We start from the raw sequence: 53,098 nt of genomic DNA, 5'->3' as shown, positions 1-53,098 counted from the left end.
CGTGCCCCGCAGAGCAGCAGCGAACCCGCCTCGGGGGAGTCCGGCGGTTCGGGCGGTTCGGGCGGGGGCTGCTCCGGCCGGCTGTCGGGCATCGCGCTCCTGTGGCTCGGGGGCGGGACGGGCAAGATCACGCAGCGTGGGTCGAGCCTAGGACGGCGGCAGGCCCGCTTCGCGGAGGAACGCAATAGTCGTACCGGTGTGGTGCGAGTGCCGGATGATCGCTGGTGAGGCGGGTGAGACGGCCCGATCCGGGCCCGCACGTTCCCCGCGGAGGCCCCGGTCGAAACGGATTTGGGCGAACGGCGGGCAACCGTGTAATGTCTTCATCGCTCGCCCCAATAGCTCAGTCGGTAGAGCGTCTCCATGGTAAGGAGAAGGTCTGCGGTTCGATTCCGCATTGGGGCTCTGATGTGCCAGGTTCCTCGCCTCCGGGCGAGGAGCGGAAGTGCATCGCAGCGGTGTAGCTCAGTCGGTAGAGCAAGCGGCTCATAATCGCTGTGTCACCGGTTCAAGTCCGGTCACCGCTACCCTCAGTAGCCGATTGTGGGGTCGGTCCTCCGATCGGCTACTCTTTTATGCGTTCATCCGTCCATCCGTCCGTCAAGGAGCACTCACGTGGCTGCCACCGACGTCCGCCCGAAGATCACGCTGGCCTGCGTGGAGTGCAAGGAGCGGAACTACATCACCAAGAAGAACCGGCGTAACAACCCGGACCGTCTTGAGATGAAGAAGCACTGCCCGCGCTGCAACTCGCACACCGCGCACCGCGAAACGCGATAAAAGGCTCGTACACGAGGCCGTCCCCGTTCACTCGGGGGCGGCCTCGCGTCGTTTTCCCACCCTGTCGACCTCGTCGACCCTGTTGTTCCTGTCGACCCTGTCGACCCGGTTGTTCCTGCTGTTCCTGTCGATTCTGTCCACCCAGCTGCCAGGAGGTGCTGAGCCATGGCGCTCGACCAGTCCTTCGTGGGGCGGTCCTACCCGCCCACCGACCCCTACGAGGTCGGCCGCGAGAAGATCCGCGAGTTCGCGGTCGCGGTGGGCGACGCCAATCCCGCGTACACCGACCCGGAGGCCGCCAAGGCTCTCGGTCACCCCGATGTGCTCGCCCCGCCGACCTTTGTGTTCGCGATCACCTATCGGGCCGCGGGTGAGGTCATCTCCGACCCCCAGCTGGGTCTCGACTACAGCCGCGTCGTGCACGGCGACCAGAAGTTCGCCTACACGCGCCCCGTCCACGCGGGCGACCGGCTCACGGTGACGTCCACCATCGAGAACATCAAGTCCATGGCGGGCAACGACATCCTGGACATCCGCGGCGACGTCCACGACGCCGCCGGCGAGCACGTCGTGACCGCCTGGACCAAGCTCGTCGCACGCGCCGCGGGCACCACGGCCAAGCCGGCCGACGAGTCCGCGGCCAAGCCGGCCGACGAGCCCGCGGCCAAGACGTCCGACACCGCGGCAGAGGGGGCCTGAGACGATGACGGCGAAGATCGCATACGACGACATCGAGGTCGGCACCGAACTGCCGGCCCAGTCCTTCCCCGTGACGCGCGCGACCCTGGTGCAGTACGCGGGCGCCTCCGGCGACTTCAACCCGATCCACTGGAACGAGAAGTTCGCCCTCGAGGTCGGCCTGCCCGACGTCATCGCGCACGGCATGTTCACCATGGCCGAGGCCATCCGCGTGGTCACGGACTGGGCGGGTGACCCCGGCGCCGTCGTCGAGTACGGCGTGCGCTTCACCAAGCCGGTCGTCGTCCCCAACGACGACAAGGGCGCGACGATCGAGGTCAGCGCCAAGGTCGCGGCGAAGCTCGACGACAACCAGGTCCGCGTGGACCTCCTCGCGAAGAGCGACGACCAGAAGGTGCTCGGCATGTCCCGGGCCGTCGTTCGTCTCGCCTGAGGGTTCCGCACACCGGCAGCAAGTCATCCGGTAGGTAAGGGGCGTCCGCCATGGCGGACGCCCCTTACTGTTCGGTCCCAGTCAGCAGCACTGTTCGGTCCCAGTCCGCAGCCTTGACTTAGTTAGTGATTGGGCACTAACTTAGCCGCATGGTCAGGATGAGCGCAGAGGAGAGGCGTGAGAGCGTCATCCGCGCGGCGATGAGCGAGTTCGCCCGCGGGGGGTACCACGGGACGTCGACCGAGGCGATCGCCAAGCGCGTCGGAGTCTCACAGCCCTATCTCTTCCGGCTCTTCCCCAGCAAGAAGGCGATCTTCCTGGCGGCGTCGGCGCGCTGCCTGGAGGACACCCGCAAGGTCTTCGAGAAGGCGAGCGAAGGACTTACGGGCGAGGAGGCCCTGCACGCCATGGCTTCCGCGTACTCGCAGCTCATCGCGGACGACCCGGACAAGCTGCAGATGCAGCTCCAGACGTACGTGGCCGTGGCGGCCGCCGAGGCCGCCGGGGACAGTGAGTTCGGCGACATGGTGCGCGCCGGATGGATGGAGATCTGGGAAGCGGCGCACCTGCCGCTCGGGGCCGACCTGAAGGAGACGACGACCTTCATGGCGTTCGGCATGCTCGTCAATGTGCTGTCGGCCATGGGGTTCCCCGCCGAACACCGCGTCTGGCAGGGGATGTACTTGTCGGCACAGCCCCCGGAGGGCTGCGCGCCGTCGTGAGTGCGGACGGGCGTCCGGGGGTGCCGGGCACGCCCGGCGCGACTGCGGCCGGGGCTGTTGCCGTGGTTGGGCTCGATGGAGTCGTGGGCAGTGAGTTCGGCATGCCCACAAAAGTTAGTCATCAATTACTAACCTGACAGCTGGTGCGCAGTGCGTGTCAGCCGGTTTATGGGGGATCGATGTCACAACGAACAGCACAGCGCGGGGGAGTCGTCTGGGCCCTCGTGATCACGAGTGTCGCCGGTTTCATGGCGGCCCTCGACAACCTGGTCGTCACCACCGCACTGCCCTCCATCAGCGAGGATCTGGGCGGTGGCCTGGAAGAGCTGGAATGGACGGTGAACGCCTACACCCTCACCTTCGCCGTCCTGCTGATGTTCGGCGCGGCCCTGGGGGACAGGTTCGGGCGGCGCAAGCTCTTCGGCGTCGGCCTCGCGATCTTCACCGCCTCGTCCGCCGCCGCGGCCCTCGCGCCCGGTGTGGCGGAGCTGATCGCCGCCCGCGCGGTCCAGGGCGTCGGCGCCGCGATCATGATGCCGCTCACCCTGACCCTGCTCACCGCCGCCGTACCGGCCGACAAGCGCGGGATGGCGTACGGGATCTGGGGCGCCGTCAACGGCCTCGCCGTCGCCAGCGGGCCGCTCATCGGGGGAGCGCTCACCGAACACATCTCCTGGCAGTGGATCTTCTGGCTGAACGTCCCGCTGGGCCTCGCCCTGCTGCCGCTCGCCCGGATGCGCCTCGCCGAGTCGTACGGCACAGGTGCGCGGCTCGACATCACCGGCACGCTCCTCGCCAGCGGCGGCCTGTTCGGCATCGTCTACGGACTGATCCGCGGAAACTTCGACGGTTGGACCAGCGCTCCCGTCCTCACCGGTCTGATCGGGGGCGGCGCCCTGCTCGTCGGCTTCGTGCGCCACGGCATGCGCAGCCAGAACGCGATGCTCCCGATGCGGCTCTTCCGGAACCGGGCCTTCTCCTCGATCAACGCGGCCAGTCTGCTGATGTTCGTCGGAATGTTCGGCGCGATCTTCCTGCTCAGCCAGTTCCTCCAGCGGGTGCTCGGCTACTCGCCGACCGAGGCGGGGCTGCGCATGCTCCCGTGGACCGGGATGCCGATGCTCGTGGCACCGATCGCCGGCTACCTCTCCGACCGCGTCGGCGGCCGTCCGGTCGTCACCGTGGGGCTCGCGCTCCAGGCCGTCGGGCTCGGCTGGTTCGCGGTCGTCCTCACGCCCGACGTGTCGTACGCCGCCCAACTCCCCGCCCTGATCCTCAGCGGGATCGGCATGGCCCTGTACTTCGCGCCCGCCGCCAGCCTCGTCATGGCCAGCGTCCGGCCCGCCGAGCAGGGCATCGCCTCCGGCGCGAACAACGCCTTGCGCGAGGTGGGCGGGGCGCTCGGTATCGCCGTCCTGACGGCGGTCTTCACCGCGCGGGGCGGCTACGAGGGCGCCACCGCGTATGTGGACGGACTGGAGCCCGCGCTGTGGGTGGGGGCGGGGGTCGTCGGCCTTGCGGCCGTTTCCGCCGCGCTGTTGCCCCGGGGTGGGGCAGGGGGCTCCGGGGGTGCCGGTGCCCCCGAGAAGGAGCGGGTGACTGTTGCCGCCTGATGGCTGAGGCCTGGCGCTGGACGGCTGCGGCCTGGCGTCGGTGCGGGTCGATCGCGCTGCGCGCTCGTCCTCGATCGCCGGACGGGCTTGATCAACCCGGCGGTTCTCCCCGCCCATCTGTCCCTACTGGGGGCGGGTGGGCGGGGATGTTCCGCCGGTGGGGTGTCCGTACACCCCACCAGAGGCCCCGCATACCCTGGGAGGCGTGCACGTACTACACGACGCCCCCCTCGCCCCGCTCACCACCTTCCGGCTCGGTGGGCCCGCGGCCCGGCTGATCACCGCGACCAGCGACGCCGAGGTGATCGCCGCTGTCCGCGAGGCCGACGACTCCGGGACCCCGCTGCTGATCATCGGCGGTGGATCGAACCTGGTCATCGGCGACAAGGGCTTCGACGGCACCGCGCTGCGCATCGCCACCACCGGCTTCGTGCTCGACGGCGCGGAGCTCGAACTGGCGGCCGGTGAGGTGTGGACGGAGGCCGTGGCGAGGACCGTCGAAGCGGGGCTCGCGGGCATCGAGTGCCTGGCCGGTATCCCCGGCTCCGCGGGCGCCACGCCCATCCAGAACGTGGGCGCGTACGGCCAGGAGGTCTCCTCGACGATCACCGAGGTGATCGCGTACGACCGGAAGGCCGGAGAGACGGTCACGATTCCGAACGCCGAGTGCGACTTCTCGTACCGGCACAGTCGTTTCAAGGCCGATCCCGAGCGGTTCGTGGTGCTGCGGGTGCGGTTCCGCCTTGAGGACGCGAGCGGTATGAGCGCCCCGATCGCGTACCCGGAGACAGCGCGGACGCTCGGCGTCGAGGCCGGTGAGCGGGTGCCCGCCGCCGCGGCCAGGGAGACCGTCCTGAAGCTGCGTGCGGGCAAGGGCATGGTGCTCGACCCCGAGGACCACGACAGCTGGTCGGCGGGTTCGTTCTTCACCAACCCGATCCTCACCGCCGAGGAGTTCACCGCCTTCCACGCGCGCGTGGCGGAGCGGCTCGGCCCGGACGCCGCCCCGCCCGCGTTCCCCGCGGGCGACGGCCGTGTGAAGACCTCCGCGGCCTGGCTCATCGACAAGGCGGGCTTCACCAAGGGCTACGGCCAGGGCCCGGCCCGCATCTCCAGCAAGCACACGCTGGCCCTGACCAACCGCGGCGGCGCGACCACCGAGGACCTGCTCGCCCTGGCCCGCGAGGTCGTCGCAGGCGTGCGGGAGGCCTTCGGGGTCACGCTGGTCAACGAGCCGGTGACGGTGGGCGTCAGCCTGTAGGCGGCCCGGCCAGCCACCGGTCCACGTCCGCGAGCAGCTTCTCCCGCACGTTCGCGGGCGCCGCCGAAGCCCGTACCGACTGCCGTGCCAGCTCCGCGAGCTCCGTGTCGTCGAAGCCGTGGTCGTGCCGCGCGATCTCGTACTGCGCGGCCAGGCGCGAACCGAAGAGCAGCGGGTCGTCGGCGCCGAGCGCCATCGGCACCCCGGCGTCGTACAGCGTCCGCAGGGGCACGTCCTCGGGCTTCTCGTAGACCCCGAGCGCCACGTTGGACGCCGGGCACACCTCGCACGTCACGCCGCGCTCCGCGAGCTGCCTGAGCAGCCGCGGGTCCTCGGCCGCCCGCACGCCGTGGCCGATGCGCCGCGCGTGCAAGTCGTCCAGGCAGTCCCGCACCGAGGCGGGCCCGGTCAGCTCCCCGCCGTGCGGGGCCGCGAGCAGGCCGCCCTCCCTGGCGATGGCGAAGGCACGGTCGAAGTCCCGCGCCATGCCCCGCCGTTCGTCGTTGGAGAGCCCGAAGCCGACGACGCCGCGGTCGGCGTAGCGCACCGCGAGCCTGGCCAGCGTGCGCGCGTCCAGGGGGTGCTTCATGCGGTTCGCGGCGACCAGGACGCGCATCCCGAGGCCGGTCTCCCGCGAGGCGGTCTCCACGGCGTCCAGGATGATCTCCAGGGCCGGGATGAGGCCCCCGAGCCGGGGCGCGTACGACGTCGGGTCGACCTGGATCTCCAGCCACCCCGAGCCGTCCCTGATGTCCTCCTCGGCCGCTTCCCGCACCAGGCGCTGGATGTCCTCGGGATCCCGCAGACAGGACCGTGCCATGTCGTAGAGCCGCTGGAAGCGGAACCAGCCCCGCTCGTCGGTGGCGCGCAGCTTCGGCGGCGTGCCGCCCGTCAGCGCCTCCGGCAGGTGGACGCCGTGCTTGTCGGCGAGCTCAAGCAGCGTCGAGGGCCGCATCGACCCGGTGAAGTGCAGGTGCAGATGGGCCTTCGGCAGCTCTCTTACGTCTCGTACACGCTCCATTCCAGGATCTTGCCGCATGGGTGGGGTGTCCCGGTAGCCGCTTCTCCCCAAGGGATGCTTCTCCGAACAGGCGGACGGGGCAGTGACTCACCTGAGTCACTGCCCCGTCCGCGTGATCGGGTCCCGCAGGGGCGACGTCAGTCGCGGGCCTCGGCGAGCAGCTTCTGGATGCGCGAGACGCCCTCGACCAGGTCCTCGTCGCCGAGCGCGTACGAGAGCCGCAGGTAGCCGGGGGTGCCGAAGGCCTCGCCCGGTACCACCGCGACCTCGGCCTCCTCCAGGATGAGCGCGGCGAGCTCGACGGTGTTCTGGGGGCGCTTGCCGCGGATCTCCTTGCCGACGAGGGCCTTCACCGAGGGGTAGGCGTAGAACGCGCCCTCGGGCTCCGGGCACAGGACGCCGTCGATCTCGTTCAGCATCCGCACGATCGTGCGACGGCGCCGGTCGAAGGCCTCACGCATCGCGTCGACGGCCGTCAGGTCGCCGGAGACGGCGGCGAGGGCGGCGGCCTGGGCGACGTTGGAGACGTTCGACGTGGCGTGCGACTGGAGGTTGGTCGCCGCCTTCACCACGTCCTTCGGGCCGATGATCCACCCGACCCGCCAGCCGGTCATGGCGTACGTCTTGGCGACGCCGTTGACCACGACGCACTTGTCCCGCAGCTCGGGCAGCAGGGCGGGCAGGGACGTGCTGTGTCGATCTGCGCCGCCGCGCGTGGCTGCGTCTCCGTAGACGAGGTGTTCGTAGATCTCGTCCGTCATGACCCACAGGCCGTGCTCCAGGGCCCAGCGGCCGATGGCCTCCGCGTCCTCGCGGCTGTAGACGGCGCCGGTCGGGTTCGACGGCGACACGAAGAGGACGACCTTGGTCTTCTCCGTGCGCGCGGCCTCCAGCTGCTCCACGGAGACGCGGTAGCCGGTGGTCTCGTCGGCGACGACCTCGACCGGGACACCGCCGGCGAGGCGGATCGACTCGGGGTACGTCGTCCAGTACGGCGCCGGGACGACGACCTCGTCGCCCGGGTCGAGGATCGCGGCGAAGGCCTCGTAGATCGCCTGCTTGCCGCCGTTGGTCACCAGGATCTCGGAGACCTCGGGCTCGTACCCGGAGTCGCGCAGCGTCTTCGCGGCGATCGCGGCCTTCAGCTCGGGCAGGCCGCCCGCGGGCGTGTAGCGGTGGAACCTCGGGTTCTTGCAGGCCTCGACGGCGGCCTCGACGATGTAGTCCGGGGTCGGGAAGTCCGGCTCGCCCGCGCCGAAACCGATCACCGGGCGCCCGGCGGCCTTGAGGGCCTTGGCCTTGGCGTCGACGGCGAGGGTCGCGGACTCGGAGATCGCGCCGACTCGGGCGGAGACCCGGCGCTCGGTAGGAGGAGTGACAGCGCTCATGCGCCCATCGTTCCAGACCCCGAACGCCCCCGGCACACGGGTTTGCAGGACCGCGGGACCGAGCATTGATCATCTCGGGCCCCATCCTGTTCGACGGGGCGGCCAGGACCACGTACACTCACTCGTCGTTGGCCCTCAACGGCCGCTCCTTCCAAACGCACTCGGTGCACATGGTCGGATGCTGTAGGTTGGGGGAAATCAAAGGGTCGTAGCTCAATTGGTAGAGCACTGGTCTCCAAAACCAGCGGTTGGGGGTTCAAGTCCCTCCGGCCCTGCTACACACACCTTCGCCAGGATGTGTGCGCATGTACGTACTGCAATGCACCGCCGTGCGGCTCAACCGGGCGCGGCACGGCCACGACCCGGAATCAGGTGAGACGAGTGACGGACGCCGTGGGCTCCATCGACATGCCTGATGCCCAGGACGAGGCGCCGGACAAGAAGAAGGCGCGCAAGGGCGGCAAGCGCGGCAAGAAGGGCCCGTTCGGCCGGCTGGCGCTCTTCTACCGGCAGATCGTCGCCGAACTCCGCAAGGTCGTCTGGCCGACGCGCAGCCAGCTCACGACGTACACCACGGTCGTGATCATCTTCGTCGTCATCATGATCGGTCTCGTGACCGTGATTGACTACGGCTTCAGCAACCTCATCAAGTACGTCTTCGGCTAGGCCGAAAGCGAAGGGCGCCGTGCCAGGCGCCCCTTTCGCGCGTTCCACCCCTATGTATCCAGGAAGAAGCAGCCACCGTGTCTGACCCGAACCTGAACGACGCCAGCGAGTCGGCGGAGTCCGTGGAGGACCAGCTCGACATCGTCGAGGCGGCGGACGCCGAGGAGCCGGACCAGGCCGAGGCTGCGGACGTCGCCGCGGGCGAGCCCGCCGAGGAGGCGGCGCTGCACGTGGAGTCCGACGAGGAGGCCGCCGCCGGTGGCGCCCTCGTCGCCGAGACCGACGAGGACGCCGAAGCGGCCGAGGCCGTCGAGGACGAGGCCCCGGCCGAGGAGGCCGAGCCCGTCGACCCGATCGCGGCCCTGCGCGACGAACTGCGCGGCCTGCCCGGCGAGTGGTACGTCATCCACACCTACGCCGGTTACGAGAACCGCGTGAAGACCAACCTCGAGCAGCGCGCCGTGTCGCTGAACGTCGAGGACTTCATCTTCCAGGCCGAGGTGCCGCAGGAAGAGGTCGCGCAGATCAAGAACGGCGAGCGCAAGACCATCCGTCAGAACAAGCTCCCCGGGTACGTCCTGGTGCGCATGGACCTGACGAACGAGTCCTGGGGCGTCGTCCGCAACACCCCCGGCGTCACCGGCTTCGTGGGCAACGCCTACGACCCGTACCCGCTGACCCTGGACGAGATCGTCAAGATGCTCGCCCCCGAGGCCGAGGAGAAGGCCGCCCGCGAGGCCGCCGAGGCCGAGGGCAAGCCGGCGCCGGCCCGCAAGGTCGAGGTCCAGGTCCTGGACTTCGAGGTGGGCGACTCGGTCACCGTCACCGACGGCCCGTTCGCCACGCTGCAGGCCACGATCAACGAGATCAACGCCGACTCGAAGAAGGTCAAGGGCCTCGTCGAGATCTTCGGCCGCGAGACCCCGGTCGAGCTGAGCTTCGACCAGATCCAGAAGAACTGACGCAGCAGGATCTCCGAGCAGAGCCCCTGGACCGCGGGAAACCGCAGCTCAGGGGCTTTGTCGTAGCCGAGTGCAGCGAATGTGTGCTGCGCCACAACCATCCGGGGCCCCGGGCTGTCTCACTGGTAGACGGAAACACCCGGTCCCTTCCTCCATGACACTTCAGCACGCTTATGGAGATCCTTGTCACTAAGCGTGGCGATTTGTGGTGCTCTGTTGCGATACGGGAGCGGGCTCACTCACCGACGAGCAAGGGGGACCACCTGATGCGTGCCCGCAAGACCGCGATAGCTGCCTCTGCCTGCGCCTTCGTCCTGTTCGGTGCCGGCTCCGCCCTCGCGGGAACCGGCCCCGCGCCCGCGCCCGACGCCAGAAAGGCGGCCCCGCAGTCGACCGCCCCCTCGGCCGAGGGCAACCCCAGAAGCCTCGGGGCGCGGGCCGCGGGGGTCTGTTCCGACGCCTACCAGATCGGGGCCACGGCCTACATCGACCGGGGCGGCGCCCATGCCGCGTCGGTGAAGCAGTTCTACTCGCCGCGGTGCAAGGCGAACTACGGCTACGTCTGGGTGTGGCAGAGCTTCCGCGACAAGATCAAGGACTACGACGTCAGCACCGGCGTGTACAGCTACGCGCGGGACGAGGTCGTCGGCGAGGACTGGTGGAACAGGACCAACGACCAGGAGTTCTGGTCGGGGCCCGCCAAGACGGCGGACGAGTGCACCGCGGCCGTCGGTCGGCTGCGTGCGCCCGGTGACGCGCTCACGGGCCAGGCGATGACGTCCAAGCGCTGCTGACGGCCGCCCGGCGCCGCCGGCATCCGTCCAGGCGGTGCCGGCGTCCGCCCCCGGACCGCCGCGGGCCCCGGCTCTTGGGAGGCCGGGGCCCGCGGCCTGTGCTGATATCGGTTTGGGCCCCGCCGAGATACCCGTTATCGTAGTGCGGTATGCCTCCATCCGAATGATCGCGACTATCGACGACGATCATCGCCATGGATGGGGCTCAACACTCTCACTAGGACCCGGAGAGAGCTATGCCTCCCAAGAAGAAGAAGGTCACGGGGCTTATCAAGCTCCAGATCCAGGCCGGCGCAGCCAACCCGGCCCCGCCGGTCGGCCCCGCGCTGGGCCAGCACGGCGTGAACATCATGGAGTTCTGCAAGGCGTACAACGCCGCGACCGAGTCGCAGCGTGGCTGGGTGATCCCGGTGGAGATCACGGTCTACGAGGACCGTTCCTTCACCTTCATCACCAAGACGCCGCCGGCCGCCAAGATGATCCTCAAGGCCGCGGGCGTGGAGAAGGGCTCCGGCGAGCCGCACAAGACCAAGGTCGCCAAGATCACCGAGGCGCAGGTCCGCGAGATCGCCACCACCAAGATGCCCGACCTCAACGCGAACGACCTGGACGCCGCGTCGAAGATCATCGCCGGCACCGCCCGTTCCATGGGCATCACGGTCGAGGGCTGATCCCAGCCCCCGACGGAGCCGCGCAGTCGGCACCGTGACCTGAAGTGGCAGGGCCAGGCGCTGGTCCGGACCACGAACTCCCAACCTGAACCTCAGGAGTAGAAGTGAAGCGCAGCAAGACTCTCCGCGCTGCGGACGCCAAGATCGACCGGGAGAAGCTGTACGCCCCGCTCGAGGCCGTCCGTCTCGCCAAGGAGACCTCCGCGACCAAGTTCGACGGCACCGTCGAGGTCGCCTTCCGCCTGGGTGTCGACCCGCGCAAGGCCGACCAGATGGTCCGTGGCACCGTGAACCTCCCGCACGGCACCGGCAAGACCGCCCGGGTCCTGGTCTTCGCGACCGGTGACCGTGCTGCGGCCGCGGAAGCCGCTGGAGCCGACATCGTCGGCGCCGACGAGCTGATCGACGAGGTCGCGAAGGGCCGCCTGGACTTCGACGCCGTCGTCGCCACCCCGGACCTCATGGGCAAGGTCGGCCGCCTCGGCCGCGTGCTCGGTCCGCGTGGTCTGATGCCGAACCCGAAGACCGGCACCGTCACCCCCGACGTCGTGAAGGCTGTCAACGACATCAAGGGCGGCAAGATCGAGTTCCGCGTCGACAAGCACTCGAACCTGCACTTCATCATCGGCAAGGTGTCCTTCGACGACACCAAGCTGGTGGAGAACTACGCCGCGGCCCTGGAGGAAGTCCTCCGTCTGAAGCCGTCGGCCGCGAAGGGCCGGTACATCAAGAAGGCCGCCATCACCACCACGATGGGCCCCGGCATTCCGCTGGACTCCAACCGCACCCGCAACCTCCTCGTCGAGGAGGACCCGGCCGCCGTCTGACCGACGCCGGCCGCGCCTGGCGCGATGTGACGGGTCCCGCAACCATTCAGGGTGCGGGGCCCGTCCCGTTTTTCGGGTAGATGCTCGAAGATACGGAAGAGCTGTGCGCGTACGGGGTTGTCGATACGCGGGACACGCGGGATACGCGCGATACGCGGACGAGCCGACACCTCGGGGTGCCGGCTCGCACGGACGCAAGGGGTGGGACGACATGAACGGCACGACTGTGCGACGCATGGCGCTGGCTGTCGCAGCCGCGACGGCCCTGGCCGGGGGAGTGACGGCCTGCGGCTCGTCGGACGACTCCGGCGGCTCCAAGGGCTCCGGAGACGGCAAGGGAAGCCTGAACGCCGATCCGATAGCCGCGCTGCGCACCATCCAGAACACCACCGACAAGGCGGACTCCGCCAAGGTGCAGTCCGAGACCACCATGGGCTCCGTGATGTCCATGAAGGCCGACGGTGCCCTCGGCTGGGCCGACGGCCTCTCCGGCACCATGACCATCACGTACACCGGCGGCCAGATGGCCGAGACGATGCGCCAGGCCGGCAGCACCACCATGCAGGCCCGCTATCTGCCCGATGCCTACTACGCGAAGATGGGCGACCAGTTCGCCGCCCAGGCGGGCGGCAAGCACTGGGTGAAGTACGCGTACGACGACCTGGAGCGGATCGGCGGCGGCTCGGGCGCGTACATGAAGGACGCGATGCAGAACAGCACGCCGCAGCAGTCGGTGAAGATGCTGCTCGCCTCCGGGGACGTGAAGAAGGTCGGCGAGGAGAAGGTGCGGGGCGTGAACACCACGCACTACTCCGGTACCGTCGACGTCGCCAAGCTCGCGGAGCGCAGCTCGGGCCTCAGCACCTCCCAACTCGCCGACATGAAGAAGCAGTTGGAGCAGGCCGGGGTCACCACCGAGACCATCGACATCTGGGTCGACGACGAGAACCTGCTCGTGAAGAAGACCGAGCGCGGCGAGATGAAGACCGGCACGCTCTCCGCCACCGCGTACTACAGCGACTACGGCACCGAGATCTCCGCCGAGGAGCCGCCCGCCGACGACACCGCGGACTTCCGGGACCTCATGAACCGCCAGCCTGGCGGCTCTGGCACCGGCAGCTGAGGCTCGCGCCCCGCAAGGGGCGCGGGGAACTGCGCGGCCAGCCACGAAGAAGCCGCAGACGCGTCTGCACAGTTGCTCGGCAGACGCGTCTGCGGCTTTTCGCGCGCTGAGCGCGCAGTTCCCCGCGCCCCTGACGGGGGCTTCGTGTCGAGAGGGGACGCCCGCCTTCGGGTAATGTCAGCGCACCGCAAGAAGTCGATCAAATGTTCCTAGGGGTGGGGTCATGAGCATTTCCGTACGTACGGGACACAAGAGAACCGCAGGCGCCGCGCTGGCCGCCCTGCTGCTCGCCGGGGGAGCCGTCGCCTGTGGGTCGGAGAAGTCCGACAAGGCAGGCGGCGACATGGAGCCCGCGGCGGCCGTGAAGAAGGCCGCGGCCAACAGCGAGGACCTGACCTCGTTCACCTTCCGTATGAAGGGCAGCGTCCCGGGGGACGGCAAGGTCCAGGCCGAGGCGGCGATGAGCACCGAGCCGCTCGCCATGAGCATGAAGATGAGCGCGCCCTCGCAGGGCCCGGCGCAGACGGAGATCCGCCTCGTCGACGGCGCCATCTACCTGGGCGGCGGCAAGGAGGCCGCCAAGGAGATGGACGGCAAGCGCTGGGTCAAGTTCGCCAACACCAACGCCAAGGGCGCCGACAAGCGGGACGGCAACTCGCTCTCCGCGCAGGCCGACAACAACCCGGCGGACCAGTCCACGCTCCTGACCGGCTCCGACGACCTGGAGAAGGTCGGCACCGAGAAGATCGAGGGCGTCGAGACCACCCACTACAAGGGCACGGTCTCGCTGGACCGGATGCGCGAGCTGCTCAAGGACGAGGACGCGGCCACCAAGAAGCGCCGCGAGAAGAGCCTCAAGGAGTACGAGGACATGGGCCTCGACAAGCTCACGATGGACATGTGGATCGACGGCGAGGACCACACCAGGCAGTTCCGCGCCCAGGGCAAGGGCGACAAGGGCCCCCTCGACATGACCATCACGTTCCTCGACTACAACAAGCCGGTGAAGGTCGCCGCGCCGCCGAAGAACGAGGTCATGGACCTCGCGGCGGAGATGGAGAAGGCCGGCGGCTGACCCGATTTGCCTGTCGCGACCGCGTTCGCGTACTCTTCCACAGAAGCCAAAGACCGCTGGTCGTTGCCGTGCACTCGTCAGAGGGTGCGGTGGCCGAAGGATCCGCTGAAGCTGCGGACGACCCGCGTAGGTGACTGTGGAAGTGCTCCCGGACGACTGTGTCGTCAGGTCGAGCTCACGCCCCGTGCGCCTGCGCCGGGGCGTTTCGTTTTGTGCAGAACCCCTTCCCTGTGTGCCTGATTCAGGCGGTCCGGCAGTACGCGGCTGATCGCAGGGTCAGTCGAGGATCATCACCCCGGAAGGAGGCCGAGGCTCATGGCGACGTCCGACAAGGTCGCAGCCGTCGAGGAGATCGCGCAGAAGCTGCGCGACTCCAACGCTGCTGTTGTCACTTCTTACACCGGACTGTCCGTGGCGCAGCTCAAGGAGCTTCGCCGTTCTCTCGGCGAGAACGCTCAGTACCGTGTGGTGAAGAACACGCTGACCAAGATCGCGGCCAACGAGGCCGGGATCCAGCTGGACGAGCACCTCAAGGGCTCGACCGCTGTTGCCTTCGTGACCGGTGACCCGGTCACGGCGGCGAAGGGTCTTCGTGACTTCGCCAAGGACAACCCCGCTCTCGTCATCAAGGGCGGTGTCCTTGACGGCAAGGCGCTGTCCGCCGACGAGATCAAGAAGCTTGCGGACCTCGAGTCCCGCGAGGTTCTGCTCGCCAAGCTGGCGGGTGCCATGAAGGGCAAGCAGACTCAGGCTGCTCAGGTCTTCCAGGCGCTCCCCTCGAAGCTCGTCCGCACCGTGGACGCGCTCCGTGCCAAGCAGGACGAGCAGGGCGGTGCCGAGTAATTCGGCTCGCACAATGACCGCCGCCTGAGGCGACGGTCGTAGCGGGCCCTTTGTACGCCCGCCTCTCATGTACATCCGGCACCAGCCGAATTAGTGGAAGGACCGCCATCATGGCGAAGCTCAGCCAGGAAGACCTGCTCGCCCAGTTCGAGGAGATGACCCTCCTCGAGCTCTCCGGCTTCGTGAAGGCCTTCGAGGAGAAGTTCGACGTCACCGCCGCCGCGGCCGTCGCCGTTGCCGCCCCCGGCGCCCCCGGCGCCCCGGCCGAGGCCGCCGAGGAGCAGGACGAGTTCGACGTCATCCTCACCGGCGCCGGCGACAAGAAGATCCAGGTCATCAAGGTCGTGCGCGAGCTGACCTCCCTGGGTCTGAAGGAGGCCAAGGACCTCGTCGACGGCACCCCGAAGCCGGTCCTCGAGAAGGTCGCCAAGGACGCCGCGGAGAAGGCCGCCGAGGCCCTCAAGGGCGCCGGCGCCTCCGTCGAGGTCAAGTAAGACCTTGCCGGGAGTCCTGTGACTCCTCGGGCTCCGGGGCCCCCTCGCGGGTCCCGGCGGCCCTGCGCCGCACGGCGTGAGAAATTGCGCTGTAACGCATACGCACTGAAGGGCGATCACCCAGTTGGGTGGTCGCCCTTCGGCGTTGCCGTGACGGCTGCCTTGCACTGTCGGCACCGGCGAGTATGGTGATCTTCGTTGTGCCTCCGGACGGCCCCCGGCGGCTCCCGATCCGGAGCCTGTCGGGGCATGGGGGGCCTTGACGAACCGCACGCAGCGCGCAATTCTCAGGACGCGTCGTCACAACGATCCGGATCCGAGGCATGGATCGGCGGCGAAGAGGGCAGTATCGATGTGCATCGAGGGCGCGGCTTGCAGCAGGGGTTGAGAACAACGAGGGTCTTCAAAAACCCGCACTGGACATCAGTGGGCCGAGTGGCTACACTGACCCTTTGCGCTGCCTGTTAGCTGCCTCCTGCCCGTCACCAGGGGCATGCCCTCGCTTGAGCACTGTGGACAGAACCGGCCCTGACCTGGCCCTCTTCGGCTGAATCAGGGAACGCCTCCCGCTGTGTCCAGCTTGGGACCGGTACGCGCGTAGTGAGTCCGAGCCCTCGGAAGGACCCCCTCTTGGCCGCCTCGCGCACTGCCTCGACCGCGAATACGAACAACGGCGCAAGCACCGCCCCGCTGCGCATCTCCTTTGCAAAGATCAAGGAGCCCCTCGAGGTTCCGAACCTTCTTGCGCTGCAGACCGAGAGCTTTGACTGGCTGCTCGGCAACGACGCGTGGAAGGCTCGTGTCGAGTCGGCTCTGGAAAGTGGACAGGACGTCCCCACCAAGTCCGGTCTGGAGGAGATCTTCGAGGAGATCTCCCCGATCGAGGACTTCTCCGGGTCGATGTCGCTGACCTTCCGCGACCACCGCTTCGAGCCTCCGAAGAACTCGATCGACGAGTGCAAGGAGCGCGACTTCACCTTCGCCGCCCCGCTCTTCGTCACCGCCGAGTTCACCAACAACGAGACCGGTGAGATCAAGTCTCAGACGGTCTTCATGGGCGACTTCCCGCTCATGACGAACAAGGGCACGTTCGTCATCAACGGCACCGAGCGTGTCGTGGTGTCGCAGCTGGTCCGTTCGCCCGGTGTCTACTTCGACTCCTCCATCGACAAGACGTCCGACAAGGACATCTTCTCCGCCAAGATCATCCCGTCCCGGGGTGCCTGGCTGGAGATGGAGATCGACAAGCGCGACATGGTCGGTGTCCGCATCGACCGCAAGCGCAAGCAGTCGGTCACCGTGCTCCTGAAGGCTCTCGGCTGGACCACCGAGCAGATCCTCGAGGAGTTCGGCGAGTACGAGTCCATGCGCGCCACCCTGGAGAAGGACCACACCCAGGGCCAGGACGACGCGCTGCTCGACATCTACCGCAAGCTGCGTCCGGGCGAGCCGCCGACCCGTGAGGCCGCTCAGACGCTGCTCGAGAACCTCTACTTCAACCCCAAGCGCTACGACCTCGCGAAGGTCGGCCGCTACAAGGTCAACAAGAAGCTGGGTGCGGACGCGCCGCTCGACGCGGGCGTCCTGACGGTCGAGGACATCATCGCCTCGATCAAGTACCTGGTGAAGCTGCACGCCGGTGAGACCGAGACCGTGGGCGACAGCGGCGTGGACATCGTCGTCGAGACCGACGACATCGACCACTTCGGCAACCGCCGTCTGCGCAACGTCGGCGAGCTCATCCAGAACCAGGTCCGCACGGGTCTGGCGCGGATGGAGCGCGTCGTGCGCGAGCGCATGACGACCCAGGACGTCGAGGCGATCACCCCGCAGACCCTGATCAACATCCGCCCGGTCGTGGCGTCGATCAAGGAGTTCTTCGGCACCTCGCAGCTGTCGCAGTTCATGGACCAGAACAACCCGCTGTCGGGTCTGACGCACAAGCGTCGTCTCTCGGCGCTGGGTCCCGGTGGTCTCTCGCGTGAGCGGGCGGGCTTCGAGGTCCGAGACGTGCACCCGTCCCACTACGGCCGCATGTGCCCGATCGAGACCCCCGAAGGCCCGAACATCGGTCTGATCGGTTCGCTCGCCTCCTACGGCCGCGTCAACGCGTTCGGCTTCGTCGAGACGCCGTACCGCAAGGTCGTCGAGGGCGTCGTCACCGACGAGGTGGACTACCTCACGGCCGACGAAGAGGACCGATTCGTCATCGCGCAGGCCAACGCGCCGCTGACCGACGAGCTCCGCTTCGAGGAGTCCCGCGTCCTGGTCCGCCGCCGCGGCGGCGAGGTCGACTACGTCCCCGGTGACGACGTCGACTACATGGACGTCTCGCCGCGCCAGATGGTGTCGGTCGCGACCGCGATGATCCCCTTCCTGGAGCACGACGACGCCAACCGCGCGCTCATGGGCGCGAACATGATGCGTCAGGCCGTGCCGCTGATCACCGCCGAGGCCCCCCTCGTCGGCACCGGCATGGAGTACCGCTGCGCGGTCGACGCCGGTGACGTGATCAAGGCCGAGAAGGCCGGCGTGGTCCAGGAGGTCTCCGCGGACTACGTCACGGTCACCAACGACGACGGCACGTACACCACGTACCGCGTCGCCAAGTTCTCCCGCTCCAACCAGGGCACCTCGGTGAACCAGAAGGTTGTGGTGGAAGAGGGTGCCCGCGTCATCGAGGGCCAGGTCCTCGCCGACGGTCCGGCCACCGAAGAGGGCGAGATGGCCCTCGGCAAGAACCTCCTCGTGGCGTTCATGCCGTGGGAGGGCCACAACTACGAGGACGCGATCATCCTGTCGCAGCGCCTCGTGCAGGACGACGTCCTCTCCTCGATCCACATCGAGGAGCACGAGGTCGACGCCCGTGACACCAAGCTGGGCCCCGAGGAGATCACCCGGGACATCCCGAACGTCTCCGAGGAGGTCCTCGCCGACCTCGACGAGCGCGGCATCATCCGGATCGGTGCCGAGGTCGTCGCCGGCGACATCCTCGTCGGCAAGGTCACGCCCAAGGGCGAGACCGAGCTGACGCCGGAGGAGCGCCTGCTGCGCGCGATCTTCGGTGAGAAGGCCCGCGAGGTCCGTGACACCTCCCTGAAGGTCCCGCACGGCGAGATCGGCAAGGTCATCGGTGTCCGTGTCTTCGACCGCGAGGAGGGCGACGAGCTTCCCCCCGGTGTGAACCAGCTGGTGCGCGTGTACGTGGCGCAGAAGCGCAAGATCACCGACGGTGACAAGCTCGCCGGACGCCACGGCAACAAGGGCGTCATCTCCAAGATCCTGCCGATCGAGGACATGCCGTTCCTGGAGGACGGCACCCCGGTCGACATCATCCTGAACCCCCTGGGTGTCCCGTCCCGAATGAACCCGGGACAGGTCCTGGAGATCCACCTCGGCTGGCTCGCCAGCCGCGGCTGGGACGTCTCCGGTCTCGGTGACGAGTGGGCGCAGCGCCTCCAGGCCATCGGCGCCGACTCGGTCAAGCCCGGCACGAACGTCGCGACGCCCGTCTTCGACGGCGCCCGCGAGGACGAGCTGGCCGGTCTGCTGCAGCACACCATCCCGAACCGCGACGGCGAGCGCATGGTGCTCCCGTCCGGCAAGGCGCGCCTGTTCGACGGCCGCTCCGGTGAGCCGTTCCCGGACCCGATCTCGGTCGGGTACATGTACATCCTCAAGCTGCACCACCTGGTCGACGACAAGCTGCACGCCCGGTCGACCGGCCCGTACTCGATGATCACCCAGCAGCCGCTGGGTGGTAAGGCTCAGTTCGGTGGCCAGCGCTTCGGCGAGATGGAGGTGTGGGCGCTGGAGGCTTATGGCGCCGCGTACGCCCTCCAGGAGCTGCTGACGATCAAGTCCGACGACGTGACCGGCCGCGTGAAGGTCTACGAGGCCATCGTCAAGGGCGAGAACATCCCCGAGCCCGGCATCCCCGAGTCCTTCAAGGTGCTCATCAAGGAAATGCAGTCGCTCTGCCTCAACGTGGAGGTGCTGTCCTCGGACGGCATGTCCATCGAGATGCGCGACACCGACGAGGATGTCTTCCGCGCTGCGGAGGAGCTCGGTATCGACCTGTCCCGGCGCGAGCCGAGCAGCGTCGAAGAGGTCTGACGGGTCCGGCCGGGACCTCACTCGTGAGGTCCCGGCCTAGCCCCGGACCCGTACAGACCATGATGAAGCGCCTTATTACTCGCTAACGCGAGGGGCACAACCCCGAAAGAGGGATTGACGACAAAGTGCTCGACGTCAACTTCTTCGACGAGCTGCGGATCGGCCTTGCCACCGCGGACGACATCCGACAGTGGTCCCACGGCGAGGTCAAGAAGCCGGAGACCATCAACTACCGCACCCTGAAGCCCGAGAAGGACGGACTCTTCTGCGAGAAGATCTTCGGTCCGACCCGGGACTGGGAGTGCTACTGCGGCAAGTACAAGCGTGTCCGCTTCAAGGGCATCATCTGTGAGCGCTGCGGCGTCGAGGTCACTCGCGCCAAGGTGCGCCGTGAGCGGATGGGCCACATCGAGCTGGCCGCGCCCGTCACGCACATCTGGTACTTCAAGGGCGTCCCGTCGCGCCTCGGCTACCTCCTCGACCTCGCGCCGAAGGACCTCGAAAAGGTCATCTACTTCGCCGCGTACATGATCACGTTCGTGGACGAGGAGCGCCGCACCCGCGACCTGCCCTCCCTGGAGGCGCATGTCTCCGTGGAGCGCCAGCAGATCGAGAACCGCCGCGACGCCGACCTCGAAGGCCGCGCCAAGAAGCTCGAGACCGACCTGGCCGAGCTGGAGGCCGAGGGCGCCAAGGCCGATGTGCGCCGCAAGGTGCGCGAGGGGGCCGAGCGTGAGATGAAGCAGCTGCGCGACCGTGCGCAGCGCGAGATCGACCGTCTCGACGAGGTGTGGAACCGCTTCAAGAACCTCAAGGTCCAGGACCTGGAGGGCGACGAGCTGCTCTACCGCGAGCTGCGTGACCGCTTCGGCACGTACTTCGACGGCTCGATGGGTGCCGCGGCGCTCCAGAAGCGCCTGGAGTCCTTCGACCTCGACGAGGAGGCCGAGCGTCTCCGCGAGATCATCCGCACCGGCAAGGGCCAGAAGAAGACCCGTGCGCTCAAGCGCCTCAAGGTCGTCTCCGCGTTCCTGCAGACGTCCAACAGCCCCAAGGGCATGGTGCTCGACTGCGTGCCGGTCATCCCGCCGGACCTGCGTCCGATGGTGCAGCTGGACGGTGGCCGCTTCGCGACCTCCGACCTGAACGACCTGTACCGCCGCGTCATCAACCGCAACAACCGCCTGAAGCGGCTTCTCGACCTCGGCGCGCCCGAGATCATCGTGAACAACGAGAAGCGCATGCTCCAGGAGGCCGTCGACGCGCTCTTCGACAACGGCCGCCGCGGCCGCCCGGTCACGGGCCCCGGCAACCGTCCGCTGAAGTCGCTGTCCGACATGCTCAAGGGCAAGCAGGGCCGCTTCCGTCAGAACCTCCTCGGCAAGCGTGTGGACTACTCCGCGCGTTCCGTGATCGTCGTCGGCCCGCAGCTCAAGCTGCACCAGTGCGGTCTGCCGAAGGCCATGGCCCTGGAGCTCTTCAAGCCGTTCGTGATGAAGCGCCTGGTCGACCTGAACCACGCGCAGAACATCAAGTCGGCCAAGCGGATGGTCGAGCGCGGCCGCACGGTCGTGTACGACGTCCTCGAAGAGGTCATCGCCGAGCACCCGGTCCTCCTGAACCGTGCGCCGACGCTGCACCGCCTCGGCATCCAGGCCTTCGAGCCGCAGCTGGTCGAGGGCAAGGCCATCCAGATCCACCCGCTCGTCTGCACCGCGTTCAACGCGGACTTCGACGGTGACCAGATGGCCGTCCACCTGCCGCTCTCCGCGGAGGCGCAGGCCGAGGCCCGCATCCTGATGCTGTCCTCGAACAACATCCTCAAGCCCGCCGACGGCCGTCCGGTGACGATGCCGACGCAGGACATGGTCCTGGGTCTGTTCTTCCTCACCACGGACGAGGAGGAGCGCGAGGTCATCGGTGAGGGCCGGTCCTTCGGCTCCACGGCCGAGGCGATCATGGCGTTCGACGCCAAGGAGCTCTCGCTCCAGGCGAAGGTCGACATCCGCTTCCCGGTGGGCACCTTCCCGCCCCGCGGCTGGACCCCGCCGGTCACCGAGGACGGCGACGACCTCAGCGGCGAGCGGGCCTACCAGCAGGGCGACAGCTTCCGGCTGCGCACGACCCTGGGCCGCGCGCTCTTCAACGAGCTGCTGCCCGAGGACTACCCGTTCGTCGACTACTCGGTGGGCAAGAAGCAGCTCTCCGAGATCGTCAACGACCTGGCCGAGCGCTACCCCAAGGTCATCGTGGCGGCGACGCTCGACAACCTGAAGGCGGCGGGCTTCTACTGGGCGACCCGTTCCGGTGTCACCGTGGCCATCTCCGACGTCGTGGTCCCCGAGGCCAAGAAGGCGATCGTCGCGGGCTACGAGGCGCAGGACGAGAAGGTCCAGAAGCAGTACGAGCGCGGTCTGATCACCAAGGAAGAGCGCACGCAGGAGCTCATCGCGATCTGGACCAAGGCGACCAACGAGGTCGCCGAGGCGATGAACGCGAACTTCCCCAAGACCAACCCCATCTTCATGATGGTTGACTCGGGTGCCCGAGGAAACATGATGCAGATGCGGCAGATCGCCGGTATGCGTGGTCTGGTGTCGAACGCGAAGAACGAGACCATCCCGCGTCCGATTAAGGCGTCCTTCCGTGAAGGCCTGTCCGTCCTTGAGTACTTCATCTCCACGCACGGTGCCCGTAAGGGTCTGGCGGACACGGCTCTGCGTACCGCCGACTCCGGTTACCTCACCCGTCGTCTGGTCGACGTCTCCCAGGACGTCATCATTCGCGAGGAGGACTGCGGCACCGAGCGCGGCCTGAAGCTGAAGATCGCGATCCGCGGCGAGGACGGCGTGCTCCGCAAGACGGAGAACGTCGAGACGTCGGTGTACGCCCGCATGCTCGCCGAGGACGTCGTCATCGACGGCAAGGTCATCGCGCCGGCCAACGTCGACCTCGGTGACGTGCTCATCGACGCCCTGGTCGCCAACGGCGTCGAGGAGGTCAAGACCCGCTCGGTCCTGACCTGCGAGTCGGCGGTCGGCACCTGTGCCTTCTGCTACGGCCGTTCGCTGGCCACCGGCAAGCTGGTCGACATCGGTGAGGCGGTCGGCATCATCGCCGCCCAGTCCATCGGTGAGCCCGGTACCCAGCTGACGATGCGTACCTTCCACACCGGTGGTGTGGCCGGTGACGACATCACCCAGGGTCTGCCCCGAGTCGTCGAGCTCTTCGAAGCCCGTACGCCGAAGGGTGTCGCCCCGATCTCCGAGGCCGCGGGCCGGGTCCGCATCGAGGAGACCGAGAAGACCAAGAAGCTCGTCGTCACCCCGGACGACGGCAGCGACGAGACGGCGTTCCCGATCTCGAAGCGTGCCCGTCTCCTGGTCGGCGAGGGCGACCACGTCGAGGTGGGCCAGAAGCTCACCGTGGGTGCCACCAACCCGCACGACGTGCTCCGGATCCTCGGCCAGCGCGCCGTCCAGGTCCACCTGGTCGGAGAGGTCCAGAAGGTCTACAACTCGCAGGGCGTGTCGATCCACGACAAGCACATCGAGATCATCATCCGGCAGATGCTGCGCCGCGTGACGATCATCGAGTCCGGCGACGCGGAGCTGCTTCCGGGCGAGCTCGTCGAGCGCTCGAAGTTCGAGACCGAGAACCGTCGGGTCGTGACGGAGGGTGGCCACCCGGCCTCCGGCCGTCCGCAGCTGATGGGTATCACCAAGGCCTCGCTGGCGACGGAATCCTGGCTGTCGGCCGCCTCCTTCCAGGAGACGACCCGAGTCCTGACGGACGCGGCGATCAACGCCAAGTCCGACAGCCTCATCGGCCTCAAGGAGAACGTCATCATCGGTAAGCTCATCCCGGCCGGTACGGGTCTGTCCCGCTACCGCAACATCCGGGTCGAGCCGACCGAGGAGGCCAAGGCCGCGATGTACTCGGCCGTCGGCTACGACGACATCGACTACTCGCCCTTCGGGACGGGTTCGGGTCAGGCCGTGCCGCTGGAGGACTACGACTACGGTCCGTACAACCAGTAGGCGCACGCGGCGCGCGCGCCGCACGCAGTGCACGCCCGCGGGGCGGTCGTCCGGCAGAGACCGGGTGGCCGCCCCGCGGCGCGTTGGCGCATGATGGTGAGCACAGCATCTTCTCGGGGGAGGCGCGTGTGTCGAATCCGTCGTGGCAGCCAGGTCCGTGGCCGCCGGGCCAGGGCTTGCCCGGACAGCCCGCACCGCCCGCGGCCGGCTGGGGCAGTCCCGGACAGCCGCCGATGCCCGCGGGCTGGGGCGGCCCGGGGCAGACCGCCGCCTGGGGCGGCCAGGGGCAGCCGTCGATGCTCGCCGCGAACTCCGACCGCGAACGCGCGGTCGACGTGCTGCGGGCGGGCTTCGCCGAGGGGCGCCTCCAGAAGGACGAGTACGAGCGCCGCGTGGGCCGCGCCTACCAGGCCCGCACGGTGGGCGAGCTGGCCCTGCTGGTCGCGGACCTCCCCCAGGGCCCCCTCGGCTTCCAGCAGCCCGCGCCGCAGCAGGTCCCCGCGACGTTCATGCCCGCGGCCCCCCCAAGCAACAGCAAGGCCGGCGCGTCGCTGGCCTGCGGCATCGCCACGTTCCTCACCATGGGCCTGACGTCCGTGCCCGCGGTCGTCCTCGGCCACATGGCCCGCTCGGAGATCCGCCGCACCCATGAGGGCGGGGACGGGATGGCGGTGGCGGGGCTGATTCTGGGGTGGCTGGCGATCGGGGGGTGGGCGTTGTTCTTGATGCTGGTGGTGGTGGCCTCCTCGGGCTGATACGGAGCCGGCTCGACCAGCGGGAGCGAGCTCGTCCGGAGATCGCGGACGAGGCCGCGGGCCGGTACGCACTAGCACGCGCGGCCCGGCGCCGCGACCCGGGGCGCCGGGCCGCGCCCGGCGTGTCCGGGCTCCGGGGTATTTGTTTTGACCGCAGCCAATGAGGTAGGTACGCTCAGACCTTGTGCCTGGGGTGTGCCTGGGCTCGTGTGCGTGTCCTCAACCGCACGGCGAGCCCGATCCGGCCGCCGCAATCTGCGTCCTCCCCGCCTTCGGCGGGAGTCTGCAGCATTCGACACACCCGACCGCGTGGGTCGGCAAAGTTCCAGGTTAGCTTTACTATTCGGCACACAGAAACCGGAGAAGTAGTGCCTACGATCCAGCAGCTGGTCCGTAAGGGCCGGCAGGACAAGGTCGAGAAGAACAAGACGCCCGCACTCGAGGGTTCCCCTCAGCGCCGTGGCGTCTGCACGCGTGTGTTCACGACCACCCCGAAGAAGCCGAACTCGGCCCTCCGTAAGGTCGCGCGTGTGCGTCTGACCTCCGGCATCGAGGTCACGGCCTACATTCCGGGTGAGGGACACAACCTGCAGGAGCACTCCATCGTGCTCGTGCGCGGCGGCCGTGTGAAGGACCTGCCGGGTGTTCGCTACAAGATCATCCGCGGTTCGCTCGACACCCAGGGTGTCAAGAACCGCAAGCAGGCCCGCAGCCGCTACGGCGCCAAGAAGGAGAAGTAAGAATGCCTCGTAAGGGCCCCGCCCCGAAGCGCCCGGTCATCATCGACCCGGTCTACGGCTCTCCTCTGGTGACCTCCCTCATCAACAAGGTGCTGCTGAACGGCAAGCGCTCCACCGCCGAGCGCATCGTCTACGGCGCCATGGAGGGTCTGCGTGAGAAGACGGGCAACGACCCGGTCATCACGCTGAAGCGCGCGCTCGAGAACATCAAGCCGACCCTCGAGGTCAAGTCCCGCCGCGTCGGTGGTGCGACCTACCAGGTGCCGATCGAGGTCAAGCCCGGTCGCGCCAACACGCTGGCCCTGCGCTGGCTGGTCGGTTACTCCCGCGCCCGTCGCGAGAAGACCATGACCGAGCGTCTGCTCAACGAGCTCCTCGACGCCTCCAACGGCCTCGGTGCCGCTGTGAAGAAGCGCGAGGACACCCACAAGATGGCCGAGTCCAACAAGGCCTTCGCGCACTACCGCTGGTAGTCGCTACCCCCATCGAGACCGAGAGAAGACTGAGCCGATATGGCTACCACTTCACTTGACCTGGCCAAGGTGCGCAACATCGGCATCATGGCCCACATCGACGCGGGCAAGACGACGACCACCGAGCGGATCCTGTTCTACACCGGTGTCTCGTACAAGATCGGTGAGGTCCACGACGGTGCCGCCACGATGGACTGGATGGAGCAGGAGCAGGAGCGTGGCATCACGATCACCTCTGCTGCCACCACCTGTCACTGGCCGCTGAACGACGTCGATCACACGATCAACATCATCGACACCCCGGGTCACGTCGACTTCACCGTCGAGGTGGAGCGTTCGCTCCGCGTGCTCGACGGTGCCGTGACGGTGTTCGACGGCGTCGCCGGTGTCGAGCCGCAGTCCGAGACCGTGTGGCGGCAGGCGGACCGCTACGGCGTCCCGCGTATCTGCTTCGTCAACAAGCTCGACCGCACCGGTGCCGAGTTCCACCGCTGCGTCGACATGATCGTCGACCGCCTCGGTGCGACCCCGATCGTCATGCAGCTGCCCATCGGCGCGGAGGCTGACTTCAAGGGCGTCGTCGACCTCGTCACGATGAAGGCCTTCGTCTGGTCCGCCGAGACCAAGATGGGCGAGGCCTACGACATCGTCGACATCCCGGAGACGCACACCGAGGCTGCCGAGGAGTACCGCGGCAAGCTCCTTGAGGCCGTCGCCGAGAACGACGAGCAGATGATGGAGCTGTACCTGGAGGGCCAGGAGCCCACCGAGGAGCAGCTGTACGCGGCCATCCGCCGCATCACCATCGCCTCCGGCAAGGGCGGGGACACCACGGTGACCCCGGTCTTCTGCGGCACCGCGTTCAAGAACAAGGGCGTCCAGCCCCTGCTCGACGCCGTCGTGCGCTACCTGCCCTCCCCTCTGGACGTCGAGGCCATCGAGGGCCACGACGTGAAGGACCCGGAGGAGGTCGTCAAGCGCAAGCCGTCCGACGACGAGCCGCTGTCGGCCCTCGCGTTCAAGATCGCGAGCGACCCGCACCTCGGCAAGCTCACCTTCGTCCGGATCTACTCCGGTCGCCTGGACTCCGGCACCGCGGTGCTGAACTCCGTCAAGGGCAAGAAGGAGCGCATCGGCAAGATCTACCGCATGCACGCGAACAAGCGTGAGGAGATCGAGTCGGTGGGCGCCGGTGACATCGTCGCCGTCATGGGTCTGAAGCAGACCACCACGGGCGAGACGCTCTGTGACGACAAGGCCCCGGTCATCCTGGAGTCCATGGACTTCCCGGCCCCGGTCATCCAGGTCGCCATCGAGCCGAAGTCCAAGGGCGACCAGGAGAAGCTGGGTGTCGCCATCCAGCGTCTCTCGGAGGAGGACCCCTCCTTCCAGGTCCACTCGGACGAGGAGACCGGCCAGACCATCATCGGTGGTATGGGCGAGCTTCACCTCGAGGTGCTCGTCGACCGCATGAAGCGCGAGTTCCGCGTCGAGGCGAACGTCGGCAAGCCGCAGGTCGCGTACCGCGAGACGATCCGCAAGGCCGTCGAGCGCGTGGACTACACCCACAAGAAGCAGACCGGTGGTACCGGTCAGTTCGCCAAGGTGCAGATCGCGATCGAGCCCATCGTCGACGGCGATGCCTCGTACGAGTTCGTGAACAAGGTCACCGGTGGCCGCATCCCCCGGGAGTACATCCCGTCGGTGGACGCGGGTGCGCAGGAGGCCATGCAGTTCGGCATCCTGGCCGGCTACGAGATGACGGGCGTCCGCGTCACGCTCATCGACGGCGCCTACCACGAGGTCGACTCCTCCGAGCTCGCCTTCAAGATCGCCGGTTCGCAGGCCTTCAAGGAGGCCGCGCGCAAGGCCAGCCCCGTGCTGCTCGAGCCGATGATGGCCGTCGAGGTCACCACGCCCGAGGACTACATGGGCGATGTCATCGGTGACATCAACTCCCGCCGTGGCCAGATCCAGGCCATGGAGGAGCGCAGCGGCGCCCGGGTCGTCAAGGGCCTGGTCCCGCTCTCGGAGATGTTCGGCTACGTCGGAGACCTCCGCAGCAAGACGTCGGGTCGCGCAAGCTACTCGATGCAGTTCGACTCCTACGCCGAGGTTCCGCGGAACGTCGCCGAGGAGATCATCGCGAAGGCCAAGGGCGAGTAACTCTTCCGAGTAGACGCTTTAGGCTTGACACCGTCGGCCGGGGCAAACCCCGCAACCCGTGAGGAATGCCCCGGCGGTCGGCACCCCAGCAAAGATCACCTGGCGCCGATGAAGTAAGGCGTACAGAACCACTCCACAGGAGGACCCCAGTGGCGAAGGCGAAGTTCGAGCGGACTAAGCCGCACGTCAACATCGGCACCATCGGTCACATCGACCACGGTAAGACGACCCTCACGGCCGCCATTACCAAGGTGCTGCACGACGCGTACCCCGACCTGAACGAGGCCTCGGCCTTCGACCAGATCGACAAGGCTCCCGAGGAGCGCCAGCGCGGTATCACGATCTCGATCGCGCACGTCGAGTACCAGACCGAGGCGCGCCACTACGCCCACGTCGACTGCCCCGGTCACGCGGACTACATCAAGAACATGATCACGGGTGCCGCGCAGATGGACGGCGCCATCCTCGTGGTCGCCGCCACCGACGGCCCGATGCCGCAGACCAAGGAGCACGTGCTCCTGGCCCGCCAGGTCGGCGTTCCGTACATCGTCGTCGCCCTGAACAAGGCCGACATGGTGGACGACGAGGAGATCCTGGAGCTCGTCGAGCTCGAGGTCCGTGAGCTCCTCTCCGAGTACGAGTTCCCGGGCGACGACGTCCCGGTCGTCAAGGTCTCGGCGCTCAAGGCGCTCGAGGGCGACGCCGAGTGGGGCAAGTCCGTCCTCGACCTGATGAAGGCCGTCGACGAGTCCATCCCGCAGCCCGAGCGTGACGTCGACAAGCCGTTCCTGATGCCGATCGAGGACGTCTTCACGATCACCGGTCGTGGCACCGTCGTCACCGGTCGTATCGAGCGTGGTGTCCTGAAGGTCAACGAGACCGTCGACATCATCGGCATCAAGACCGAGAAGACCACCACCACGGTCACCGGCATCGAGATGTTCCGCAAGCTGCTCGACGAGGGCCAGGCCGGTGAGAACGTCGGTCTGCTGCTCCGCGGCATCAAGCGCGAGGACGTCGAGCGCGGCCAGGTCATCATCAAGCCCGGTTCGGTCACCCCGCACACCGAGTTCGAGGCCCAGGCCTACATCCTGTCGAAGGACGAGGGTGGCCGTCACACCCCGTTCTTCAACAACTACCGCCCGCAGTTCTACTTCCGTACGACGGACGTGACCGGCGTCGTGACCCTCCCCGAGGGCACCGAGATGGTCATGCCGGGTGACAACACCGAGATGAAGGTGGAGCTCATCCAGCCCGTCGCCATGGAGGAGGGCCTGAAGTTCGCCATCCGTGAGGGTGGCCGGACCGTCGGCGCCGGCCAGGTCACCAAGATCAACAAGTAAGCTTCGCTTACTTGCTGGGCTTGTTGTTGCCTGGTAGCTCCTGCGAGCACTAGCTCTTACGAGCGCTGGCTCTTACGAGAGCTGAGAGGGCCCGTACGACTTCGGTCGTACGGGCCCTTTCGCGTGCGCGCTCGGCCGTTGCCCGCCCGGCCGTTACGACGTTCCCGCGTCGTAGCGGGGCAGCCCCTCGGTGGAGACGGTCCAGTCGGCGATGAGGGTGCGGGGGTCGAAGGAGCCCTCGCCCTCCATGTCCGCTTCATCGATGACGATGATGTCGGGCAGCCGCAGCACGCCCTGCGCGACGTCCTCCACGTCCGGCGCCCCGGTGTGCGCGAGGCGCCCCTCGGGCAGCAACGATTCCAGTCTTCGGCGCAGCCGCAGTGCGGTGAGCTCGTGGGGTTTGCTCGGCGACCTTAGGTCGTGGACGATGCGTTGCTTCGTGATCTCGAACTTGCCGGAGGTCCGGTCGTCCATCTGCTCGACGAGTTCACGCATCGCCCGGTAGTGGGGGCTGCCCTGCTGTGTGCCGTCCGGGGCGATGGGCATGGCGTGCGCTCCTCGTCTGTGGCCGGCCAGGTGGGTGGTTCAGCCGCCGGTACAGGTGAGCTGGACGATGTAGACGCGCTCGCTGCGTACCACGATCTGGTAGCGGAGCATCCCGTTGGGAACGGTGATGTCGCCACCCGCCGGGTCGACGTCCGCGTGACTCCGGCCGTGCACGTGCAGTGCCTCGGCCGCCCGGACCAGTTCGTCAGCTGTCCGTTCCACCTCGGCGAGGAAGGCTGTCGGTGCACTGAGGGCAGCCGCTTCGGCCGCCAGGGCGTACTCCCAGCTCCAACTCAAGCCTGTACTGCCTTCATGGCCTCATCCAGGACCACGCTCAACTCGTGCACGGCCTCGTGGGCGATATCTGCGTCCTCGTGCTCCAGATCCCTTATGGCACGGGCGTGGCGGGCGGACAGGTCGGAGCGGCGGGCGATCTCGATGTCCCGGGCCCAGATGAGGACCCAGCTCCGCACGGGGCTGAGGGACTGCCACTCGACGGCCTTGGCGAAGGCCTCGTCCTTGGTCCGCTGCATCTCCGGCAGGCGGGACGGGGCAACGACGGCGAGGGCTGCGCGTAGAGCGTCCGGTGACAGTTCGGGGCGGGGTACCAGCTCGCGCCCGTGATCGGCCTGCGTGCTCATGAAGACCTCCTGGGGATGCACTGGCCAGGCTAGTCGGCCGGGGCCCATGGGGAGAGACGAAGCGCACATGTTTGGTGTTTTCCCTGGTCAGTCGGTGTACGGATGGATCGTCGCGAGCCGTTCCCCGGCGTGGGCGCCAGGTGGGCGGCAGGCGCGGCAGTGGCCTGGTTCCGGGGCGCGGAAGGCGTGGTCGCAGGTGTCGCAGTTCTGGAGGGGGTGCCGGGCGGGGGGTGTTTGCCGGGGGGTGGGGGGCAGTAGGGCCGTGAGGCGGTGGGCCAGGAGGGCGGCCGGGTGGCGTACGCCTTCGGGGGGCAGGGCCTGGGTGAGGGCGTGACGTACGGCGGTGGGGGTGACGTCCCGCTCCAGCCAGGCGGCGACCCCGGGGGTGAGACGGGCCGCGTCACCGGCGGACAGGAGAAGGCGGGCGTCGGTGCGGTGCAGGGTGGCGAGCAGGGCGGTGGCCTGCTGGAGGAGTTCGGGGGAGGGGCAGGCGGGGTGCGGTACGGCGAGGGGGCTCGGGGGCCTCTTCGGCCGTGACCGTTCCCCGGGCAGCGGTCCTGCTGAGGGCAGGAGCGGTGCGGAGCGAGCCGGTCCTGCCGGGAGCGGGCCGGGGGCGCCGCCGGGCTGGTTGCAGGAGATCGTGCGGGTGGTGACGCGGCCGTCGGGGGCGCGGCGGCGCTCGCGGCGCAGGTAGCCGTGGGTTTCGAGCTCCCGCAGGGCGGCCGAGACGCGGGTCCTGCCCTCGGGAAAGCGGCTGGTCAGCGTGGTGATGTCGACGCGGGTGCCGGTCGGCAGCGACTGGATGTGGACGGCGATCCCGATCGCGGTGGCGGAGAGCGTCCGGTGCTGGGCCAGGTGGTTGCCGACGACGGTGAAGCGGGTCGCGATGCGGACGTTGTCGTGGACGACGCCGGAGGTGGGCCGCCGCTCGGCCGGGTGGTCGTCGGCGGCAATGGGGGACTGGGCGCGCGGGGGCGCGCTAGGGTGCTGCGTATCCATCGGGAAGCTCCTACTTCCTCGGTGGTCAGGCCCTCGCATCGGGATGCCAGTCCCGGCGGGGGCCGTCGCATGTCTGCGGTTGTGTGGTGGTGCGGTTGCGTGGTGGTGCGGTGGTGCGCTCGGCGTGAGCGTATGGGGCACGACAGGGCAGCGCGCAAGCCGAGTTGGCGATGTTCACCCGGGGGAGTGGCGGGCCGCGTGCGGGGCTCCAGGCTGCGCCGGGAGGCGGGTGGGGCTTGGCGAGGTTGCTTTCCCTGTCGTTCTTTACGGGGTTGTCGGCAGCGTCACCGGTGTACGGGTTCCCGGGCGGCGGCGGTGGCGAGGTCGAGTTCCGCCCAGACGGTCTTGCGCGGGACGGGCCCCTCGGTGACTCCCCAGCGGTCCGCGAGCGCTTCCACGAGGAGCAGGCCGCGGCCCGACTCGGCGGCGGCCTGCGGGAGCCGCACCGGCCGGGGGAGGCCCTCCGGGCAGGTGTCGGTCACCTCGATGCGGAGGCTTTCGGCGGTGGCGTGGAGAGCGAGCCGGAAGTCCCGGCCGGGCACGCGGCCGTGCGTGGCCGCGTTGGCGGCCAGCTCGGCGACGACCAGGCGGGCCGGGTCCGGCGGCAGCCCCCAGGCGTGGAGCCGCTCGGTGGCCAGGAGGCGCGCGAGGCGTGCTCCGCGGGGCGTGGGGGAGAACTGGGCGCTGAAGCGGCGCGTGCTTCGTGGGGGGCCGACGAGTTCTTGGTTCACGTCACTCAGCGTGGCCGTTTGCTTCTACTCTGCACAGTGATACGTCGGTTGCGTACGGTCACTGTCCAGCCCTTGTCCAGAGGTGTCCGGGCTGTCCGGAGGGGCGTACGGATACCGGCCTTGACCGGGCGGGAGGCGGGGCGGATGGAGCGGGAAGCGGAGGAACCGGGGTGGGAGGTCGACCCGGACGATGAGCAGGGAGCGGCGATCGTCGCCTTCGTGGGGCGGCAGCTCAGGGCCCGGCGGGAGGCCGCCGGGATGCGGGCCGCGGAGTTCGGCTCCGCCTTGGGGTACGGGGAGGGGCTCGTGTACAAGGTCGAGTCCGGGAAACGGATTCCCCGGCCGGAGTACCTGGACAAGGCGGACGAGGTCCTCGGTGCCGAGGGCTGCATCACGGCGATGAAGGAGGACGTGGAGGCGGCCAGGTACCCGAAGAAGGTGCGGAGCCTGGCGCGGCTGGAGGCGAAGGCCGTGGATGTTCTGTGGTACGGCGCCCACGACATCCACGGTTTGTTGCAGACCGAGGGGTATATGCGGGCGCTGTTCGGGATGCGGCAGCCCGCGTACACCCCGGGCGAGGTGGATCTTGTGACGGCGGCGCGGATGGCGCGGCGATCGATCTTCGAGAGGGAACCGGCTCCAGCGCTGAGTTTTGTGCTGGAAGAAGTGGCGCTGAGGCGCCCGCTCGGGGGCAGAATGGTTCTGCGTACACAGCTCGAACACCTGCTGGAAATCGGGCAGTTGCGCAGCGTATCGCTCCAGGTGATGCCGATCGATCTTGAGGAGCACGCTGGAGCGGACGGCAGTATCACGATGCTGAAGTTCAAGGACGGCACCGGCGTAGGGCGTTCGCCAGGGATCGCCGCAGGGCGGCCCGTCGACGACCCCAGGCAACTCCGGGTCCTTGAACTGCGGTATGGCACCATCCGGGCCCAGGCTCTCACCCCGAGAGAATCGCTGGCCTTCACCGAGCAACTGCTGGGAGAGCTATGAACCGCACGGTCTCCGCCGGAGGCAGCGCCGAACTGGAATGGCGTAAGAGCAGCTACAGCAGCAACGGCAGCGAGGGGGACTGCGTCGAGGTCGCCCACGCTTCTGGTGCGATCCACGTCCGAGACTCCAAGAAGGCACAGGGGCCCCGGCTCGCCGTCGGCAGCCCCGCGTGGACGGACTTCGTCACGTACGCCACCGGGAGTCACCGTCCTGGCCGGTGAGCTGAAGGCTGGTGCCGCGATGACGTGGCGCAAGAGCAGCTACAGCAGCAACGGCCCCGATGGTGACTGCGTCGAGGTCGCTCAGACCCCTGGTGTGCTCCATGTCCGGGACTCCAAGAAGGCTCAGGGCCCCCGCGTCGCTGTCGGTGGCCCTGCGTGGGCGGACTTCGTCACGTACGCCACCGGGCCCGCCGAGGACGGCGCCCCCACGGCATGGCGCAAAAGCAGCTACAGCAGCAACGGCAGCGACATAGATTGCGTCGAGGTTGCTCGCGCTCCCGGCGTCGTCCATATCCGTGACTCAAAGATCACGGGAAGCCCTCACCTCGCCGTCGCCGCCACAGCATGGGCAGACTTTGTGACATACGCCACTGGGGGCGGCCCGGCCCGGGTTTGACCCAGGCCCGCCACGGGGTAATCTCTACGGCCCGATTGGCGCCCCGCCTACCCCGTATGGCAGACTAACGGGGTTGCTCGGTTGAGTGCCGATGCTGTGCGTCTCCCGCCGGGAGAACTGAAAGCGAGTCCCACAGTACTCGTCGCCCCATCTGTCGTGAGGCAGCGCTGTGGCGGACGTACGGGAATCTTTCGGGAAGTGCGGTGCGGTGGCTCGGCCAGGCGCCCGGTGGGTTTCTTCCCCCGGACCCGCGGTCATCCAAGGGCCGCAGCCCCTAGCAGGGAATCCTTCGGGAGATCTGTGTGAGCGGGACTGCGACACGCCCGACCGCGTGGGTCGGATGGAAGTAGAAAAAAGGGCCTTCCGGGGGCCAGAGCGTTCGAGACAAAGGACTACTAAGTAGCCATGGCGGGACAGAAGATCCGCATCCGGCTCAAGGCCTACGACCACGAGGTCATCGACTCCTCGGCGAAGAAGATCGTCGAGACGGTGACGCGTACTGGTGCGTCGGTCGCGGGCCCGGTGCCGCTGCCCACTGAGAAGAACGTGTACTGCGTCATCAAGTCGCCGCACAAGTACAAGGACTCGCGCGAGCACTTCGAGATGCGCACGCACAAGCGCCTGATCGACATCCTCGACCCGACGCCCAAGACCGTTGACTCTCTGATGCGACTCGACCTCCCGGCCGGTGTCGACATCGAGATCAAGCTCTGAGGGCCGGTGATCTGAGAATGAGCAAGCAGATCAAGGGCATCCTGGGCGAGAAGCTCGGCATGACGCAGGTGTGGGACGAGAACAACCGTGTTGTTCCGGTCACCGTCGTCAAGGCCGGCCCCAACGTCGTGACCCAGGTCCGTACGAACGACACCGACGGCTACGAGTCGGTCCAGATCGCCTTCGGCGAGATCGACCCGCGCAAGGTGAACAAGCCCCTCAAGGGCCACTTCGCCAAGGCCGACGTCACCCCCCGCCGCCACCTCGTCGAGCTGCGTACCGCTGACGCCAGCGAGTACACCCTCGGCCAGGAGATCACCGCCGAGGTGTTCGAGGCCGGCATCAAGGTCGACGTCACCGGCAAGAGCAAGGGCAAGGGCTTCGCCGGTGTCATGAAGCGCCACAACTTCGGTGGCCTCGGCTCCAGCCACGGCACCCAGCGCAAGCACCGCTCGCCCGGCTCCATCGGTGGCTGCGCCACCCCGGGTCGTGTGTTCAAGGGCCTCCGCATGGCGGGCCGCATGGGCAACGAGCGGGTCACCACCCAGAACCTGACCGTTCACGCCGTTGACGCGGAGAAGGGTCTGCTCCTCATCAAGGGAGCGGTGCCCGGTCCGAACGGCGGCCTCGTCCTGGTCCGTACCGCGGCCAAGGGGGCTTGAGGAACCGATGAGCACCATTGACATCCTTTCGCCGGCAGGCGACAAGGCCGGGACCGTCGAGCTCCCCGCGGAGATCTTCGACGTCGAGAAGGTCAGCATCCCGCTGATCCACCAGGTCGTTGTCGCCCAGCTGGCCGCTGCCCGCCAGGGCACGCACAAGACCAAGACCCGTGGCGAAGTCCGCGGTGGCGGCAAGAAGCCGTACCGCCAGAAGGGCACCGGCCGCGCCCGTCAGGGTTCGACCCGCGCTCCGCAGTTCGCCGGCGGTGGCGTCGTCCACGGCCCCGTGCCGCGTGACTACTCGCAGCGGACCCCGAAGAAGATGAAGGCCGCGGCCCTGCGCCACGCCCTCACCGACCGGGCCCGCAACGCTCGCATCCACGTCGTCTCCGGCGTGATCGAGGGCGAGACGCCGTCGACCAAGGCCGCGAAGAGCCTGCTCGGCAAGATCAGTGAGCGCAAGAACGTGCTCCTGGTCATCGAGCGCTCCGACGAGGCCGCGCTGCTGTCCGCGCGCAACCTGCCCCAGGTCCACATCCTGGAGCCGGGCCAGCTCAACACGTACGACGTTCTCGTCTCGGACGACGTGGTCTTCACCCAGGCCGCGCTCGAGTCCTTCGTGTCCGGCCCGAAGGCCACCGACACCGAAGGGAGCGAGGCCTGATGGCTATCCGTCACCCCGCTATCGCCCCGAAGGCGGCCAAGGCCGCCAAGGCCGCGCGCGTCGCCAAGGCGCGTCGCCACGCCACCGAGGGCAAGAACACCGTTGAGACGCCGCTGAGCAAGAGCTTCACGGACCCCCGTGACGTCCTCGTCAAGCCGGTCGTCTCGGAGAAGAGCTACGCGCTGCTCGACGAGGGCAAGTACACCTTCGTCGTCGCGCCGGGCGCCAACAAGACCCAGATCAAGCAGGCCGTCGAGGCGGTCTTCTCGGTCAAGGTCACCGGCGTCAACACGCTCAACCGCCAGGGCAAGCGCAAGCGCACCCGCACCGGTTTCGGCAAGCGTGCCGACTCCAAGCGCGCGATCGTGACCCTCGCTGAGGGCGACCGTATCGACATCTTCGGCCAGGCCTCCTAACGGAGCGCCCTGGTCCGAATATCGGACGAGGACTGAGAAATGGGAATCCGCAAGTACAAGCCGACGACGCCGGGCCGCCGTGGCTCCTCCGTCGCCGACTTCGTCGAGGTCACGCGGTCCACGCCGGAGAAGTCGCTGGTCCGCCCCCTGCACAGCAAGGGCGGCCGTAACAACGCCGGTCGTGTGACCGTTCGCCACCAGGGTGGCGGACACAAGCGCGCCTACCGCGTGATCGACTTCCGTCGTCACGACAAGGACGGCGTGCCGGCGAAGGTCGCGCACATCGAGTACGACCCGAACCGCACCGCGCGCATCGCCCTGCTGCACTACGCAGACGGCGAGAAGCGCTACATCATCGCTCCGCGTGGCCTGACGCAGGGTGACCGGATTGAGAACGGCCCCGGCGCCGACATCAAGCCCGGCAACAACCTCGCGCTGCGCAACATCCCGGTCGGTACCACGATCCACGCGATCGAGCTCCGTCCGGGCGGTGGCGCCAAGTTCGCCCGCTCCGCGGGTGCCTCCGTGCAGCTGCTGGCGAAGGAGGGCTCGATGGCCCACCTTCGTATGCCGTCCGGTGAGATCCGCCTGGTCGACGTGCGCTGCCGCGCCACGGTCGGCGAGGTCGGCAACGCCGAGCAGTCGAACATCAACTGGGGCAAGGCCGGCCGTATGCGCTGGAAGGGCGTCCGCCCGACCGTGCGCGGTGTCGTGATGAACCCGGTTGACCACCCCCACGGTGGTGGCGAGGGCAAGACCTCGGGTGGCCGTCACCCGGTGTCGCCCTGGGGCAAGAAGGAAATGCGTACTCGTGATCGCAACAAGGCGAGCAACAAGTACATCGTCCGCCGCCGCAAGACGAACAAGAAGCGCTAAGGACGGGTTGAGATGCCTCGTAGTCTGAAGAAGGGGCCCTTCGTCGACGACCACCTTGTCAAGAAGGTGGACGCCCAGAACGAAGCCGGCACCAAGAACGTCATCAAGACCTGGTCCCGCCGCTCGATGATCGTCCCGGCGATGCTCGGCCACACGATCGCGGTGCACAACGGCAAGACCCACATCCCGGTGTTCGTCACCGAGTCGATGGTCGGCCACAAGCTCGGCGAGTTCTCGCCGACCCGCACCTTCCGCGGCCACGTCAAGGACGACCGCAAGTCGAAGCGCCGCTAAGCGGGGTGTGAACGACTGTGACTAACACCGAAGGGACAACCATGGAAGCCAGGGCCCAGGCGCGGTACATCCGCGTCACGCCCATGAAGGCCCGCCGCGTGGTGGACCTCATCCGTGGCATGGATGCCACGGAGGCTCAGGCGGTCCTGCGTTTCGCCCCGCAGGCCGCGAGCGTGCCGGTCGGCAAGGTGCTGGACAGCGCCATTGCCAACGCCGCGCACAACTACGACCACAGTGACGCCTCTTCGCTGTTCATCAGCGAGGCGTACGTGGATGAGGGCCCGACCCTGAAGCGGTTCCGTCCGCGTGCCCAGGGCCGTGCCTACCGGATCCGTAAGCGGACCAGCCACATCACCGTGGTCGTCAGCAGCAAGGAAGGAACCCGGTAATGGGCCAGAAGGTAAACCCGCACGGGTTCCGGCTCGGTGTCACCACGGACTTCAAGTCCCGCTGGTACGCCGACAAGCTGTACAAGGACTACGTCAAGGAAGACGTCGCCATCCGTCGGATGATGACGTCCGGCATGGAGCGCGCCGGCATCTCGAAGGTGGAGATCGAGCGCACCCGTGACCGCGTGCGTGTGGACATCCACACCGCTCGTCCCGGCATCGTCATCGGCCGCCGCGGCGCCGAGGCCGACCGCATCCGCGGCGACCTCGAGAAGCTCACGGGCAAGCAGGTCCAGCTGAACATCCTCGAGGTCAAGAACCCCGAGACGGACGCTCAGCTCGTGGCCCAGGCCGTCGCCGAGCAGCTGTCCTCCCGCGTCTCCTTCCGCCGTGCCATGCGCAAGAGCATGCAGTCGGCGATGAAGGCGGGCGCCAAGGGCATCAAGATCCAGTGTGGTGGCCGTCTCGGCGGCGCCGAGATGTCCCGCTCGGAGTTCTACCGCGAGGGCCGTGTGCCCCTGCACACGCTCCGCGCGAACGTCGACTACGGCTTCTTCGAGGCCAAGACGACCTTCGGCCGCATCGGTGTGAAGGTCTGGATCTACAAGGGCGACGTCAAGAACATCGCCGAGGTCCGCGCCGAGAACGCCGCTGCCCGCGCCGGCAACCGCCCGGCCCGTGGTGGCAACGACCGCCCGGCCCGTGGTGGCCGCGGTGGCGAGCGTGGCGGTCGCGGTCGCAAGCCGCAGCAGCAGTCGGCTCCGGCCGCCGAGGCCCCCAAGGCCGAGGCGCCCGCCGCCGCCGCTCCGGCTGCTGAGAGCACCGGAACGGAGGCCTGACCGAAATGCTGATCCCCCGTAGGGTCAAGCACCGCAAGCAGCACCACCCGAAGCGCAGCGGTATGTCCAAGGGTGGTACGCAGGTTGCGTTCGGCGAGTACGGCATCCAGGCGCTGACCCCGGCGTACGTGACGAACCGCCAGATCGAGGCCGCGCGTATCGCGATGACCCGCCACATCAAGCGTGGCGGCAAGGTCTGGATCAACATCTACCCGGACCGTCCCCTCACGAAGAAGCCCGCCGAGACCCGCATGGGTTCCGGTAAGGGTTCGCCGGAGTGGTGGGTCGCGAACGTCAAGCCCGGTCGGGTGATGTTCGAACTGTCCTTCCCGAACGAGAAGATTGCGCGTGAGGCGCTTACCCGCGCTGCTCACAAGCTTCCGATGAAGTGCCGCATTGTCCGGCGCGAGGCAGGTGAAGCGTGATGTCGGCCGGAACCAAGGCGTCCGAGCTGCGCGAGCTGGGCAACGAGGAGCTCCTCAACAAGCTCCGCGAGGCCAAGGAAGAGCTGTTCAACCTCCGCTTCCAGGCGGCGACCGGGCAGCTCGAGAACCACGGCCGGCTGAAGGCCGTCCGCAAGGACATCGCCCGGATCTACACCCTGATGCGCGAGCGTGAGCTGGGCATCGAGACGGTGGAGAGCGCCTGATGAGCGAGAGCAGCAACGTGACTGAAGAGACCAAGGCCGCGCGCGGCTTCCGCAAGACCCGTGAGGGTCTGGTCGTCAGCGACAAGATGGACAAGACCGTCGTCGTCGCTGTCGAGGACCGCGTCAAGCACGCGCTGTACGGCAAGGTCATCCGCCGTACGAACAAGCTCAAGGCGCACGACGAGCAGAACGCCGCGGGTGTCGGTGACCGCGTCCTCCTCATGGAGACCCGGCCGCTGTCCGCGACGAAGCGCTGGCGCGTCGTCGAGATCCTCGAGAAGGCCAAGTAATTTCCGAGGGGGTTTCCCCTCGGATCAGTTCCGCCAGGCTCGGCAGGGGCCGGCCTCGTAAGAGGGAAGCCCCTGCCGGGAACCGGCAGACACACAGGAGATAGACGTGATCCAGCAGGAGTCGCGACTTCGCGTCGCCGACAACACGGGTGCGAAGGAAATCCTCACCATCCGTGTTCTCGGTGGCTCTGGTCGCCGCTACGCGGGCATCGGTGACGTCATCGTCGCCACCGTCAAGGATGCGATCCCCGGTGGCAACGTGAAGAAGGGTGACGTCGTCAAGGCGGTCATCGTTCGCACCGTCAAGGAGCGCCGCCGTCCGGACGGCTCGTACATCCGCTTCGACGAGAACGCCGCCGTCATTCTGAAGAACGACGGCGACCCTCGCGGCACCCGTATCTTCGGCCCGGTCGGCCGTGAGCTGCGCGAGAAGAAGTTCATGAAGATCATCTCGCTCGCGCCGGAGGTGCTGTAAGCATGAAGATCAAGAAGGGTGATCTGGTTCAGGTCATCACCGGCAAGGACAAGGGCAAGCAGGGCAAGGTCATTGCCGCTTACCCGCGCGAGGAGCGCGTCCTGGTCGAGGGTGTCAACCGGGTCAAGAAGCACACGAAGGCCGGCCCGACCGCCAGCGGCTCGCAGGCCGGCGGCATCGTGACCACCGAGGCCCCCGTCCACGTCTCCAACGTCCAGCTGGTCGTGGAGAAGGACGGCAACAAGGTCGTCACGCGCGTCGGTTACCGCTTCGACGACGAGGGCAACAAGATCCGCGTTGCCAAGCGGACGGGTGAGGACATCTGATGACGACCACCACCACTCCGCGTCTCAAGACGAAGTACCGCGACGAGATCAAGGCGAAGCTGCAGGAAGAGTTCTCGTACGAGAACGTCATGCAGACCCCCGGCCTCGTCAAGATCGTGGTGAACATGGGTGTCGGCGACGCCGCCCGTGACTCCAAGCTCATGGACGGTGCCGTCCGTGACCTGACCACGATCACCGGTCAGAAGCCGGCCATCACCAAGGCCCGGAAGTCCATCGCGCAGTTCAAGCTGCGTGAGGGTCAGCCGATCGGCGCCCACGTCACGCTCCGTGGCGACCGCATGTGGGAGTTCCTGGACCGCACCCTGTCGCTCGCGCTGCCGCGCATCCGCGACTTCCGCGGTCTGTCCCCCAAGCAGTTCGACGGCCGTGGCAACTACACCTTCGGTCTCACGGAGCAGGTCATGTTCCACGAGATCGACCAGGACAAGATCGACCGTGTCCGGGGTATGGACATCACCGTGGTCACCACGGCGACCAACGACGCTGAGGGCCGGGCGCTCCTTCGTCACCTCGGCTTCCCGTTCAAGGAGGCGTGAGCGAGATGGCGAAGAAGGCTCTGATTGCCAAGGCTGCTCGTAAGCCCAAGTTCGGTGTGCGTGCGTACACCCGCTGCCAGCGCTGCGGCCGTCCGCACTCCGTGTACCGCAAGTTCGGCCTGTGCCGCGTGTGCCTTCGTGAGATGGCTCACCGTGGCGAGCTGCCGGGCGTGACCAAGAGCTCCTGGTAAACCCCCTAATAGGGGTTACCGGACGCTCTCGGTAAGCAATGAGGTTGGTGGGTGGCCCACCACACATGCCTTAGGCTTGTGTGGTTGGGCGCCTGCCGCCCTCGTACGACTTACTACGCCGTAGGTCCCCGCGCCGCACCCGTCCCGCTTCTGTGTGGGGAGAGGGATGGCGCATACAGGAAACCCCGGCGAGAGAGGCCGAAGGCCAATTCATGACCATGACTGATCCGATCGCAGACATGCTTACGCGTCTGCGGAACGCGAACTCGGCGTACCACGACTCCGTGGCGATGCCGCACAGCAAGATCAAGTCGCACATCGCGGAGATCCTCCAGCAGGAGGGTTTCATCACGGGCTGGAAGGTCGAGGACGCCGAGGTCGGCAAGAACCTCGTTCTCGAGCTCAAGTTCGGGCCGAACCGTGAGCGCTCCATCGCGGGCATCAAGCGGATCTCGAAGCCTGGTCTGCGCGTGTACGCGAAGTCCACCAACCTGCCGAAGGTGCTCGGCGGCCTGGGCGTGGCCATCATCTCCACGTCGCACGGTCTGCTCACCGGCCAGCAGGCGGGCAAGAAGGGCGTGGGTGGGGAAGTCCTCGCCTACGTCTGGTAGCGGAAGGGAACGGAGGAAACAGCTATGTCGCGTATTGGCAAGCTCCCCATCACGGTTCCCGCCGGCGTGGACGTCACCATCGACGGCCAGACGGTCCAGGTGAAGGGCCCCAAGGGCGCCCTGAGCCACACGGTCGTCGCACCGATCGAGATCGCCAAGGGTGAGGACGGCGTGCTCAGCGTCACCCGCCCCAACGACGAGCGTCAGAACAAGGCCCTGCACGGCCTGTCCCGCACGCTGGTGGCGAACATGATCACCGGCGTGACCCAGGGTTACGTGAAGAAGCTCGAGATCAGCGGTGTCGGTTACCGCGTCCTGGCGAAGGGCTCCAACCTGGAGTTCTCGCTCGGCTACAGCCACCCGATCCTGGTCGAGGCGCCCGAGGGCATCTCGTTCAAGGTCGAGTCGCCGACCAAGTTCTCGGTCGAGGGCATCGACAAGCAGAAGGTCGGCGAGGTTGCGGCCAACATCCGCAAGCTGCGCAAGCCTGACCCGTACAAGGCCAAGGGCGTCAAGTACGAGGGCGAAGTCATCCGCCGCAAGGTCGGAAAGGCGGGTAAGTAAGCCATGGCATACGGTGTCAAGATTGCTAAGGGCGACGCTTACAAGCGTGCTGCCATCAAGCGCCGTCACATTCGTATCCGGAAGCACATCTCCGGTACGGCCGAGCGTCCGCGCCTGGTCGTGACGCGCTCCAACCGCAACATCGTCGCCCAGGTCATCGACGACGTGAAGGGTCACACCCTCGCGTCGGCCTCGACCCTGGACACGACGATCCGCGGTGGCGAGGGCGACAAGTCGGCGCAGGCCAAGCAGGTCGGCGCCCTGGTCGCCGAGCGCGCCAAGGCCGCCGGTGTCGAGGCTGTCGTGTTCGACCGTGGTGGTAACCAGTACGCCGGGCGCATCGCCGCTCTGGCGGACGCCGCCCGCGAAGCCGGACTCAAGTTCTGAGTCGTCCGTCGCGCAGCGACCTGTGTCACTGCGTAGCTAGCGGAAACAGAGAGAGGTAATTCCAATGGCTGGACCCCAGCGCCGCGGTGGCGGTGCCGGTGGCGGCGAGCGGCGGGACCGGAAGGGCCGTGACGGCGGCGCAGCTGCCGCCGAGAAGACCGCGTACGTTGAGCGCGTCGTCGCGATCAACCGCGTCGCCAAGGTTGTGAAGGGTGGTCGTCGCTTCAGCTTCACCGCGCTGGTCGTGGTGGGCGACGGTGACGGCACCGTGGGTGTCGGTTACGGCAAGGCCAAGGAGGTGCCGGCCGCCATCGCCAAGGGTGTGGAGGAGGCCAAGAAGCACTTCTTCAAGGTCCCCCGTATCCAGGGCACCATCCCGCACCCCATCCAGGGCGAGAAGGCCGCGGGCGTCGTCCTGCTCAAGCCTGCTTCCCCCGGTACCGGTGTTATCGCCGGTGGCCCGGTGCGTGCCGTGCTCGAGTGCGCCGGCGTTCACGACATCCTGTCGAAGTCCCTGGGCTCCGACAACGCGATCAACATCGTGCACGCGACCGTGGCGGCCCTCAAGGGCCTGCAGCGTCCCGAGGAGATCGCGGCTCGCCGTGGTCTGCCGCTCGAGGACGTCGCCCCCGCGGCTCTCCTGCGTGCGCGTGCGGGAGCGGGTGCGTAATCATGGCTCAGCTCAAGATCACGCAGACGAAGTCGTACATCGGCAGCAAGCAGAACCACCGTGACACCCTGCGCTCCCTTGGTCTCAAGGGCATCAACACGCAGGTCGTCAAGGAGGACCGCCCCGAGTTCCGCGGCATGGTGCACACCGTCCGCCACCTCGTGACGGTCGAGGAGGTCGACTGATCATGGCGGAGAACAACCCGCTCAAGATCCACAACCTCCGTCCCGCCCCCGGTGCCAAGACCGCGAAGACCCGTGTGGGTCGCGGTGAGGCGTCGAAGGGTAAGACGGCCGGTCGTGGTACCAAGGGCACCAAGGCTCGTTACCAGGTTCCGGAGCGCTTCGAGGGCGGGCAGATGCCCCTCCACATGCGTCTCCCGAAGCTCAAGGGCTTCAAGAACCCGTTCAAGACCGAGTTCCAGGTCGTCAACCTGGACAAGCTCGCCTCCCTCTACCCCGAGGGTGGCGAGGTCACGGTGGCCGACCTGGTCGCCAAGGGCGCCGTTCGCAAGAACAGCCTTGTCAAGGTCCTCGGCCAGGGTGAGGTCACCGTGGCGCTGCAGGTGACGGTTGACGCCGTCTCCGGCTCCGCCAAGGAGAAGATCACCGCCGCCGGCGGTACCGTCACCGAGCTCGTCTGAATTTCCCAGGCGACTCGATGACTTGAGCGATCCCGACCGGGGATGCCCCACAAAAGGGGCATCCCCGGTTGGTCGTTCCTAGGGGGGCATGGTCGCCGGTAAGGTGGCGTGCACTGTTAACTTTCCGCGCGGTCTGTCCTCGCGACAGGGCGTGCGGTCTTGCCTGTTACGTACTTATCCGTCGGACTCACCACCGTCACCTCTGACGCAGTAGCGCGGGGGTCGCAGGAGGCACCGTGCTCACCGCGTTCGCCCGGGCGTTCAAGACGCCCGACCTGCGCAAGAAGCTGCTCTTCACGCTCGGGATCATCGTGATCTACCGGCTCGGGACACACATCCCGATTCCCGGTATCGACTACAAGAACGTCCAGACCTGTATCGACGCGGCCAACGCCAACCAGGGCCTGTTCGGTCTGGTCAACATGTTCAGCGGCGGCGCGCTCCTGCAGATCACGATCTTCGCGCTCGGCATCATGCCGTACATCACGGCGAGCATCATCCTGCAGCTGTTGACCGTGGTGATCCCGCGCCTGGAGGCCCTCAAGAAGGAGGGCCAGGCCGGCACGGCGAAGATCACGCAGTACACGCGCTATCTGACCATCGCGCTCGCGATCCTCCAGGGCACCGGCCTCGTCGCCACCGCCCGCACCGGCACCCTGTTCCAGGGCTGCCCGGTCGCCTCGGAGATCGTTCCGGACCAGTCGATCTTCGTCACCATCACCATGGTCATCACCATGACCGCCGGTACCGCCTGCGTGATGTGGCTCGGCGAGCTGATCACCGACCGGGGCATCGGCAACGGCATGTCGATCCTCATGTTCATCTCGATCGCCGCCACCTTCCCCGCCGCGCTGTGGGGCATCAAGAAGCAGGGCGACCTGGCCGGTGGCTGGATCGAGTTCGGCACCGTCATCCTGGTCGGTCTCTTCATGGTCGGCCTGGTCGTCTTCGTCGAGCAGGCGCAGCGCCGCATTCCGGTGCAGTACGCGAAGCGGATGATCGGCCGCCGTTCCTACGGCGGCACCTCGACCTACATTCCGCTGAAGGTCAACCAGGCGGGCATCATCCCTGTGATCTTCGCCTCTTCGCTGCTCTACATTCCGGCCCTGGTCGCCCAGTTCGCGGGTGGCCAGTCCGGCTGGAAGACCTGGATCGAGCAGAACCTCACCAAGGGTGACCACCCGATTTACATCGTCACCTACTTCGTACTCATCGTGTTCTTCGCCTTCTTCTACGTCGCGATCTCCTTCAACCCGGAGGAAGTCGCGGACAACATGAAGAAGTATGGTGGCTTCATCCCGGGCATCCGGGCTGGCCGACCGACCGCTGAGTATCTGAGCTATGTGCTCAATCGGATCACCTGGCCGGGCTCGCTGTATCTGGGTCTGATCGCTCTCGTGCCAACGATGGCGTTGGTGGGCTTCGGGGCCAACCAGAACTTCCCGTTCGGCGGGACGAGCATCCTGATCATCGTGGGTGTGGGTCTGGAGACCGTGAAGCAGATCGAGAGCCAGCTCCAGCAGCGCAACTACGAAGGGTTCCTCCGCTGATGCGAATCGTCCTAGTCGGGCCGCCCGGTGCCGGCAAGGGAACGCAGGCCGCGTTCCTTGCCAAGAACCTGTCGATCCCGCACATCTCCACGGGCGACCTCTTCAGGGCCAACATCAGCCAGGGCACGGACCTGGGCAAGCAGGCCAAGGCGTACATGGACGCCGGCAACCTGGTGCCCGACGAGGTGACCATCGGCATGGCCCAGGACCGCATGCAACAGCCGGACGCCGAGAACGGCTTCCTCCTGGACGGCTTCCCGCGCAACGTCTCGCAGGCCGAGGCCCTCGACGAGGCGCTCAAGAGCGACGGCCAGAAGCTGGACGCGGTCCTCGACCTGGAAGTCCCCGAGGACGAGGTCGTCAAGCGCATCGCGGGCCGCCGGATCTGTCGCAACGACTCCAGCCACGTCTTCCACGTGACGTACAGCGCGCCGAAGCAGGAAGGTGTCTGCGACGTCTGCGGCGGCGAGCTGTACCAGCGCGAGGACGACAAGGAAGAGACCGTCCGCAAGCGGCTCGACGTGTACCACCGCGAGACCGAGCCGATCATCGACCACTACAAGGCCCAGGGCCTGGTCGTCACGATCTCGGCGCTCGGCAAGGTCGACGAGGTCACCCAGCGCGCGATGGCGGCGCTCGAGCGCGAGAACGCCTGACAACAGCTCATGCTCATGGCTGGGCCGCGGCACCCCCGGGCGGGGTGCCGCGGCCCAGCCGCGTGGGGCGCGCGGTGTTCCGGCTCGGCCGTATCGTTGTGGGTGCTCCACCCGTCGTACTCGTAGGTTCAGAAAGGCTCAGGCCCGCGCATGGTGCAGATCAAGACTCCCGAGCAGATCGCCAAGATGCGGGCGGCGGGGCTTGTCGTCGCCGCGATCCATCAGGCCACCCGCGCGGCGGCCGTGCCCGGCGCCACCACCAAGGATCTGGACGACGTGGCCCGCAAGGTGCTCGCGGAGCACGGCGCCAAGTCGAACTTCCTCGGCTACGGCGGTTTCCCCGCGACCATCTGTACCTCCAAGAACGAGGTCGTGGTCCACGGCATCCCCGGTGACGACGTGGTCCTCCAGGACGGCGACATCATCTCGATCGACGCCGGTGCGATCGTCGACGGCTGGCACGGCGACGCGGCGTTCACGGCCTTCGTGGGCAGCGGTCACGCTCCGGAGCTGATCGAGCTGTCCCGGGTGACCGAGGAGTCGATGTGGGCCGGCATCGCGGCCATGAAGCAGGGGAACCGGCTCGTCGACATCTCCCGCGCCATCGAGACGTACATCCGCCGCCAGCCCCGCCCGGCCCGCGGCAAGTACGGGATCATCGAGGACTACGGCGGCCACGGCATCGGCACCGAGATGCACATGGACCCCCACCTCCTCAACTACGTGGAGCGCCGCCGCGGCCGCGGCCCCAAGCTCGTCCCCGGCTTCTGCCTGGCCATCGAGCCGATGGTCTCCCTCGGCACCGCCAAGACCGAGGTCCTCCAGGACGACTGGACCGTGATCACGACGGACGGGACCTGGTCCTCGCACTGGGAGCACTCCGTCGCCCTGACGGAGCAGGGTCCGCTGGTGCTCACCGCGCCCGACGGGGGCAGGGCGAAGCTCGCGGAGTACGGGGTCGTGGCGGCGCCCGACCCGCTGGCCTGAGCCATCCTCACGCCCCTGCTTAAGGATCTTCGTTGCCGGGCAGTCATACCCGATTCGTCTTTCCGAGTGCACTGACGTAGACTGACGCGTCGGCTCTCGTGCATTCGCATGTCTGCGTAACGCTCACGGAGTCGATCAAGGTAGTCGATTCGAAGGGCGAAGCGTGGCCAAGAAGCAAGGTGCCATCGAGATCGAAGGCACTGTCGTCGAGTCTCTTCCGAACGCCATGTTCAAGGTGGAGCTCCAGAACGGCCACCAGGTCCTGGCACACATCAGCGGCAAGATGCGCATGCACTACATCCGCATCCTCCCTGACGACCGGGTCGTGGTGGAGCTGTCTCCGTACGACCTGACGCGTGGCCGGATCGTCTACCGGTACAAGTAGATCTTGCCCGCATCCCGTTCCCACGGGGTGATGGCACTGACCCGGAGAACCTCACACCCATGAAGGTCAAGCCGAGCGTCAAGAAGATCTGCGACAAGTGCAGGGTGATCCGCCGTCACGGCCGGGTCATGATCATTTGCGACAACCCGCGCCACAAGCAGCGCCAGGGCTGACGCACGTACTGCACCCCGCAGATTTTCGCGCGACGCACGTAAAAGCACATACGCAGAACCCGTCCCTCTTCAGGTCCATCAGGTAATGGAGGGCGACACCCCCGGTCGGAGGCCGGGGACCCAGGGCGTACCAACCCTCTTCCACGGAAGAGGGAACGGCGGCTGGGAGCGGTTCTGCTGAAGACCTCCGAAGAATCACAGGAGCCATGAATGGCACGCGTTGAAGGTGTTGACCTCCCGCGCGACAAGCGCATCGAGGTCGCGCTCACCTACGTGTTCGGCATCGGCCGGACGCTGTCCCAGCAGACCCTTGACGCCACTGGTGTCGACCGCAACACCCGTGTTCGCGACCTGTCCGAAGAGGACCTGGTCAAGATCCGCGAGTTCGTCGACCAGAACATCAAGACCGAGGGTGACCTCCGTCGCGAGATCCAGGCCGACATCCGTCGCAAGGTCGAGATCGGCTGCTACCAGGGTCTGCGGCACCGCCGCGGCCTGCCGGTGCGCGGTCAGCGCACCAGCACCAACGCTCGCACCCGCAAGGGCCCGCGTCGCGCCATCGCCGGCAAGAAGAAGCCGGGCAAGAAGTAGTCCTCGCTCAGCGGTCTATCGACAGCTGACGCTGCAGGACCGACCACCTCCCGTAGGAGTTATAGATGCCCCCCAAGGGTCGTCAGGGCGCTGCCAAGAAGGTGCGCCGCAAGGAAAAGAAGAACGTCGCTCACGGCCACGCGCACATCAAGAGCACGTTCAACAACACGATCGTGTCCATCACGGACCCGACCGGCAACGTGATCTCCTGGGCCTCCGCCGGCCACGTCGGCTTCAAGGGCTCGCGCAAGTCCACCCCGTTCGCCGCGCAGATGGCCGCCGAGTCGGCCGCGCGCCGCGCGCAGGAGCACGGCATGCGCAAGGTCGACGTCTTCGTCAAGGGTCCCGGCTCCGGCCGTGAGACCGCGATCCGCTCCCTCCAGGCCACGGGCCTCGAGGTCGGTTCGATCCAGGACGTCACGCCGACGCCGCACAATGGCTGCCGTCCGCCCAAGCGTCGCCGCGTCTGACGCGTCGCGGCTGCTTGTCCGAGGTTTTCGGGCGGTACGGCTCCTTCGGGCCGTACCGCCCGTACCCTTGTAACCGCAGCACATATCGGGCTACCGCCCGGTGGCAAGGGCATCAAATAGTGGGTGCCCATGACTGAAGGATGCACTTCATGCTGATCGCTCAGCGTCCCTCGTTGACCGAAGAGGTCGTCGACGAATTCCGCTCCCGGTTCGTGATCGAGCCGCTGGAGCCGGGCTTCGGCTACACCCTCGGCAACTCCCTCCGCCGGACCCTGCTGTCCTCGATCCCGGGCGCGGCCGTCACGTCCATCCGGATCGACGGTGTCCTGCACGAGTTCACCACCGTGCCGGGCGTCAAGGAAGACGTCACCGACCTCATCCTCAACATCAAGCAGCTCGTCGTCTCCTCGGAGCACGACGAGCCCGTCGTGATGTACCTGCGCAAGCAGGGCCCGGGTCTGGTCACCGCCGCCGACATCGCGCCCCCGGCCGGTGTCGAGGTGCACAACCCCGACCTCGTCCTCGCCACGCTCAACGGCAAGGGCAAGCTGGAGATGGAGCTGACCGTCGAGCGCGGTCGCGGCTATGTCTCCGCCGTGCAGAACAAGCAGGTCGGCCAGGAGATCGGCCGTATCCCGGTCGACTCGATCTACTCGCCGGTCCTCAAGGTCACGTACAAGGTCGAGGCCACGCGTGTCGAGCAGCGCACCGACTTCGACAAGCTGATCGTCGACGTCGAGACCAAGCAGGCCATGCGCCCGCGCGACGCCATGGCGTCCGCCGGCAAGACCCTGGTCGAACTGTTCGGTCTCGCCCGCGAGCTGAACATCGACGCCGAGGGCATCGACATGGGTCCGTCCCCGACGGACGCCGCGCTCGCCGCCGATCTGGCGCTGCCGATCGAGGAGCTGGAGCTCACCGTTCGGTCGTACAACTGCCTCAAGCGTGAGGGCATCCACTCCGTGGGTGAGCTCGTCGCTCGTTCCGAGGCGGACCTGCTCGACATTCGCAACTTCGGTGCGAAGTCGATCGACGAGGTCAAGATGAAGCTCAACGGGATGGGTCTGGCCCTCAAGGACAGCCCGCCCGGATTCGACCCGACCGCCGCCGCTGACGCCTTCGGCGCCGATGACGACGCGGACGCCGGGTTCGTCGAGACCGAGCAGTACTAAGAGCTCGGCGCTTTTTGCCGGATCTTGGGTGCGGGAGCGCTGTGGCTTGTCGCGCAGTTCCCCGCGCCCCTTCCGGGCGCCCCTGCGGGGCAGCCCGGATCTCCGACGGGCGACCGCCTGCTCGGAAACTGACCCCGGTACCTGACACGGCCGGGGCAGACACCTAGGAGAAACACCATGCCGAAGCCCACCAAGGGTGCCCGTATGGGCGGCAGCGCCGCGCACGAGAAGCTGATGCTGGCGAACCTCGCCAAGGATCTCTTCGAGCACGGCCGCATCACCACCACCGAGGCCAAGGCCCGTCGTCTGCGTCCCTACGCGGAGCGTCTGGTCACCAAGGCGAAGAAGGGCGACCTTCACAACCGCCGCCAGGTCCTCCAGGTCATCACGGACAAGAGCGTCGTGCACACGCTCTTCACCGAGATCGGCCCGCGCTACGAGAACCGCCCGGGTGGCTACACCCGTATCACCAAGATCGGTAACCGCCGTGGCGACAACGCGCCCATGGCTGTCATCGAGCTGGTGGAGGCCCTGACCGTGGCCCAGGAGGCCACCGGTGAGGCTGAGGCGGCGACGAAGCGCGCCGTCAAGGAAGACGCCCTGAAGAAGGACGAGGCTCCGGTCGAGACCGAGGCCAAGTCCGACGAGGCTCCCGCCGAGGAGTCCAAGGACGCGTAAGCGTCCTGCCGGGTACGGCGCGTCATCGGCTGCGGCCCCGTCGTGGCTTGTCGCGCAGTTCCCCGCGCCCCTTCCGGGCGTCGCGGGCCCGCCCCCTGCCGGGGCGGGCCCGCTTTTGCGTTGTCGTCGTCTGAGAGGATCCACGAGTGAGTGACGAAGTGGAGCCCGGGTTCGTACGGGTGCGGTTGGATCTTTCGTACGACGGCAAGGACTTCTCCGGGTGGGCCAAGCAGCGTGAGGGGCAGCGGACCGTCCAGGGCGAGATCGAGGACGCGCTGCGTACGGTGACGCGGTCGCGTCAGACGTACGAGCTGACCGTGGCAGGGCGCACCGACAGCGGGGTGCACGCGCGCGGGCAGGTGGCGCACGTCGACCTGCCGGAGGGCGTGTGGGGCGAGCACCGCGAGAAGCTGCTGCGGCGGCTCGCGGGGCGGCTGCCGCACGACGTGCGGATCTGGCGGGCCGAGGAGGCTCCCGCCGGGTTCAACGCGCGGTTCTCGGCGATCTGGCGGCGGTACGCCTACCGCGTGACCGACCACCCCGGCGGCGTCGACCCGCTGCTGCGCGGGCACGTGCTGTGGCACGACTGGACGCTCGACATGGACGCCATGAACGAGGCCGCCGAGCCGCTGCTCGGGGAGCACGACTTCGCCGCGTACTGCAAGCGGCGCGAGGGCGCCACGACCATCCGTACGCTCCAGGAACTGCGCTGGGAGCGGCGCGCCGACGGGATCCTGGAGGCGACCGTGCGGGCCGACGCCTTCTGCCACAACATGGTGCGTTCGCTGGTTGGAGCGATGCTGTTCGTGGGGGACGGGCACCGGCCGCCGGAGTGGCCGGGCAAGGTGCTCGCCGCGGGTGTGCGGGACTCCGCCGTGCACGTGGTGCGGCCGCACGGTCTGACCCTTGAGGAGGTCGGCTATCCGGCCGACGGGCTGCTCGCCGCGCGCAGCGCGGAGGCCAGGAACAAGCGGTCGCTGCCCGGCGTCGCCGGCTCCGCCGGGTGCTGCTGAGGCCGGGTGCCCCGAGGCGGGGCGCCGCCGAGGCCGGTGGCCGCCCCGGCTACTCGGGGTTGTTCGCGGCGGCCGACGCCTGCGCCTCGCCGCGGCGGTTGATCTGGTGGAAGGTGAAGCGGGCGAGGTCGTCGCCGACCTCGTACGCGTTCTTGTGCTTCTTGGTGACGTCCGTGCCGTTCAGGAAGCCGGTCGTCGTGAAGTACGCGTAGCGTCCGTACGCGTTGTACGTGCCGCGGCAGATCGTGGTGCGGCAGAACGGGTCCACGCCCTTGCCGGACAGGGACTTCACCAGGCCGTTGTCGGCCTGCTTCTTCGCCCGCGCGGCCTGGGCCTCGGTGTCGAAGACGGCGACGCCGACGGTGACCGCGATGCCCTTGCGGGCGTAGGTGGCGCGCAGCAGCTCGGTGCACTTGTTCCTGGTCAGGACGGCGGCGAGCTTGGGCTGGGTGACGGCGGCGCACTTCTTGGTGCTGTCCGTGTCGCCCTTCTTGTAGACGCGCTCCCCGGAGGTCAGCCTCGTGCCGGGGAAGAAGGACTCGGGGCCGAGCGGGGCCTTGTCCTTCTCGGCGCTGGAGATGTAGTCCTTCGGGTCCGGCGGTGGCGGTGGCGTGGTCGCCTCGAAGGACGGCTCGGGGGCCGTGCTGGCGCCCGGGATGTCGGCGGTGGTGGGCAGCTCGCTCGCGGGCTTGTTGGAGGCGGTGGCGTCGTCGCTGTTCGCCGTGACCACCGCGATGGCCACGGCCGCGGCCACGCCGACCGTGGCGAGCGCGCCGCCGCCGATCAGCAGCCACTTGCGGCGGCGGGCACGTGCCTCGGACGCCTCGGCGAGCGCCGCCCAGTCGGGGGTCTGCGAGCCCCCCGGACCCCAGGGGGGTCCCCCTTGCCCAAAGCTCATGGGGCGCATCTTAGACGGGGCGACGGGGATGTTGAGCCCGGGTCGGGGGCCCTTCTCGGCCTAGCCTGAACAGCATGGATTCGGGCGAAAACGGCAAAAATCTCCCTCCTTCCGTCTCCGGTCCCGCCCCGTGGCTCGCGCGGCCCGCCGGGTGGCACGCCTGGGCCGTTCTCGGGGTCGTCCTCGGGGCCGCGGCGCTGCGGATCGCCTACCGGGTGCCGGACGGCGGCATGGACAACGCGATCGTGGTGCGGGCCGCGGAGGCCTGGCTGGACGGGCGGTCCCCGTACGCCGACCGGCACTTCCTCTATCTGCCGGGGGCCGTGCTCGCCGCCGTGCCGCAGGCGGTGTTCCCGGACGCGGCGCGGGTGCTGGTGCCGGTGGGCGTGGTGGCGGCGCTCGCGGGGGGCTGGGGCTGTGCGCTGCGCGTCCACGGCGTGGCCCTGCGCAGCCGGTTCGCCGTGTTCGGGCTGCTCGGGCTCGTCCTCGGGTTCGCGCCCTTCGTGCACCTCGTGGAGCTGGGGAACTGGACCGTGGCGTCGGCCCTGGCGCTGCCGCTCGCGCTGCTGTGCTGCTGCCGGGGGCGGTGGGTGGCCGCCGGGGCGGTCGTCGGGGCCGCGATCGCGGTGAAGCCGCTGCTCGTGCCGGTGCTGCTCCTCTTCGTCCTCGCGCGGCGGTGGCGTGCGCTGGTGGTGGCGGTGGCCGTGCCGGTGGCGGTCTCGGTGCTCGCGGCGCTCGTCCTGCCCGATCCCGGGGCGTTCTTCACGCGGACGCT

The 53,098-nt window shown here is 67.8% G+C and carries 66 protein-coding genes and 3 tRNA genes (2 of these 69 only partly in view); 60 read left to right on the top strand and 9 right to left on the bottom strand.

Annotation, left to right across the window (positions count from 1 at the left end):
* Positions 1-92 carry the 5' portion of an amidohydrolase family protein gene (locus GPA10_RS03020; protein ID WP_157164024.1) on the bottom strand. It extends 1,168 nt beyond the left edge of the window, so 92 of the gene's 1,260 nt are visible here — the first part of the coding sequence; its start codon is at positions 90-92; its stop codon lies off the left edge, out of view.
* Between the two features lie 240 nt (positions 93-332).
* Here GPA10_RS03020 and GPA10_RS03015 point away from each other — a divergent pair.
* The 8 genes from GPA10_RS03015 to GPA10_RS02980 all read left to right on the top strand — a co-directional run bounded on the left by GPA10_RS03015 (position 333) and on the right by GPA10_RS02980 (position 5,508).
* A tRNA-Thr gene (locus GPA10_RS03015) sits at positions 333-405 on the top strand.
* 49 nt (positions 406-454) lie between these two features.
* Positions 455-527 (top strand) — tRNA-Met (locus GPA10_RS03010).
* Positions 528-615: 88 nt separating this feature from the next.
* Positions 616-780 carry a 50S ribosomal protein L33 gene (gene rpmG, locus GPA10_RS03005; protein ID WP_003956487.1) on the top strand — a complete coding sequence of 55 codons (165 nt, stop codon included), beginning with the start codon at positions 616-618 and terminating at the stop codon, positions 778-780.
* A gap of 165 nt (positions 781-945) precedes the next feature.
* On the top strand, positions 946-1,479 hold the full coding sequence (locus GPA10_RS03000) for a MaoC family dehydratase N-terminal domain-containing protein (RefSeq protein ID WP_157164023.1): 534 nt from the start codon (positions 946-948) through the stop codon (positions 1,477-1,479).
* A gap of 4 nt (positions 1,480-1,483) precedes the next feature.
* Entirely contained in the window at positions 1,484-1,912 is a 429-nt protein-coding gene (locus GPA10_RS02995; RefSeq protein ID WP_157164022.1) for a MaoC family dehydratase, read from the top strand.
* A gap of 149 nt (positions 1,913-2,061) precedes the next feature.
* Positions 2,062-2,634 carry a TetR/AcrR family transcriptional regulator gene (locus GPA10_RS02990; RefSeq protein ID WP_157164021.1) on the top strand — a complete coding sequence of 191 codons (573 nt, stop codon included), beginning with the start codon at positions 2,062-2,064 and terminating at the stop codon, positions 2,632-2,634.
* A gap of 179 nt (positions 2,635-2,813) precedes the next feature.
* Positions 2,814-4,247 (top strand): DHA2 family efflux MFS transporter permease subunit, encoded by a 1,434-nt coding sequence (locus tag GPA10_RS02985; protein ID WP_157164020.1) that lies wholly within the window; start codon positions 2,814-2,816, stop codon positions 4,245-4,247.
* Between the two features lie 157 nt (positions 4,248-4,404).
* Positions 4,405-5,508, top strand: a complete 1,104-nt coding sequence (locus GPA10_RS02980) for a UDP-N-acetylmuramate dehydrogenase (RefSeq protein WP_425505649.1) — start codon at positions 4,405-4,407, stop codon at positions 5,506-5,508.
* Here the strand turns inward: GPA10_RS02980 and GPA10_RS02975 are convergent.
* Positions 5,498-6,529, bottom strand: coding sequence for an adenosine deaminase (locus GPA10_RS02975; protein ID WP_058848095.1), 1,032 nt, complete (start codon positions 6,527-6,529; stop codon positions 5,498-5,500). The two genes, GPA10_RS02980 and GPA10_RS02975, sit on opposite strands and share 11 nt — an antisense overlap.
* A 137-nt stretch (positions 6,530-6,666) precedes the next feature.
* Entirely contained in the window at positions 6,667-7,917 is a 1,251-nt protein-coding gene (locus tag GPA10_RS02970; RefSeq protein WP_157164019.1) for a pyridoxal phosphate-dependent aminotransferase, read from the bottom strand.
* A 202-nt stretch (positions 7,918-8,119) separates the two neighbouring features.
* Here GPA10_RS02970 and GPA10_RS02965 point away from each other — a divergent pair.
* The 17 genes from GPA10_RS02965 to tuf all read left to right on the top strand — a co-directional run bounded on the left by GPA10_RS02965 (position 8,120) and on the right by tuf (position 29,005).
* Positions 8,120-8,192, top strand: a tRNA-Trp gene (locus tag GPA10_RS02965).
* Between the two features lie 106 nt (positions 8,193-8,298).
* Positions 8,299-8,583, top strand: a complete 285-nt coding sequence (secE, locus tag GPA10_RS02960) for a preprotein translocase subunit SecE (protein ID WP_058848097.1) — start codon at positions 8,299-8,301, stop codon at positions 8,581-8,583.
* A gap of 77 nt (positions 8,584-8,660) precedes the next feature.
* Positions 8,661-9,545: a transcription termination/antitermination protein NusG gene (gene nusG / locus GPA10_RS02955; RefSeq protein ID WP_058848098.1), complete on the top strand. Its 885-nt coding sequence runs from the start codon at positions 8,661-8,663 to the stop codon at positions 9,543-9,545.
* 266 nt (positions 9,546-9,811) lie between these two features.
* Positions 9,812-10,339: a hypothetical protein gene (locus GPA10_RS02950; protein ID WP_157164018.1), complete on the top strand. Its 528-nt coding sequence runs from the start codon at positions 9,812-9,814 to the stop codon at positions 10,337-10,339.
* A 236-nt stretch (positions 10,340-10,575) separates the two neighbouring features.
* Entirely contained in the window at positions 10,576-11,010 is a 435-nt protein-coding gene (gene rplK / locus GPA10_RS02945; protein WP_016645192.1) for a 50S ribosomal protein L11, read from the top strand.
* 104 nt (positions 11,011-11,114) lie between these two features.
* On the top strand, positions 11,115-11,837 hold the full coding sequence (gene rplA, locus GPA10_RS02940; protein WP_058848100.1) for a 50S ribosomal protein L1: 723 nt from the start codon (positions 11,115-11,117) through the stop codon (positions 11,835-11,837).
* Positions 11,838-12,048: 211 nt separating this feature from the next.
* Positions 12,049-12,960, top strand: coding sequence for an SCO4651 family lipoprotein (locus GPA10_RS02935; protein WP_157164017.1), 912 nt, complete (start codon positions 12,049-12,051; stop codon positions 12,958-12,960).
* Positions 12,961-13,183: 223 nt separating this feature from the next.
* Complete coding sequence (locus tag GPA10_RS02930) at positions 13,184-14,035, top strand: SCO4651 family lipoprotein (RefSeq protein WP_157164016.1); 852 nt, start codon at positions 13,184-13,186, stop codon at positions 14,033-14,035.
* A 315-nt stretch (positions 14,036-14,350) separates the two neighbouring features.
* The gene (gene rplJ, locus GPA10_RS02925; RefSeq protein ID WP_058848103.1) at positions 14,351-14,878 is read left to right on the top strand and encodes a 50S ribosomal protein L10; all 528 of its coding nucleotides are present in this window, start codon (positions 14,351-14,353) and stop codon (positions 14,876-14,878) included.
* 110 nt (positions 14,879-14,988) lie between these two features.
* Positions 14,989-15,372, top strand: a complete 384-nt coding sequence (gene rplL, locus GPA10_RS02920; protein WP_058848104.1) for a 50S ribosomal protein L7/L12 — start codon at positions 14,989-14,991, stop codon at positions 15,370-15,372.
* Positions 15,373-16,002: 630 nt separating this feature from the next.
* Complete coding sequence (rpoB, locus tag GPA10_RS02915; RefSeq protein ID WP_157164015.1) at positions 16,003-19,488, top strand: DNA-directed RNA polymerase subunit beta; 3,486 nt, start codon at positions 16,003-16,005, stop codon at positions 19,486-19,488.
* A 125-nt stretch (positions 19,489-19,613) separates the two neighbouring features.
* Positions 19,614-23,528, top strand: coding sequence for a DNA-directed RNA polymerase subunit beta' (locus tag GPA10_RS02910; RefSeq protein ID WP_058848106.1), 3,915 nt, complete (start codon positions 19,614-19,616; stop codon positions 23,526-23,528).
* Between the two features lie 128 nt (positions 23,529-23,656).
* Positions 23,657-24,283: a DUF1707 and DUF4190 domain-containing protein gene (locus GPA10_RS02905; RefSeq protein WP_425505648.1), complete on the top strand. Its 627-nt coding sequence runs from the start codon at positions 23,657-23,659 to the stop codon at positions 24,281-24,283.
* A gap of 368 nt (positions 24,284-24,651) precedes the next feature.
* The gene (gene rpsL / locus GPA10_RS02900; RefSeq protein ID WP_003948652.1) at positions 24,652-25,023 is read left to right on the top strand and encodes a 30S ribosomal protein S12; all 372 of its coding nucleotides are present in this window, start codon (positions 24,652-24,654) and stop codon (positions 25,021-25,023) included.
* 2 nt (positions 25,024-25,025) lie between these two features.
* Positions 25,026-25,496 carry a 30S ribosomal protein S7 gene (rpsG, locus tag GPA10_RS02895; RefSeq protein WP_003974303.1) on the top strand — a complete coding sequence of 157 codons (471 nt, stop codon included), beginning with the start codon at positions 25,026-25,028 and terminating at the stop codon, positions 25,494-25,496.
* Between the two features lie 39 nt (positions 25,497-25,535).
* Positions 25,536-27,662 carry an elongation factor G gene (fusA, locus tag GPA10_RS02890; protein WP_058848107.1) on the top strand — a complete coding sequence of 709 codons (2,127 nt, stop codon included), beginning with the start codon at positions 25,536-25,538 and terminating at the stop codon, positions 27,660-27,662.
* Positions 27,663-27,811: 149 nt separating this feature from the next.
* On the top strand, positions 27,812-29,005 hold the full coding sequence (gene tuf / locus GPA10_RS02885; protein WP_058848108.1) for an elongation factor Tu: 1,194 nt from the start codon (positions 27,812-27,814) through the stop codon (positions 29,003-29,005).
* Positions 29,006-29,158: 153 nt separating this feature from the next.
* Here the strand turns inward: tuf and GPA10_RS02880 are convergent, their stop codons facing one another.
* From GPA10_RS02880 to GPA10_RS02860, 5 genes are all read right to left on the bottom strand, one after another.
* A complete protein-coding gene (locus GPA10_RS02880) occupies positions 29,159-29,551 on the bottom strand; it encodes a hypothetical protein (RefSeq protein WP_157164014.1) in 393 nt (130 codons plus the stop codon).
* Between the two features lie 39 nt (positions 29,552-29,590).
* Positions 29,591-29,848, bottom strand: a complete 258-nt coding sequence (locus GPA10_RS02875; protein WP_157164013.1) for a hypothetical protein — start codon at positions 29,846-29,848, stop codon at positions 29,591-29,593.
* On the bottom strand, positions 29,845-30,192 hold the full coding sequence (locus GPA10_RS02870; protein WP_198351486.1) for a hypothetical protein: 348 nt from the start codon (positions 30,190-30,192) through the stop codon (positions 29,845-29,847). The genes GPA10_RS02875 and GPA10_RS02870 overlap by 4 nt, the downstream gene beginning before the upstream one ends.
* 87 nt (positions 30,193-30,279) lie before the next feature.
* Positions 30,280-31,191 carry a helix-turn-helix domain-containing protein gene (locus tag GPA10_RS02865; RefSeq protein WP_157164012.1) on the bottom strand — a complete coding sequence of 304 codons (912 nt, stop codon included), beginning with the start codon at positions 31,189-31,191 and terminating at the stop codon, positions 30,280-30,282.
* A gap of 284 nt (positions 31,192-31,475) precedes the next feature.
* Positions 31,476-31,922 carry an ATP-binding protein gene (locus GPA10_RS02860; RefSeq protein ID WP_425505647.1) on the bottom strand — a complete coding sequence of 149 codons (447 nt, stop codon included), beginning with the start codon at positions 31,920-31,922 and terminating at the stop codon, positions 31,476-31,478.
* A 144-nt stretch (positions 31,923-32,066) separates the two neighbouring features.
* On the opposite strand from GPA10_RS02860, the gene GPA10_RS02855 reads away from it, so the two are divergent.
* The 34 genes from GPA10_RS02855 to truA all read left to right on the top strand — a co-directional run bounded on the left by GPA10_RS02855 (position 32,067) and on the right by truA (position 51,425).
* A complete protein-coding gene (locus tag GPA10_RS02855; RefSeq protein ID WP_157164011.1) occupies positions 32,067-32,915 on the top strand; it encodes a helix-turn-helix domain-containing protein in 849 nt (282 codons plus the stop codon).
* Positions 32,912-33,136 carry a DUF397 domain-containing protein gene (locus tag GPA10_RS02850; protein WP_157164010.1) on the top strand — a complete coding sequence of 75 codons (225 nt, stop codon included), beginning with the start codon at positions 32,912-32,914 and terminating at the stop codon, positions 33,134-33,136. The genes GPA10_RS02855 and GPA10_RS02850 overlap by 4 nt, the downstream gene beginning before the upstream one ends.
* A gap of 19 nt (positions 33,137-33,155) precedes the next feature.
* Entirely contained in the window at positions 33,156-33,533 is a 378-nt protein-coding gene (locus GPA10_RS43580) for a DUF397 domain-containing protein (RefSeq protein WP_157164009.1), read from the top strand.
* 405 nt (positions 33,534-33,938) lie between these two features.
* On the top strand, positions 33,939-34,247 hold the full coding sequence (rpsJ, locus tag GPA10_RS02840) for a 30S ribosomal protein S10 (protein ID WP_003948644.1): 309 nt from the start codon (positions 33,939-33,941) through the stop codon (positions 34,245-34,247).
* 17 nt (positions 34,248-34,264) lie between these two features.
* Entirely contained in the window at positions 34,265-34,909 is a 645-nt protein-coding gene (rplC, locus tag GPA10_RS02835; RefSeq protein WP_058848117.1) for a 50S ribosomal protein L3, read from the top strand.
* A 7-nt stretch (positions 34,910-34,916) separates the two neighbouring features.
* Positions 34,917-35,573 carry a 50S ribosomal protein L4 gene (gene rplD, locus GPA10_RS02830; RefSeq protein ID WP_058848118.1) on the top strand — a complete coding sequence of 219 codons (657 nt, stop codon included), beginning with the start codon at positions 34,917-34,919 and terminating at the stop codon, positions 35,571-35,573.
* On the top strand, positions 35,573-35,989 hold the full coding sequence (rplW, locus tag GPA10_RS02825; RefSeq protein ID WP_157164008.1) for a 50S ribosomal protein L23: 417 nt from the start codon (positions 35,573-35,575) through the stop codon (positions 35,987-35,989). The genes rplD and rplW overlap by 1 nt, the downstream gene beginning before the upstream one ends.
* A 39-nt stretch (positions 35,990-36,028) precedes the next feature.
* Positions 36,029-36,865 carry a 50S ribosomal protein L2 gene (rplB, locus tag GPA10_RS02820; protein WP_030567254.1) on the top strand — a complete coding sequence of 279 codons (837 nt, stop codon included), beginning with the start codon at positions 36,029-36,031 and terminating at the stop codon, positions 36,863-36,865.
* A gap of 12 nt (positions 36,866-36,877) precedes the next feature.
* Positions 36,878-37,159, top strand: coding sequence for a 30S ribosomal protein S19 (gene rpsS / locus GPA10_RS02815; RefSeq protein ID WP_030567256.1), 282 nt, complete (start codon positions 36,878-36,880; stop codon positions 37,157-37,159).
* Positions 37,160-37,200: 41 nt separating this feature from the next.
* Positions 37,201-37,548: a 50S ribosomal protein L22 gene (gene rplV, locus GPA10_RS02810; RefSeq protein WP_058848120.1), complete on the top strand. Its 348-nt coding sequence runs from the start codon at positions 37,201-37,203 to the stop codon at positions 37,546-37,548.
* On the top strand, positions 37,548-38,387 hold the full coding sequence (rpsC, locus tag GPA10_RS02805; protein WP_030567260.1) for a 30S ribosomal protein S3: 840 nt from the start codon (positions 37,548-37,550) through the stop codon (positions 38,385-38,387). Before rplV ends, rpsC begins: the two co-directional genes overlap by 1 nt.
* 5 nt (positions 38,388-38,392) lie before the next feature.
* On the top strand, positions 38,393-38,812 hold the full coding sequence (gene rplP, locus GPA10_RS02800) for a 50S ribosomal protein L16 (RefSeq protein WP_030567262.1): 420 nt from the start codon (positions 38,393-38,395) through the stop codon (positions 38,810-38,812).
* Positions 38,812-39,036, top strand: coding sequence for a 50S ribosomal protein L29 (rpmC, locus tag GPA10_RS02795; protein WP_010036720.1), 225 nt, complete (start codon positions 38,812-38,814; stop codon positions 39,034-39,036). Before rplP ends, rpmC begins: the two co-directional genes overlap by 1 nt.
* Positions 39,036-39,326: a 30S ribosomal protein S17 gene (gene rpsQ / locus GPA10_RS02790; protein WP_058848122.1), complete on the top strand. Its 291-nt coding sequence runs from the start codon at positions 39,036-39,038 to the stop codon at positions 39,324-39,326. Before rpmC ends, rpsQ begins: the two co-directional genes overlap by 1 nt.
* Positions 39,327-39,432: 106 nt before the next feature.
* Positions 39,433-39,801 carry a 50S ribosomal protein L14 gene (rplN, locus tag GPA10_RS02785; RefSeq protein ID WP_003974257.1) on the top strand — a complete coding sequence of 123 codons (369 nt, stop codon included), beginning with the start codon at positions 39,433-39,435 and terminating at the stop codon, positions 39,799-39,801.
* Positions 39,802-39,803: 2 nt separating this feature from the next.
* Positions 39,804-40,127: a 50S ribosomal protein L24 gene (gene rplX, locus GPA10_RS02780; RefSeq protein WP_030685463.1), complete on the top strand. Its 324-nt coding sequence runs from the start codon at positions 39,804-39,806 to the stop codon at positions 40,125-40,127.
* The gene (rplE, locus tag GPA10_RS02775; protein ID WP_058848124.1) at positions 40,127-40,684 is read left to right on the top strand and encodes a 50S ribosomal protein L5; all 558 of its coding nucleotides are present in this window, start codon (positions 40,127-40,129) and stop codon (positions 40,682-40,684) included. Before rplX ends, rplE begins: the two co-directional genes overlap by 1 nt.
* 5 nt (positions 40,685-40,689) lie before the next feature.
* Positions 40,690-40,875 carry a type Z 30S ribosomal protein S14 gene (locus GPA10_RS02770; protein WP_003956452.1) on the top strand — a complete coding sequence of 62 codons (186 nt, stop codon included), beginning with the start codon at positions 40,690-40,692 and terminating at the stop codon, positions 40,873-40,875.
* Between the two features lie 212 nt (positions 40,876-41,087).
* Positions 41,088-41,486, top strand: coding sequence for a 30S ribosomal protein S8 (gene rpsH / locus GPA10_RS02760; protein WP_030359017.1), 399 nt, complete (start codon positions 41,088-41,090; stop codon positions 41,484-41,486).
* Between the two features lie 24 nt (positions 41,487-41,510).
* Positions 41,511-42,050, top strand: a complete 540-nt coding sequence (rplF, locus tag GPA10_RS02755; protein WP_030567272.1) for a 50S ribosomal protein L6 — start codon at positions 41,511-41,513, stop codon at positions 42,048-42,050.
* A 3-nt stretch (positions 42,051-42,053) separates the two neighbouring features.
* The gene (gene rplR, locus GPA10_RS02750) at positions 42,054-42,437 is read left to right on the top strand and encodes a 50S ribosomal protein L18 (protein ID WP_058848125.1); all 384 of its coding nucleotides are present in this window, start codon (positions 42,054-42,056) and stop codon (positions 42,435-42,437) included.
* 64 nt (positions 42,438-42,501) lie between these two features.
* Positions 42,502-43,107, top strand: coding sequence for a 30S ribosomal protein S5 (gene rpsE, locus GPA10_RS02745; RefSeq protein ID WP_016645168.1), 606 nt, complete (start codon positions 42,502-42,504; stop codon positions 43,105-43,107).
* A gap of 2 nt (positions 43,108-43,109) precedes the next feature.
* A complete protein-coding gene (gene rpmD / locus GPA10_RS02740; protein WP_005481207.1) occupies positions 43,110-43,292 on the top strand; it encodes a 50S ribosomal protein L30 in 183 nt (60 codons plus the stop codon).
* A gap of 2 nt (positions 43,293-43,294) precedes the next feature.
* Positions 43,295-43,750: a 50S ribosomal protein L15 gene (gene rplO, locus GPA10_RS02735; protein ID WP_058848126.1), complete on the top strand. Its 456-nt coding sequence runs from the start codon at positions 43,295-43,297 to the stop codon at positions 43,748-43,750.
* Positions 43,751-43,986: 236 nt separating this feature from the next.
* Positions 43,987-45,300 (top strand): preprotein translocase subunit SecY, encoded by a 1,314-nt coding sequence (gene secY / locus GPA10_RS02730; RefSeq protein WP_058848127.1) that lies wholly within the window; start codon positions 43,987-43,989, stop codon positions 45,298-45,300.
* The gene (locus GPA10_RS02725; RefSeq protein ID WP_058848128.1) at positions 45,300-45,956 is read left to right on the top strand and encodes an adenylate kinase; all 657 of its coding nucleotides are present in this window, start codon (positions 45,300-45,302) and stop codon (positions 45,954-45,956) included. Before secY ends, GPA10_RS02725 begins: the two co-directional genes overlap by 1 nt.
* Positions 45,957-46,106: 150 nt before the next feature.
* Positions 46,107-46,943: a type I methionyl aminopeptidase gene (map, locus tag GPA10_RS02720; RefSeq protein ID WP_058848129.1), complete on the top strand. Its 837-nt coding sequence runs from the start codon at positions 46,107-46,109 to the stop codon at positions 46,941-46,943.
* A gap of 163 nt (positions 46,944-47,106) precedes the next feature.
* Positions 47,107-47,328: a translation initiation factor IF-1 gene (gene infA / locus GPA10_RS02715; protein ID WP_003948620.1), complete on the top strand. Its 222-nt coding sequence runs from the start codon at positions 47,107-47,109 to the stop codon at positions 47,326-47,328.
* Between the two features lie 59 nt (positions 47,329-47,387).
* Positions 47,388-47,501: a 50S ribosomal protein L36 gene (gene rpmJ, locus GPA10_RS02710; protein ID WP_003948619.1), complete on the top strand. Its 114-nt coding sequence runs from the start codon at positions 47,388-47,390 to the stop codon at positions 47,499-47,501.
* Between the two features lie 210 nt (positions 47,502-47,711).
* A complete protein-coding gene (gene rpsM / locus GPA10_RS02705; protein WP_030567288.1) occupies positions 47,712-48,092 on the top strand; it encodes a 30S ribosomal protein S13 in 381 nt (126 codons plus the stop codon).
* Between the two features lie 65 nt (positions 48,093-48,157).
* A complete protein-coding gene (rpsK, locus tag GPA10_RS02700; RefSeq protein WP_003948617.1) occupies positions 48,158-48,562 on the top strand; it encodes a 30S ribosomal protein S11 in 405 nt (134 codons plus the stop codon).
* Between the two features lie 149 nt (positions 48,563-48,711).
* Positions 48,712-49,734, top strand: coding sequence for a DNA-directed RNA polymerase subunit alpha (locus GPA10_RS02695; protein WP_016645160.1), 1,023 nt, complete (start codon positions 48,712-48,714; stop codon positions 49,732-49,734).
* 177 nt (positions 49,735-49,911) lie between these two features.
* Positions 49,912-50,412 carry a 50S ribosomal protein L17 gene (gene rplQ, locus GPA10_RS02690; protein ID WP_058848130.1) on the top strand — a complete coding sequence of 167 codons (501 nt, stop codon included), beginning with the start codon at positions 49,912-49,914 and terminating at the stop codon, positions 50,410-50,412.
* Positions 50,413-50,558: 146 nt separating this feature from the next.
* Positions 50,559-51,425, top strand: coding sequence for a tRNA pseudouridine(38-40) synthase TruA (gene truA / locus GPA10_RS02685; RefSeq protein ID WP_343040222.1), 867 nt, complete (start codon positions 50,559-50,561; stop codon positions 51,423-51,425).
* 49 nt (positions 51,426-51,474) lie between these two features.
* On the opposite strand, the gene GPA10_RS02680 is transcribed toward truA, so the two are convergent.
* Positions 51,475-52,323, bottom strand: a complete 849-nt coding sequence (locus GPA10_RS02680) for a hypothetical protein (protein WP_157164007.1) — start codon at positions 52,321-52,323, stop codon at positions 51,475-51,477.
* Positions 52,324-52,397: 74 nt separating this feature from the next.
* Between GPA10_RS02680 and GPA10_RS02675 the strand changes: the two genes are divergently transcribed.
* On the top strand, positions 52,398-53,098 hold the 5' portion of the coding sequence (locus GPA10_RS02675) for a glycosyltransferase 87 family protein (protein WP_157164006.1). 676 nt of this gene lie beyond the right edge of the window; the window shows 701 of its 1,377 coding nt (coding positions 1-701); the start codon lies at positions 52,398-52,400; its stop codon lies beyond the right edge, outside the window.

It is taken from the genome of Streptomyces typhae, assembly GCF_009755605.1.
Lineage (GTDB): Bacteria > Actinomycetota > Actinomycetes > Streptomycetales > Streptomycetaceae > Streptomyces > Streptomyces typhae.
The sequence above is the reverse complement of the archived record's forward strand: the minus strand, read 5'-3'. Positions and strand labels throughout refer to the sequence as shown.

What these genes read in the sequence shown, in the direction of transcription:
- GPA10_RS02870 (WP_198351486.1), bottom strand. Translation starts at nt 30,192, where the DNA reads ATGAGCACGCAGGCCGATCACGGGCGCGAGCTGGTACCCCGCCCCGAA.
- GPA10_RS02865 (WP_157164012.1), bottom strand. Translation starts at nt 31,191, where the DNA reads ATGGATACGCAGCACCCTAGCGCGCCCCCGCGCGCCCAGTCCCCCATT.
- GPA10_RS02725 (WP_058848128.1), top strand. Translation starts at nt 45,300, where the DNA reads ATGCGAATCGTCCTAGTCGGGCCGCCCGGTGCCGGCAAGGGAACGCAG.
- GPA10_RS02880 (WP_157164014.1), bottom strand. Translation starts at nt 29,551, where the DNA reads ATGCCCATCGCCCCGGACGGCACACAGCAGGGCAGCCCCCACTACCGG.
- GPA10_RS02770 (WP_003956452.1), top strand. Translation starts at nt 40,690, where the DNA reads ATGGCGAAGAAGGCTCTGATTGCCAAGGCTGCTCGTAAGCCCAAGTTC.
- GPA10_RS03000 (WP_157164023.1), top strand. Translation starts at nt 946, where the DNA reads ATGGCGCTCGACCAGTCCTTCGTGGGGCGGTCCTACCCGCCCACCGAC.
- rpsK (WP_003948617.1), top strand. Translation starts at nt 48,158, where the DNA reads ATGCCCCCCAAGGGTCGTCAGGGCGCTGCCAAGAAGGTGCGCCGCAAG.
- rplO (WP_058848126.1), top strand. Translation starts at nt 43,295, where the DNA reads ATGGCGGAGAACAACCCGCTCAAGATCCACAACCTCCGTCCCGCCCCC.
- fusA (WP_058848107.1), top strand. Translation starts at nt 25,536, where the DNA reads ATGGCTACCACTTCACTTGACCTGGCCAAGGTGCGCAACATCGGCATC.
- GPA10_RS02990 (WP_157164021.1), top strand. Translation starts at nt 2,062, where the DNA reads ATGGTCAGGATGAGCGCAGAGGAGAGGCGTGAGAGCGTCATCCGCGCG.
- rplX (WP_030685463.1), top strand. Translation starts at nt 39,804, where the DNA reads ATGAAGATCAAGAAGGGTGATCTGGTTCAGGTCATCACCGGCAAGGAC.
- rpsG (WP_003974303.1), top strand. Translation starts at nt 25,026, where the DNA reads ATGCCTCGTAAGGGCCCCGCCCCGAAGCGCCCGGTCATCATCGACCCG.
- rpsJ (WP_003948644.1), top strand. Translation starts at nt 33,939, where the DNA reads ATGGCGGGACAGAAGATCCGCATCCGGCTCAAGGCCTACGACCACGAG.
- rplB (WP_030567254.1), top strand. Translation starts at nt 36,029, where the DNA reads ATGGGAATCCGCAAGTACAAGCCGACGACGCCGGGCCGCCGTGGCTCC.
- GPA10_RS02850 (WP_157164010.1), top strand. Translation starts at nt 32,912, where the DNA reads ATGAACCGCACGGTCTCCGCCGGAGGCAGCGCCGAACTGGAATGGCGT.
- rplE (WP_058848124.1), top strand. Translation starts at nt 40,127, where the DNA reads ATGACGACCACCACCACTCCGCGTCTCAAGACGAAGTACCGCGACGAG.
- GPA10_RS02680 (WP_157164007.1), bottom strand. Translation starts at nt 52,323, where the DNA reads ATGAGCTTTGGGCAAGGGGGACCCCCCTGGGGTCCGGGGGGCTCGCAG.
- rplF (WP_030567272.1), top strand. Translation starts at nt 41,511, where the DNA reads ATGTCGCGTATTGGCAAGCTCCCCATCACGGTTCCCGCCGGCGTGGAC.
- GPA10_RS02985 (WP_157164020.1), top strand. Translation starts at nt 2,814, where the DNA reads ATGTCACAACGAACAGCACAGCGCGGGGGAGTCGTCTGGGCCCTCGTG.
- GPA10_RS02975 (WP_058848095.1), bottom strand. Translation starts at nt 6,529, where the DNA reads ATGGAGCGTGTACGAGACGTAAGAGAGCTGCCGAAGGCCCATCTGCAC.
- rplC (WP_058848117.1), top strand. Translation starts at nt 34,265, where the DNA reads ATGAGCAAGCAGATCAAGGGCATCCTGGGCGAGAAGCTCGGCATGACG.
- rplQ (WP_058848130.1), top strand. Translation starts at nt 49,912, where the DNA reads ATGCCGAAGCCCACCAAGGGTGCCCGTATGGGCGGCAGCGCCGCGCAC.
- GPA10_RS02970 (WP_157164019.1), bottom strand. Translation starts at nt 7,917, where the DNA reads ATGAGCGCTGTCACTCCTCCTACCGAGCGCCGGGTCTCCGCCCGAGTC.
- rpsS (WP_030567256.1), top strand. Translation starts at nt 36,878, where the DNA reads ATGCCTCGTAGTCTGAAGAAGGGGCCCTTCGTCGACGACCACCTTGTC.
- GPA10_RS02995 (WP_157164022.1), top strand. Translation starts at nt 1,484, where the DNA reads ATGACGGCGAAGATCGCATACGACGACATCGAGGTCGGCACCGAACTG.
- rpsQ (WP_058848122.1), top strand. Translation starts at nt 39,036, where the DNA reads ATGAGCGAGAGCAGCAACGTGACTGAAGAGACCAAGGCCGCGCGCGGC.
- rplV (WP_058848120.1), top strand. Translation starts at nt 37,201, where the DNA reads ATGGAAGCCAGGGCCCAGGCGCGGTACATCCGCGTCACGCCCATGAAG.
- rpsM (WP_030567288.1), top strand. Translation starts at nt 47,712, where the DNA reads ATGGCACGCGTTGAAGGTGTTGACCTCCCGCGCGACAAGCGCATCGAG.
- rplP (WP_030567262.1), top strand. Translation starts at nt 38,393, where the DNA reads ATGCTGATCCCCCGTAGGGTCAAGCACCGCAAGCAGCACCACCCGAAG.
- GPA10_RS02695 (WP_016645160.1), top strand. Translation starts at nt 48,712, where the DNA reads ATGCTGATCGCTCAGCGTCCCTCGTTGACCGAAGAGGTCGTCGACGAA.
- GPA10_RS43580 (WP_157164009.1), top strand. Translation starts at nt 33,156, where the DNA reads ATGACGTGGCGCAAGAGCAGCTACAGCAGCAACGGCCCCGATGGTGAC.
- rplL (WP_058848104.1), top strand. Translation starts at nt 14,989, where the DNA reads ATGGCGAAGCTCAGCCAGGAAGACCTGCTCGCCCAGTTCGAGGAGATG.
- GPA10_RS02950 (WP_157164018.1), top strand. Translation starts at nt 9,812, where the DNA reads ATGCGTGCCCGCAAGACCGCGATAGCTGCCTCTGCCTGCGCCTTCGTC.
- GPA10_RS02930 (WP_157164016.1), top strand. Translation starts at nt 13,184, where the DNA reads ATGAGCATTTCCGTACGTACGGGACACAAGAGAACCGCAGGCGCCGCG.
- rpsH (WP_030359017.1), top strand. Translation starts at nt 41,088, where the DNA reads ATGACCATGACTGATCCGATCGCAGACATGCTTACGCGTCTGCGGAAC.
- rpsE (WP_016645168.1), top strand. Translation starts at nt 42,502, where the DNA reads ATGGCTGGACCCCAGCGCCGCGGTGGCGGTGCCGGTGGCGGCGAGCGG.
- rpmC (WP_010036720.1), top strand. Translation starts at nt 38,812, where the DNA reads ATGTCGGCCGGAACCAAGGCGTCCGAGCTGCGCGAGCTGGGCAACGAG.
- map (WP_058848129.1), top strand. Translation starts at nt 46,107, where the DNA reads ATGGTGCAGATCAAGACTCCCGAGCAGATCGCCAAGATGCGGGCGGCG.
- rpsC (WP_030567260.1), top strand. Translation starts at nt 37,548, where the DNA reads ATGGGCCAGAAGGTAAACCCGCACGGGTTCCGGCTCGGTGTCACCACG.
- rpmD (WP_005481207.1), top strand. Translation starts at nt 43,110, where the DNA reads ATGGCTCAGCTCAAGATCACGCAGACGAAGTCGTACATCGGCAGCAAG.
- rplW (WP_157164008.1), top strand. Translation starts at nt 35,573, where the DNA reads ATGGCTATCCGTCACCCCGCTATCGCCCCGAAGGCGGCCAAGGCCGCC.
- rplR (WP_058848125.1), top strand. Translation starts at nt 42,054, where the DNA reads ATGGCATACGGTGTCAAGATTGCTAAGGGCGACGCTTACAAGCGTGCT.
- rpmJ (WP_003948619.1), top strand. Translation starts at nt 47,388, where the DNA reads ATGAAGGTCAAGCCGAGCGTCAAGAAGATCTGCGACAAGTGCAGGGTG.
- GPA10_RS02855 (WP_157164011.1), top strand. Translation starts at nt 32,067, where the DNA reads ATGGAGCGGGAAGCGGAGGAACCGGGGTGGGAGGTCGACCCGGACGAT.
- rplJ (WP_058848103.1), top strand. Translation starts at nt 14,351, where the DNA reads ATGGCGACGTCCGACAAGGTCGCAGCCGTCGAGGAGATCGCGCAGAAG.
- rplK (WP_016645192.1), top strand. Translation starts at nt 10,576, where the DNA reads ATGCCTCCCAAGAAGAAGAAGGTCACGGGGCTTATCAAGCTCCAGATC.
- GPA10_RS02935 (WP_157164017.1), top strand. Translation starts at nt 12,049, where the DNA reads ATGAACGGCACGACTGTGCGACGCATGGCGCTGGCTGTCGCAGCCGCG.
- rplD (WP_058848118.1), top strand. Translation starts at nt 34,917, where the DNA reads ATGAGCACCATTGACATCCTTTCGCCGGCAGGCGACAAGGCCGGGACC.